This window comes from Streptomyces sp. NPDC006134 (assembly GCF_040628835.1).
Classification (GTDB): Bacteria; Actinomycetota; Actinomycetes; order Streptomycetales; family Streptomycetaceae; genus Streptomyces.
The window spans coordinates 56,151-112,135 of record NZ_JBEXTV010000026.1 but is presented as its reverse complement, the minus strand read 5'-3'; the positions used below and the strand labels follow the sequence as shown (position 1 = coordinate 112,135).

The window sequence follows — 55,985 nt, the reverse complement described above, 5'->3', positions numbered from 1 at the left end:
CCGGAGGACCGGGCGGCCATTCTCCGGGAGCCATCAACGGCAAACACCTCATCAGCCACACCCGGTCCTCCCGGACCGCCCAACATTCTTAAGGAACCCCTCATGAGCACCACCGCCGTCACCCCGCTGACCACCCAGGACGCCGAAGCCCTCGTCGCCGCGGCCCGCCGCGCCGCCGAGGCGGCCGGGGTCACGGTCAGCGTGACCGTCCTGGACGCGGGCGGCCATCTGCTGGCCTTCCGGCGTGACGACCGGGCCGTGCTGATCTCCGGTGAGACCAGCATCCGCAAGGCGTACACGGCACTCCAGCTGAACGCCCCCACCGCCGACCTCGTCGACGCCGTGCAGCCCGGGGGCCTCTTCCACACCCTGCCCACCGCACTCGACCGGCCGCTGCTGTTCATCGCGGGTGGTGTGCCGGTCCATCGTGACGGCCGGCTCATCGGTGCGATCGGGGTCGGCGGAGGCGCTCCCGAGCAGGACCACGCCTTCGCCACGGCCGCCGTCGAGGCCCTCGCCTGACGCACCGGCGCATGTGCGCGAACGCCGGTTCCCGGGACACCCCGGGAGCCGGCGTCGTCGTATCCCGGCGGGCCCGCCTGCGCGCAGTGCGTCAGCCCGCCGCCACCGTCACCGGAGCGAACCGCCGGTTCCAGTCACCGGGCAGCTCGGTGATCCCGCAGGCCATTACCGCGTTGAAGGTGACGGACGCGAGTCCTCGTTCCTTCACCCATGTGAGCAGCTCGGTGTGCCGTACGTCGATGTCGGTGCGCAGCGGGCGGTCGGAGTGTGCGGCGATCGAGACGAGCAGTGCCTTCGCGGTTTCCGTGTCACGGGCGATCAGCGGGCCCACCACGTGGGTGTCCATGTTCGGCCAGGCCGCCGCGTAACCGATGAGCCGGCCGTTCTCCTCGGCGATGCGCAGGTGATCGGCGAAGGCGGGCAGCCGGGTGACGATGGGGGTGCGATCGGCACCGAACACTTCCTCGTCGAGCCGGAGCATGGCGCCCAGGTCCTCGGCGGTGGCGGCCCGTGTCGCGATCCGTGGTGAGTCCCCGGGCGGCACGAAGTTCCCCTTCACCATCTCCGCCTGCCCGATGACCTTGAAACCGAGCTCTTCGTAGAGCGGGCGGCCGTACGGGGTCGCGTGCAGGGTCACCGGGGTGGTGCCCATCTCCGAGAGCACGTGCCGCATCAGCCGCCGCCCCACACCCTGACGAGAGTGCCGCTCGGCGACCAGCACCATGCCGATGGCCGCGAGGGCGGGCCGTTCGTGGGGCCCGTACAGGGTGACGACGCACGCGGCGACGAGTCCGCCGTCGGGGTCGTCGATGCCGTACCCCCTCCCGGCGGTGAGGAGGAAGCCCCACTTGTGTTCTTCGCGTGGCCACCCCCGGTTCTCCGACAGGTCGGCGCAGGCGGTGAGGTCCCGCAGGGTCAGACGGCGGATGGGCAGAGCGGTGAGGGAAGGAGTCGGCACGCAGGTCAGGCTGTCCGACAGGGCCCCCCGGCGTCCACCTGTTTCGGCTGACACGCACAAGCTTTTGGCCATGTCATGAACCACGGCCCGGAAAGGGGGGCGTTTCACGTGAAACATCGGGACCGCGGAGGACACCGGACGCGCCGCAGCCCGACGGGCGGGGAGACCGGTGACGCCGTTTCCGGGTAGGCGGCCGGGGCAGCACCTGCGCAGGGCAGGCTCGGGCCCCGGACAGAAGCCGGGCAGCGGCTTCTGTCCGGGCAAGAACAATCCGCCCGTGGGGAACGCAAGCCTCTTCCGGCCACGTTGGAACTGCGCAGACCGACCGAGAGATGTTCGAGGCGAGGCAGACCATGGAGGCTCCGCCGCCACGTCGGCCGACAACGGCAGCCCTGGCAGCGGGAGCGGCTGGTTCGCGTCACCACAGGAGCCGGTGACGGAGAGGGGTGCCACGGAGCTGTCTTCGGAGCCGTCCCCGGACGCACGCCTCGCCCGCCGGACCGCGGCGGAGATCGCTCCCCGGGCTGCCACGGTCAGGTGGACGCCGTACGGAACGCCGGCATCCCCGCGGAGCGCATACGGCATGACGTGGTGGCCTCGTCCCCGGGCGCTGACGGGGCGCGGTCCTCAGCCCAGGTCGTGGGCGTGCAGAGCGCGCACACCCTCGATGTTGCCGTCCAGGTAGTGCCGCAGTGACAGCGGTACGAGGTGGACGGACGCGATCCCGACCCGGGTGAACGGCACCCGGACGATCTCGTACTCACCGGCGGGCCGGTCGACCTCGGGACCGTGCCGCAGGGACGGGTCCATGGACTCCAGGCGGCAGACGAAGAAGTGCTGCACCTTCACGCCGGTGGCGCCGCCGTCCTCGCCGATGTGTTCCACGGTGTCCACGAAACAGGGGACCACGTCCGTGATCTTGGCGCCGAGCTCCTCGTGCACCTCACGGTGCAGGGCGTCGACGACGGTCGGGTCGCCCGGTTCGACCCCGCCGCCCGGAGTGACCCAGTAGGGGTCCACGCCGGGCTTGGTGCGCTTGATCAGGATGAGGTCGTCACCGTCCAGCAGAACGGCGCGGGCGGTGCGCTTGACCACGGGTCGGACGGTCATGGGAGAAATGTCGCCCGGCTGGTTCCACGTGAAACATCGCACGACGTCATGGTGCGAGCCCACGCATGACCGCCCCGGTCGGTGTCCACCCCCGGTCGGTGTCCACCCCCGGTCGGCGTCCGCCTCCGTCGGCGCCCGGCCCGACGGGCCGGCTCAGCCCCATGCGGCCGCCGCGCGCAGAAGTCCCTCGTGCGCCCGTGCGATGTGCGGCATCGCGAGCGTGCCCGTGCGGACCACGAGGAAGTACGTGCGCAGCGGGGGCACCGCCGGATGGTGCAGAGCGACCACCTCACCGCGCTCCAGGGCATCCGCACACAGGTAGCGGGGCAGCACCGCGAGTCCGGCCCCGGCGGCCGTGCACCCCAGTACGGCCCGCAGGTCGGGGACGACGATGGTGCCCGGCGCGGCCGGGCGGGCGTCGAAGACGGACGCCCAGTAACGGGAGACGAACGGCAACGACTCGTGCACCTCGATCACGGGAACGTGGTCCAGGGCGGGAGCGCCGTTACGGTCCAGCTTCCCGGTGCCGATCTGCTCGGCCCAGCGCGGCGCCGCGACCAGGACATGCTCCTCGTCGCAGAGCGCGGTCGCGACGAGCAGACCACCGCGCGGCCGGGCCGTGCTGATGGCCAGATCGTGGTGCCCGGCGGCCAGCCCGTCCAGGGTCTCCTCGGCGTTCCCGAACGAGGCGCGCAGGGCGAAGCCCTGTCCGTCGTCGTCGGCCAGCCCGGTGAGCGCGGGCACCACCCGCTCGGCGGTGAACTCGGGGGGCCCGGCGAGGTGCAGCGTCCGTAAGGAGGAAGTGTCGTCCAGCCCGGTCTCGACGATCTCCACCAGGGCGTCGAGATGCGGGGCGGCCTTGTGGGCGAGTTCGTCCCCTATGGTCGTCGGCGTCACGCCGCGGGCCTGCCGCAGGAACAGCGGGCGTCCCAGCTGCCGCTCCAGCGTGCGGATCTGCGAGGTGACGGCCGGCTGGGACAGGCCGAGCAAGGCGGCGGCGCGGGTGAAGGAGCCGGCCCGGTGCACGGTCACGAAGGTGCGCAGCAAGGCCAGATCCACGTGACAGCCTCCCCCTCGCGTCGTCTGCTCCCGGCCCCCCGGCCCCGCCCAACTATAAATATGTCGATAGGTCTCTGTCGCTACTGTGATTGGACACTGACACTGAGTCAACTAGCCTTGTTCGGGTGGTTCTTCGCGCGCAGAACCGGGACGGTCCGAGCCATGAGGGGGGAGGCTCGGACCGTCCGCCGTAACGGCGGAGGGCGCACCGGCCGGTGCGGACGGGCAGCCGGTCAGCCGGCGGACTCGTCCAGTGCCCGCATCAGGTCCGCGATCAGGTCCTCGGGATCCTCGGCGCCCACCGAGAGGCGGACGAAGCCCTCCGGCACCGCGTCGCCTCCCCAGCGTCCGCGCCGCTCGGCCGTGGACCGTACCCCGCCGAAGCTCGTCGCGTCGTCCACGAGCCGCAGCGCGTCGAGGAAGCGATCGGCACGCGCGCGCGTGGGCAGCGTGAAGGAGACGACGCACCCGTAGCGCCGCATCTGCTGCGAGGCGATCTTGTACGAGGGGTCGTCGGGCAGCCCCGGGTACCGCAGCCCGGACACCTCGGGCCGCTTCCGAAGTGCCTCGGCGACCTGGAGCGCGGTGGCGTTCTGCCGGTCGACACGCAGCTGGAGGGTGGCGATCGACCGGTGCGCCAGCCAGGCCTCCATCGGCCCGGGGATCGCACCGACGATCTTGCGCCAGCGCCGTACGGCGGTCATCGCCTCGGGGTCACGGCCGGCGACGTACCCGAGGAGGACGTCGCCGTGGCCGGTGAGCTGCTTGGTGCCGCTGGCCACGGAGAAGTCGGCGCCGAGCTCCAGCGGGCGCTGCCCGAGCGGGGTCGCGAGCGTGTTGTCGACGGCGACGAGGGCGCCCTGCGCGTGAGCCGCCTCGGCGAGCCGCCGGACGTCGCACACGTCGAGCCCGGGGTTCGAGGGGGTCTCGATCCACAGCAGCTTCGCGCCGTCCAGGACGTCGAGCTGGGCGTCGCCGCCGGTCGGGGCGGTGCGCACCTCGACGCCGTACGCCTCCAGCTGGGCGCGCACCAGAGGCAGCACCTGGTAACCGTCGCCGGGCAGGACGACCACGTCCCCGGCGCGCACCTGCGAGAAGAGCACCGACGAGATCGCGGCCATGCCCGAGGCGAACACGAGCGTCTCGACGTCGTCCCGTCCGGGCGCCTCCAGTTCGCCGATGGCCCGCTCCAGCAGGGTCCACGTCGGGTTCTCGTCACGGCCGTAGGTGTACGGGCCCGTGGGGTCGCCCGGCAGATGGAAGTGCGCGGCGAACACGGGACCGGGCAGGGTCGGCTCGTGCTTCACCGGCTCGGGCAGCCCGGCCCGCACCGCGCGCGTGCCGTCGCCGGCGGCGCTCCCGCTGGCCGCCGCCCGGGAGCCGTGTCCCTGCCCGCCGTCCTCGCCGCCGCCCATAGCGGAATCGTTCATGCCGCCCGTCCTTCCACGTGCTCGCGTACCGCGGCGAGCAGTCCGGTGCTCGCCGCCTCCACCATCTCAAGGCACTCCGTGAAACCGTCCGTGCCCCCGTAGTACGGGTCGGGCACGTCGAGGTCGTCGTCGTGGGCCGCGGGGTCGTACGAACGCAGCAGCCGTACCTTGGCCGCGTCCTGCTCCGTGGGCGCGAGGCGGCGCAGGGCCCTGAGGTGGCCGGTGTCGAGGGCGATGACCAGGTCCAGACGGGAGAACCAGGACGGCTGGAACTGCCGGGCCGTGTGGTCGAGGTCGTAGGCGTTGTCCGCCAGGACGGCCAGGGTGCGCGGGTCGGCGTCCTCCCCCTCGTGCCAGCCGCCGGTGCCGGCGCTGTCCACCTCGACCAGGTCCTCCAGCCCGGCCTCCGCCACGCGCGCGCGGAAGACCGCCTCGGCCATCGGGGAGCGGCAGATGTTGCCGGTGCACACGAAACAGACGCGGTAGGTCATCGGCTTCAGTCCTTGTCGGGGAGGACCACGTTCAGGGCCCAGGAGACGATCGAGACGATCAGGCCGCCCAGGACGGCGGCCCAGAATCCCTCCACATGGAAGCTCAGGTCCAGCTTGTCCGCCAGCCACGAGGTGAGCAGCAGCATGAGCGCGTTCACCACCAGTGTGAACAGCCCGAGCGTCAGGACGAACAGGGGCAGGGTCAGCACCGTCACGACCGGCTTGACCAGGAGGTTGACCAGGCCGAAGACGAGGGCGACGAGGACCAGGGTCCCGGCCTTCCTGCCCGTGCTGTCGCCGGTCAGCGTGATCTTGTCCAGCAGCCAGACGGCGACCGCCAGAGCGCCCGCGTTGGCGATCGTCTTGACTAGGAAATTCATCATGTGTCTGATCGTGGCAGACGCGAACGGACCCGAACGTGAGACAGGGGCGGACGAGGCGATGAAGGCATTCCGGCTGGACGAACTGGAGGCGGAGCGCGCCGCCAACGACGGGGCGTACCTGCAGTTCCTGCGGGAGCGGAACATGTCGGTCGGCCTGTACGCCCTCGACGCGGGCGAGCCCGACCCGCAGAAGCCGCACGACCAGGACGAGGTGTACTTCGTCGTCAGCGGCCGCGCCTCGATCACCGTCGGCATGGAGACCACCCAGGTCGCCCGCGGCAGCGTGGTCTACGTGCCGGCCGGGGTCGCCCACAAGTTCCACCACATCACCGAGGACCTGCGGGTGCTGGTGGTGTTCTCCCCGCCCGAGAGCTGAGCCGCCGTCTCCAGGGGCCCTCGTCTCCGGGTTCCCTAGGGGACCGGTCAGGGGAGGACAAGGGATGCGAGGCCCCCGCCCGGGCCTTCCGCGGCCCTAGCATCGATTCCAGGACAGCAGGAGATGGCCGGACCGGTGTCCCGGTCACCCCGGGAGGCCGGGACACCGGCAGGCGGGACGCAGGGCGCCCGGGGAACCGGGTCACCGCGTCCCTAGGAATCCGATCAATCCGAGAAAGCCGAGAAAGCCGGCCCGGTACACCGACGGGCGGAGAGGTAAGGACGAGGGCGATGCGAGAGATCTTCGCGGGACTGCCGTGGTGGGTGAAGTGGGTCGCGGTGCCGGTCATCGCCCTGGTCGTGTTCGGCGGGCTGATAGCCAGCGTGGTCGGTTTCCTGGTCGGACTGCTCTTCAAGGTGCTGGTCTTCGTCGCGCTGGTCGGTGGACTGGTCTACGTCGTGCGGAAGTTCACCGCGCGTTCGTCGTCCCGCAGCGACTGGTGAGGTTCGTGGGACACCGGTGAGTGGTAATAGGAATCACCGGTTCCCTCGTGCGGGGGAGGTTTCCCGGACAGGCGGTCTGCGGGCGGGAACGGACGGTTAAAGTCCGGAAACCTCACGCGGGGGAGACCCCGCGAGCGGAGTACACCTCCACCCGTGTCTCCCCGCACGGGACCCCCTCGCGCTCCGGGAGTGACCTTGGCCACGGCTGACACCCCATCCGCCCCACCGCACACCTCCCCCGTGCCGTCCCAGTCGGCCTCCGCACCGCCCCGCACGTCACCGCCCCGCACGTCACCGCCCCGCGCGACACCGCCCTCCGCGGGCCGTGCCTCCCCCGCGACCCTCATCGGATCGGTGCAGCGCGCGATGCGCCTGCTGGAGCGCGTCGCCGAGCACGCGCACGGGGCCCCCGCCAAGCAGCTGGCCCGCGAGACCGGCCTGGCGCTCCCCACGGCGTACCACCTGCTGCGCACCCTCGTCCACGAGGGCTATCTGCGCCGCGAGAACGGACTCTTCTTCCTGGGTGAGGCGGCCGAGCGGCTCGCTGCCGGCGGAGCCCGGCAGAAACGTCGCAGCACCGTCGTCGACGCGCTCGCCTGCTGGCGCGACGCCATCGGCGTTCCCGTGTACTACGCGATGTACCGGGACGGCGAGATCCACATCATGGGCGTCTCCGACACCCCGGGGAACCCGGCGGTCGAGGAATGGGCCGACTTCCGCGAGACCGGGCACGCGCACGCCATCGGGCAGTGCCTGCTGGCGCAGCTGGACGAGGAAGCACGCCGCGACCATCTCGACCGCTACCCGGTCCAGCCGGTCACGCCGTACACGGTGGGTGACGACCACAGTCTGCTGAAACGGCTGGAACGCACACGGCGGATGGAACCGGTCGTCGAACGCCAGGAGTACGCGCTCGGGACGGTCTGCGCGGCGATCCCCATCACCCTGGGCACCACGGCGGCGACGATGGCCATCTCCCTGCCCGCGCAGCATGCCGACCGGCTGCTGCCCGCCGTGCAGCAGCTCCAGCACGAGGTGGGGCGCCGCCTGGGGTCGCTGGCGATCTCTATCAGTATCTGAAAACTCACTCCTTGTGATCTGGTGTGTACGTTCAGCAAGATGCCAGCAGTGTCAGAGGTTTGATTCCCGGCCAGTCGACGGCGAACGACGGGGTACATGATGCGCGAGTCCGTACAGGCAGAGGTCATGATGAGCTTTCTCGTGTCCGAGGAGCTTTCTTTCCGTATCCCGGTGGAGCTGCGCTACGAGGCCTGTGATCCCTATGCCGTGCGGCTGACGTTTCATCTGCCTGGTGATGCCCCGGTGACCTGGGCCTTCGGACGTGAGTTGCTGATCGACGGAGTGGGCCGCCCGTGCGGTGAGGGCGATGTGCGCATCACGCCCGTGGAACCGGAGGCGCTGGGCGAGGTGCTGATCAGGCTTCAGGTCGGTAGCGACCAGGCGCTGTTCCGTGCCTCGTCGGCACCGCTCGTGGCCTTCCTCGACCGCACCGACAAACTGGTGCCGCTGGGGCAGGAGGGCGCGCTCGCCGACTTCGACGCCCACCTCGACGAAGCGCTCGACCGCATCCTGGCGGAGGAACAGAGCGCCGGCTGAAGCGTTACGGCAGCCTCGACGGTGGTGGCGTAACGCTTCGCCGGATCGGCGTCAGCGCTTGCGGCGCCGGCCTCGTCCCCCCCGAGCCGGGACGGGGCCGGTACCCGGCGCCGACGCTTCGCGCCCGGGGCGGTCGGCCGAGACCACCAGGGCCGCCAGGGCCGTGGTGACCGGCACCGACGCCACCAGGCCGATGGAGCCGACCAGAGTGCGGACGATCTCCTCCGCGACGAGCTCGCTGTTGGCGACGGTCCCCACGCTGCTCTGCGCGATCGAGAACAGCAGCAGCAGCGGCAGCGCCGCGCCCGCGTAGGCGAGGACGAGCGTGTTGACGACGGACGCGATGTGGTCGCGGCCGATGCGGATGCCCGCGCGGTACAGCCCGCGCCAGCCCATCGACGGATTGGCCTCGTGCAGCTCCCACACCGCCGACGTCTGGGTGACCGTCACGTCGTCGAGGACGCCGAGCGAGCCGATGATGACCCCGGCCAGCAGCAGGCCGCTCATGTCGATGGACGGGTACAGACCGTGGATCAGACCGGTGTTGTCGTCCGTGTTGCCGGAGAGCGCGGCCCAGCCGATGAACAGCGACCCCAGGACACCGATCAGCAGCAGCGAGATCAGGGTGCCGAGCACCGCCACGGACGTACGGGCCGACAGCCCGTGACACAGGTACAGGGCGATCAGCATGATCGCACTCGACCCCACCACCGCCACGAGCAGCGGGTTCGAGCCCTGCAGGATCGCGGGCAGGATGAAGAAGTTCAGCACCAGGAAGCTGATGGCCAGCGCGACCAGCGCCATGACGCCCCGCAGCCGCCCGACGGCCACGACGGCGAGCGCGAAGATGCCGGCCAGCAGCGCCATCGGCATGCGCCGGTTGATGTCGGCGACCGAGTACTGCAGGTCCCTCGGCGCCGAGGGCTCGTAGGCGACCACGACCCCCTGGCCCTGGTGCAGTTGCCGTGACTGGTCGGGCTGCACGATCTCGGTGAACGTGCGGCCCTTGTCCTTGCCGGTGTCGACCCGGATCGTCGCCTTCTTGCAGGTCCCGTTCGCCTGCTGCACCGCGGAGGAGCCCTCGGCGGTGGAGGTGTCGCCGGTCGGGGGGACGGCCGAGGCGTTGACGTCCTTGCAGCTCACCTCGGTCACCCGGGTGACCGTGGCCTGCTGCGTCTGACGGTCGAAGCCGACGCCGGTGCGTTCGTGCGGCGGCGCACCGCCCGGCCACAGCACCGCGAGCCCGACAAGCACCGCCGCGGCGAACGGGATGAGGACCGCCGCGATGACCTTGCGCAGATGCCGGGAGACCGGCGTCGCCGGGCCATGGCTGTGCCCATGCCCATGGCCGTGCCCATGACCGCCCCCGGGCCCGTGCCCATGACCGCCCCCGGGCCCGTGCCCATGACCGCCCCCGGGCCCGTGCCCATGACCGCCCCCGGACCCGTGCCCATGACCGCCCCCGGACCCGTGGCCGTGTCCGTCTCTCGCACCGGGGCCGCTGCCGGCGCCGGGGCCGTGGGACGGATCGGGTGGAGGATAGGAGGGCTGCTGCGTCGTGGTCACCGACCGATCATCGCAAGAACCCGGGGGGCCCTCTGGTCACCGCGCCCGAAGGGACGCTAGCGTGGAGGCACCTTTGTACACGCGGGAGCTCGGAGCACCGGGCTGAGAGGGCGCTGACCTCCGTCCCAGCGACGTTTCACATGAAACGTCACCGAAGTCGGGTGATGTTTCCCACGGAACGTCGGCGGACGGACACCGCTGCGTCGACCGCCGAACCTGTTACCGGGTAATGCCGGCGTAGGGAGTAGGTCTCATGACCATCAAGGACGCACGCACGCCTGCCTCCACGCAGAACTCCGCCGACGGGGAGTCCACGGAGGCCGGGAAGTCCATCGGCTGGCACAAGGCGTACATCGAGGGCTCACGCCCCGACCTGCGGGTGCCGGTCCGTCAGGTGCACCTCACCAACGGGCAGTCCGTCACGCTGTACGACACATCGGGCCCGTACACCGATCCCCTCGTGGACACGGACGTCCGCAGGGGCCTGCCGCCGCTGCGGGAGAACTGGATCATCGCCCGCGGCGACACGGAGGAGTACGCGGGCCGTCCCGTCCGTCCCGAGGACGACGGGATCAAGCACACGTCACCGCGTGGCGGCCTGCGCAACCTCGACGCGGTCTTCCCCGGACGCCCGCGCCAGCCGCGGCGCGGACGGGACGGCCAGGCCGTGACACAACTCGCGTACGCGCGCCGGGGTGAGATCACGCCCGAGATGGAGTATGTGGCCATCCGGGAGAACGTGTCACCCGAGGTGGTCCGCGAGGAGATCGCCGCGGGGCGGGCGGTTCTGCCCGCGAACGTCAACCACCCGGAGATCGAGCCGATGATCATCGGCAAGCGGTTCCTGGTGAAGGTCAACGCCAACATCGGCAACTCCGCCGTGACCTCCTCCATCGAGGAGGAGGTCGAGAAGATGACCTGGGCGACCCGCTGGGGCGCCGACACGGTCATGGACCTGTCCACCGGGCGCAACATCCACACCACGCGCGAGTGGGTGCTGCGCAACTCCCCCGTCCCCATCGGCACCGTGCCGCTCTACCAGGCCCTGGAGAAGGTAGACGGCAAGGCCGAGGAGCTGACCTGGGAGATCTACAAGGACACGGTCATCGAACAGGCCGAACAGGGCGTGGACTACATGACGGTCCACGCGGGTGTGCGCCTGGCGTACGTGCCGCTGACGGCGAACCGCAAGACCGGAATCGTCTCGCGCGGCGGCTCGATCATGGCGGCGTGGTGCCTGGCGCACCACAAGGAGTCGTTCCTGTACGAGAACTTCGAGGAGCTCTGCGAGATCCTCGCCGCCTACGACGTGACGTACTCCCTCGGTGACGGCCTCAGGCCGGGCTCGATCGCGGACGCCAACGACGAGGCGCAGTTCGCGGAGTTGCGGACGCTCGGGGAACTCAACCGGATCGCGAAGCGTTTCAACGTTCAGACCATGATCGAGGGCCCGGGCCACGTCCCGATGCACAAGATCAAGGAGAACATCGACCTTCAGCAGGAGATCTGCGATGAAGCCCCGTTCTATACGCTCGGCCCGCTGACGACGGACATCGCCCCGGCGTACGACCACATCACCTCCGGCATCGGTGCCGCGATGATCGCCTGGTGGGGCACGGCCATGCTCTGCTACGTCACGCCGAAGGAGCACCTGGGCCTCCCCAACCGTGACGACGTCAAGACCGGCGTCATCACCTACAAGATCGCTGCTCACGCGGCCGACCTCGCCAAGGGACACCCGGGCGCGCAGGAGTGGGACGACGCGCTGTCCGACGCCCGCTTCGAGTTCCGGTGGGAGGACCAGTTCAACCTGGCCCTCGACCCGGACACGGCACGGGAGTTCCACGACGAGACGCTGCCGGCCGAGCCCGCCAAGACGGCCCACTTCTGCTCGATGTGCGGCCCGAAGTTCTGCAGCATGAAGATCTCGCAGGACATCCGCCGCCGGCACGGCGACAGCCAGGCCGAGATCGAGGAAGGCATGGCCCAGAAGGCGAAGGAGTTCGCGGCCGCGGGCAACCGCGTCTACCTGCCGATCGCGGACTGACCTCGCGTCACCGGCACGGGGCGGAGTGACGGAGCGACGAGGGGGCCGGCCGCCCGGCTCGCCCTCTGTCCTCCGCCCCGTCCGCCCGGCAGGTCCCGCCCGACGGGGTCACCCCCGCGGACCCCTGGGGCGGGCTGGTGCCGGCCTCTCGGCTACTCCGGCCGGTGTTCCGGGCCGCCGAAGTCCGGACTGGTGTAGTCCGGGCTCGTGAAGCTAGGACGGTGCTCCGTGGCCGGGCTGTCGTCGGGGCTGGTGAAGCCGGGCCGGTCGTAGCCGAGGACCGGCATACGGCCGGCCGGCGCGGACGGTGCCGTATGCGGCAGCGTGCCCGTCGTGCCCGGATCGGCGAGGGCGTCGCGCAGGAACGGCAGGATGCCGCGCTCCACCAGGGCGTCACGCCAGGCGTCCCTGGCCTCGGCCACCTCCCGGCTCGTCTCCCGGTACGGCCCGGCTTCGGCGAAGGGGCGGTTGCGCAGGGCGGTGACCAGCAGCCCGACGGCGGCGACGAGGATCGCGACCGCGGTGACGGCGCCGAACACCCACCCGGTGGTGAGCATCGTCCGGGCGAACGCCTGCTTCGGGTCGAGCATGCGCAGGACGTACCCCACGAGCAGGAAGATCACCGCGGCGGTCCCGGCGAGCACGGGCGCCAGCACCGCGACGACGGCGACGGCGCCCGCGCCTGCGGTCTCGGCGGCCTCCTCCACGGTGGCGGCGAATCCCGTCGTCCGCGCTCCCGGGCCGGGGGAGCCGGATTCACGGGCGGACGTCGTGGGGACCGGCGTCGCCGGATGGCGGAGCTCTTCGCGGACCTTGACGTAGTGCTGGTACTCGGTCGCGGCGGCGGCCGTGATGAGTGCGGTGGCGCTGAGCGCCATCGCGCGCAGTTGTTCGAGGTTGAGCCGCTGTCCGGCGGCGGACAGCTCCGGGCGGTGTGGTGCCAGGCGCAGCGCCTCGTCGAGGATCCGCTCGTACTCGTGCCGGTCCTCGCTCAACAGCTGCTGCGGAACGCTGTTCATGTGCATCCCCCGATGCTCCGTAGGGCTTGTGGCTCGGCATGCTGACGAACCGTCGGGCAGAAACGGAGGGGAGCCTGCTACGGATAAGCCGATGGTAGAGCGGTGACGGCACACGGTGACAGGGGGTTTACGGAAAATGGAGGCCGGCCTCCACGGAAAAATCCGTGCCGGCCTGCGCGGACGCCGTCGGAAAAAGGTCTGCCGGTGAACGGTCAGTCGTCGAGCGGGAGTTGCTGGACCAGCAGCTTCCCGGCCATCGTCACGCCGCCGTCCATCGCGATGGCGAGCCCGTCGGCGTACACGTGCGGTCCTTCGACCACGGGGCCGGAGCCGTCCTCGCCGTCCTCGGAGCCGACCTCGCCCAGCAGGTAGGGGATGGGGCTGTGCCCGTGGACGATGCGGGTGCCGCCGTACACGTCCAGCAGAGAGCGGACCGCGTCGGCGCCGCCCTCGTCACGGAAGGAGAACCGCTTGGTGAACTTGCGGAACAGGTCCCACACCTCGTCCGCGTCGTTGCGGGTGAGCGTCTCGTGGACGGTGTCGTTGACCTCTTCGATGGAGCGGCCGTAGTCGAGGTAGGCGGTGGTGTCGGAGTGGACCAGCAGGTGGCCGTCGACCTCCTCCAGGGCGTCGAGACGGGCCATCCACTGCAGGTGGTGGTCCTGGAGGCGGTCCATGTCGGTCTTCTGGCCGCCGTTGAGCAGCCAGGCCGCCTGGAAGGTGGCGGTGCCCGCGCCGGAGTTGACGGGCGTGTCGCCGAACCGCTTGGCGCCGAGAAGCAGCAGCTCGTGGTTGCCCATGAGCGCCTTGCAGTAGCCGCCGGCCGCGGCGGCCTCGGCGGACAGCCGCATGACGAGGTCGATGACGCCGATGCCGTCCGGGCCGCGGTCGGTGAAGTCGCCGAGGAACCACAGCCGGGCGGTGCCGGCGCACCAGTGCCCGGCGGCGTCGATGAGGCCCTTGTCCTGCAGGGCGGCCACCAGCTCGTCGAGATAACCGTGCACGTCACCGACGACGTACAGCGGACCGGGGCCCGCCGCGGGCTGCGAGGCCGGGGCGGACGCGGGGTCGGCGGACACCTGCGGCGTGTCGCCGGGGTTGATCACCGGCAGGTCGCGCTCGGTGGGCGTGTACCCGTCGGGGTGGGGATCCTCGTGGGGCGGAACGGCGTCGCCCGGGTGCGTGCCGTGGAGGTACGGAGCGGTCTCGTGGACGTATGCGGGCACGCGGAAGTCGCGCAACGTCGCCGTCCGCTCCACCTCGGGTCCCTGACCGGCCCCCTGAGTCATCGACCCCTCCACCATCGCGCCGCATCTGCACCGCTTCGGACTGCCTGGTCGCAGCGGCCCGCGGTGTCGTGGGCCCATCATAGGAATGCGGGTCGCGCCATGTGATGACCCCGGGGTGGTGAATCGGAGCAAGACTCCGGTTCGCTGCGGCTTTCGCCCCGATTGGGGCGGGCTTCGGCTGTCCCGTGACCGGCCGCGCCCCGCTCTCCGTCCCTGCGTGCCGTGTCTTCCGCGCCTGCCCGCCGGGCGCTGTCCGTGCCACCCCGCCGCGCGGAGAGGGCCTGGGGCCCGCCCGCGCGGCTCGTGGCGTCCTTCTACTTCCCCTCGGACGACCGGGGCGGGCTGACCGTCGTGCGCGGCGCGCGGCGCTGCGACGACGTGCGCACGATCAGCTCGGTCGGTATGACCTGCTCGACCGGCCGCTCCGTATGGACGCCCTCGATGGCGTCGATGAGCAGCTGTACCACCGCCGTGCCGATGCGGCGCGGCTTCAGCGACAGGGTCGTGATGGGCGGCTCGGTACTGGCGTACACCGTGGACTCGCTGCAGCAGACCAGCAGCAGGTCGTCGGGGACGCGCAGGCCGTAGCGGCGGGCGGCGGCGAGCAGATCGGTGCCGTTGGGGTCGAACAGACCGTAGACGGCGTCGGGGCGGTCGGGGCGGGCGAGCAGCCGGTCGGCGGCGACCGCGCCCGCGCAGGGGTCGTGCGCCGGATAGGCCTCGTAGACGGGGTCCTGGCCGACGCGCTCGCACCAGCGCAGGTACGCGGTGGTCGACAGGTGGGTGTACGTGTCGGTCGTGGTGCCGGTGAGGAGGCCGATGCGGCGGGCGCCGGCGGCGGCCAGATGGTCGAGGATGTCGAGGACGGCGGCCTCGTGGTCGTTGTCGACCCAGGCGGTGACCGGGAGGGAGCCCGCCGGGCGGCCGTCGGAGACGACCGGCAGACCCTGGCGGACCAGCTCGCTGACGACCGGGTCCTGGTCGGAGGGGTCGATGACGACCGTGCCGTCCAGGGCGACGTTGGACCAGACGTCGTGGCGGGAGGTCGCGGGCAGGATGACGAGCGCGTAGCCGCGGGCGAGCGCGGCGGAGGTGGCGGCGCGCGCCATCTCGGCGAAGTAGGCGAATTCGGTGAAGGTGAAAGGTTCATCCCCGTACGTCGTGACGGTCAGGCCGATGAGGCCCGACTTGCCGGTGCGGAGCGTACGGGCGGCGGCTGAGGGGCGGTAGCCCAGCCGGTCGGCGACCTCGCGGACATGGCGGCGGGTGGCGTCCGGGAGCCGGCCCTTGCCGTTGAGGGCGTCGGAGACGGTCGTGATGGAGACGCCGGCGGCGGCAGCCACATCTCTGATGCCTGCCCGGCCCGGCCGGCTGCCTCGGCGTGAGGTTTCCGCGCGGCTCACCTGGTGCTTCCCTGCTGCTGTCATGGCGAGCCGATAGTAGGGCTCATGCGACAGGGTAGGGCGGACGCATATGCGCGCATTGACAGGTACGTTTCTGCATGATCGAAAGAGGTTAACTACCTCTGAAACAAAGGCGGTTGGCCGTTCTTGAGTCAGTACGTGACGTGCCGCCGTGTACGGGCCTGGCAAGTCGCCGATGGTGTGAAGAGGGCTCAACTCACCTTCACGGGGGATGCGCGCCACGGCGTGAGCTACCGGCGCATAGATATATGTGTGGCGCGCCCCCGGGTCGTGCACCCCCGCCGTGAGCTGCCGTGAGCGGCCGTGAGCGGATGCCTCTGATGCCGAGGTGATCGGAGGGTCTGGTGGGGAAGCCGGCGCCGTGTCCGCAGGAGCCGCCGGTGGGCCGCGCACCTCTACGCACCGGCCTTGAATCCTCATAGGGTGAGGAGTATTCGATGCCGGTGGTGGTCACGAGGAGGACTGCGGTGAGCGAGACGAGCCCGAAGCTGCGCACGGAGCTGGAGGGAATCCCCACCTACAAGCCGGGCAAGCCCGCCGCGGCCGGCGGTCCGGTGGCCTACAAGCTGTCCTCCAACGAGAACCCCTACCCGCCGCTGCCGGGCGTGATGGAGACCGTGACGGCCGCGGCCTGCTCCTTCAACCGTTACCCCGACATGGCCTGTACGGGCCTGGCGGACGAGTTGTCCGAGCGGTTCGGGGTCCCCGTCTCCCACCTGGCCACCGGCACCGGCTCGGTCGGTGTGGCGCAGCAGCTGATCCAGGCGACGTCCGGCCCCGGGGACGAGGTGATCTACGCCTGGCGGTCCTTCGAGGCGTACCCGATCATCACGCAGATCAGCGGTGCGCGGTCGGTGCAGGTGCCGCTGACGCCGGGGGACGTGCACGACCTGGACGCCATGGCCGACGCCGTCACCGACCGCACCCGGCTGATCTTCGTCTGCAACCCGAACAACCCGACCGGCACGGTGGTGCGGCGGGCCGAGCTGGAGCGGTTCCTCGACCGGGTGCCCGGCGATGTGCTGGTGGTGCTCGACGAGGCCTACCGCGAGTTCATCCGCGACCCCGAGGTGCCCGACGGTGTCGAGCTCTACCGTGAGCGGCCCAACGTCTGCGTCCTGCGGACCTTCTCCAAGGCCTACGGTCTGGCCGGGCTGCGGGTCGGCTTCGCGATCGCCCACGAGCCGGTGGCGGCGGCGCTGCGCAAGACGGCGGTGCCGTTCGGGGTGAGCCAGCTCGCGCAGGAGGCGGCGATCGCCTCCCTGCGGGCCGAGGACGAGCTGCTGGGCCGGGTCGGCTCGCTGGTGTGCGAGCGCACGCGCGTGGTCGACGCGCTGCGCGGCCAGGGCTGGACGGTGCCGGAGACCCAGGCGAACTTCGTGTGGCTGCGGCTGGGGGAGCGCACGGTGGCGTTCGCGGAGGCCTGCGAGCGGGCCGGGGTGGTCATCCGGCCGTTCCCCGGCGAGGGTGTGCGGGTCACGGTCGGGGAGAGCGAGGGGAACGACATCTTCCTGAAGGTGGCGGAAGAGTTCCGCAAGGAGGCGTAGCCGTCGGGCGGCCGGCGGATCAGGCGTCGGCCGCCTCCACGCGTACCGGGTCGCCGTCGCGGACCGTCGCCAGCAGGCGGGGGTCCCCGTCGAGGCGGCCCAGGACGTTGCAGGGGCTCGCGAGGCGGCACTCGTCGCCGCGCGAGATCGGCGTGGGCCCGTAGGGGAGGGCCAGCGCGTCGCCGTCGGTCCAGAAGGCGACCGTGCCCGGCTCGACGACCTGCCGGGCGTCCGTTTCACGTGAAACCGATACTCCCGTGTCGAAATAGACCTCCTCGCCCCAGGTGTGGGCGGTCGAGGTGAGTGGCAGTGCCTTGCGGAGGGCCTGCGTCGTCGGAGTGTCGTCGAGGGTCGCGGTGAGGTGTCCCGCTGGCCATGAGATTCGTATACGCGTCTGCGGTGTGTGGGGGTCCGCGTGCTCGCGCGGGGCCGAGTGTCGCTGTGTCTCCATGCGGCGGATTCAACAAGATGTTGAAGTTCCTGCCAAGGGGGTTGACGTCACAGGGGACCCCCCTTCCGGCGTCGAAAAGCTGTAGGTCATAATTGCTTGTGAATGTGAACGCGTTCACAAGCGTGTCTGATAGCTCCCGAGATAGGTGTGACATACACGCACAAACTGCCGCTGACCACGGCGATGTAAGGAGAGCGACGACGTGGACATGGCTCTGGCGCCGGAGACCCTGGCGCGCTGGCAGTTCGGTATCACCACCGTCTACCACTTCCTCTTCGTCCCCCTGACGATCTCCCTGGCCGCCCTGACGGCCGGGCTGCAGACCGCGTGGGTGCGGACGGAGAAGGAGAAGTACCTCAGGGCGACCAAGTTCTGGGGCAAGCTGTTCCTGATCAACATCGCCATGGGCGTGGTCACGGGCATCGTGCAGGAGTTCCAGTTCGGCATGAACTGGTCGGACTACTCCCGCTTCGTCGGTGACGTCTTCGGTGCGCCGCTCGCCTTCGAGGCCCTGATCGCCTTCTTCTTCGAGTCCACCTTCATCGGCCTGTGGATCTTCGGCTGGGACAAGCTGCCCAAGAAGATCCACCTGGCCTGCATCTGGATGGTGTCGATCGGCACGCTGCTGTCGGCGTACTTCATCCTCGCGGCCAACTCGTGGATGCAGCACCCGGTGGGCTACCGGATCAACGAGGAGAAGGGGCGGGCCGAGCTCACCGACTTCTGGGCCGTCCTCACCCAGAACACCACGCTCAACCAGGTCTTCCACAGCTTCTCGGCGGCCTTCCTCACGGGGGGCGCGTTCATGGTCGGCATCGCCGCCTTCCACCTGATGCGCAAGAAGCACATCCCGGTGATGCGGACCTCGCTCCGCCTCGGCCTCGTCACCCTGGCGGTCGGCGGCCTGCTCACCGCGATCAGCGGCGACACCCTCGGCAAGGTCATGTACGAGCAGCAGCCGATGAAGATGGCCGCCGCCGAGGCGCTGTGGGACGGCGAGAAGCCGGCGCCCTTCTCCGTCTTCGCCTACGGGGACGTCGACGAGGGGCACAACAAGGTCGCCCTGGAGATCCCCGGACTGCTGTCCTTCCTCGCGCACAGCGACTTCGAGTCGTACGTGCCGGGCATCAACGACACCAACGAGGCCCTGCAGAAGCAGTTCGGGCCCGGTGACTACAAGCCCATCGTCCCCGTCGCCTACTGGGGCTTCCGCTGGATGATCGGCTTCGGCATGGCGTCCTTCTCCCTCGGCCTGCTGGGGCTGTGGCTCACGCGGAAGAAGTTCCTGCTGCCGGCCGCCTGGCGGACCGGGGAGGACGAGGTGCCGCATCTGGTGCTGCTGAAGAAGCCGCTCGGATCGAAGCTCACCCGGCTGTACTGGCTGCTGGCGCTGTGGACGATGGGCTTCCCGCTGATCGCCAACTCCTGGGGCTGGATCTTCACCGAGATGGGCCGCCAGCCATGGGTCGTCTACGGCTTGTTCCAGACCCGCGACGCGGTCTCCCCCGGTGTCTCCACGGCCGAGGTCCTCACCTCGATGATCGCCTTCACCCTGCTCTACGCGATCCTCGCCGTCATCGAGGTCAGGCTGCTGGCCAAGTACGTCAAGGCCGGCCCGCCCGAGCTCACCGAGGCCGACCTCAACCCGCCCACGAAGATCGGCGGCGACGCCCGTGACGCCGACAAGCCGATGGCCTTCTCGTACTAGGCCGAGGGAGCTGCACAGTCATGGAACTGCACGACGTCTGGTTCGTCCTGATCGCCGTCCTGTGGACCGGCTACTTCTTCCTGGAGGGCTTCGACTTCGGGGTCGGTGTCCTCACCAAGCTCCTCGCCCGCGACCGGCCCGAGAAGCGGGTGCTGATCAACACCATCGGCCCCGTGTGGGACGGCAACGAGGTCTGGCTGCTCACGGCGGGCGGCGCGACCTTCGCCGCCTTCCCCGAGTGGTACGCCACCCTCTTCTCCGGCTTCTACCTGCCTCTGCTGATCATCCTGCTCTGCCTGATCGTCCGGGGCGTCGCCTTCGAGTACCGGGTGAAGCGGCCGGAGGAGAACTGGCAGCGCAACTGGGAGACTGCGATCTTCTGGACCTCGCTGATCCCGGCGTTCCTGTGGGGCGTGGCCTTCGGCAACATCGTCCGGGGCGTGAAGATCGACCGGGACTTGGAGTACGTGGGCGGCCTGGGGGACCTGCTCAATCCGTACGCGCTGCTCGGCGGCCTGGTGACGCTGACGCTGTTCACCTTCCACGGGGCGGTGTTCACGGCGCTCAAGACCGTCGGGGAGATCCGGGCGCGGGCGCGGGCGCTGGCGTTGCGCGTCGGTCTGGTCACGGCCGTCCTGGCGGTGCTGTTCCTGCTGTGGACGCAGATCGACAGCGGTGACGGCAAGAGCCTGGTCGCGCTGGTGGTGGCCGTCGCCGCGCTGGTCGTGGCGTTGATGGCGAACCAGGCCGGACGGGAGGGATGGGCGTTCGCCCTGTCCGGTGTCACGATCGTGGCCACCGTGGCGATGCTCTTCCTGACGCTCTTCCCGAATGTCATGCCGTCCACGCTGAACGCGGACTGGAGCCTCACCGTCACCAACGCCTCGTCCAGCCCTTACACCCTGAAGATCATGACCTGGCTCGCGGCGATCGCCACGCCGTTGGTCCTGCTCTACCAGGGATGGACGTACTGGGTCTTCCGCAAGCGCATCGGCACCCAGCACCTCGCCGAATCCGCGCACTGAGTCCGTCACGGGGCGCGTTCCACCGGTTCGCCGTTTCACGTGAAACGCGCCCCCAGGGCCGAAGGGCTTGTTTCACGTGAAACCCATCGATCCGCGCCTGCTGCGCCACGCCCGCGCCACCCGCTTCTTCCTGATCGCGGTCGTCGCCCTGGGCGCCGTCGGCGCCGGGCTGGTCATCGCGCAGGCCATGCTCATCGCCGAGGTGGTGGTGGGGGCCTTCCAGCACGGCCTGACCGTGTCCGGACTGCGCACGCCCCTGCTGCTGTTGGTGGCCGTCGCCTGCGGCCGGGCGCTGGTCGGATGGCTCACCGAGCTGGCCGCGCACCGGGCGAGCGCGGCGGTCAAGTCGGAGCTGCGGGGCCGGCTGCTGGAGCGGGCGACCGTACTCGGCCCCGGCTGGCTGAGCGGGCAGCGGACCGGATCGCTGGTCGCCCTCGCCACCCGCGGCGTCGACGCGCTCGACGACTACTTCTCCCGCTATCTGCCGCAGCTCGGGCTCGCGGTGGTCGTACCGGTGGCGGTGCTGGCCCGGATCGTCACCGAGGACTGGGTGTCGGCGGCCATCATCGTCGGCACCCTTCCCCTCATCCCGGTCTTCATGGTGCTGATCGGCTGGGCCACGCAGTCCCGGATGGACCGGCAGTGGCGGCTGCTGTCCCGGCTGTCCGGGCACTTCCTGGACGTGGTGGCCGGGCTGCCGACGCTGAAGGTGTTCGGGCGGGCGAAGGCACAGGCCGAGTCGATCAAGCGGATCACCGGCGAGTACCGGCAGGCGACCCTGCGGACGCTGCGGATCGCCTTCCTGTCGTCCTTCGCGCTGGAACTGCTCGCCACGCTGTCGGTGGCGCTGGTCGCTGTGACGATCGGCATGCGCCTGGTCCACGGCGAGATGGACCTGTACGTCGGCCTGGTGATCCTCGTCCTCGCCCCCGAGGCGTATCTGCCGCTGCGGCAGGTCGGGGCGCAGTACCACGCGGCGGCCGAAGGGCTTGCGGCGGCCGAGGAGATCTTCTCGGTTCTGGAGACGCCCGTGCCGGCGAGCGGTACCGGTCCGGTGCCGGCGGACGGCACCCTCTCCTTCGAGGAGGTGACCGTCCGCTACCCGGGGCGGGCCACGGACGCCGTGTCGGAGGTGTCCTTCACCGTCGAGCCCGGGGAGACGGTGGCGCTCGTCGGGCCGAGCGGGGCGGGCAAGTCGACGTTGCTCGACGTCCTGCTGGGGTTCGTACGGCCGACGGCGGGCCGGGTGCTGATCGGGGGAGCCGATCTGGCCGGGCTGGACCCGGCGCAGTGGCACGCCCGGGTGGCGTGGGTGCCGCAGCGGCCCCACCTGCATGCCGGGACCGTCGCCGAGAACGTACGGCTGGCCCGGCCCGACGCCGACGACGCCGCCGTACGCCGGGCGCTGCGGGACGCCGGGGCGCTCGCCTTCGTGGAGGCGCTGCCCGGAGGGATGGACACCGTGCTCGGCGAGGACGGGGCCGGGCTGTCGGCCGGGCAGCGGCAGCGGCTGGCGCTGGCCCGCGCGTTCCTCGCGGACCGGCCGGTGCTGTTGCTGGACGAGCCGACGGCCGCCCTGGACGGGGCGACCGAGGCCGAGGTCGTGGCGGCGGTGCGGCGGCTCGCCCGGGGACGGACGGTGCTGCTGGTGGTGCACCGGCCGGCGCTGCTGGAGGTGGCGGACCGGGTGGTGCGGCTGGCGGAGCCCGCGGCTGTCACCGGCCCGCGCCCGGTCTCCCCGGCGCCGGTGTCCCGCCCGGTCTCCTCGGTGGCAGTGTCCCGCCCGGTCTCCTCCGCAGCGGCGTCCCGCCCGGTCTCCTCCGCAGCGGCGTCCCGTCCGATCGAGGTGCCGGCCGGCGCCTCCGACGGGGAGCACACCACTGCCCCGGGCATGGAGCAGATCGGTGAAGCGGCCGCCGCGACGGCGGCGCGCGGTGGTGTCCTCGCCCGGGTCCGGGCGATGTCCGCCGCACGGCGCGGGCGGCTCGGGCTCGCGCTGCTGCTCGGCAGTCTCGCGCTCGGCAGCGCCGTCGGCCTCATGGCCACCTCCGGCTGGCTCATCTCCCGGGCCTCGCAGCAGCCGCCCGTGCTGTACCTGATGGTGGCCGTGACGGCGACGCGCGCCTTCGGGATCGGACGGGCCGTCTTCCGGTACGGCGAGCGGCTCGTGTCGCACGACGCGGTGCTGCGGATGCTGGCCGACACCCGGGTCGCCGTCTACCGGCGGCTGGAGCGGCTCGCTCCCGCAGGACTGCGGCACAGCCGCCGGGGTGATCTGCTGGCACGGCTCGTCGCCGACGTGGACGCGCTGCAGGACTACTGGCTGCGCTGGCTGCTCCCGGCCGGCGCCGCGGTGGCGGTGTCCGCCGTGTCCGTCGGCTTCACGGCCTGGCTGCTGCCGGAGGCCGGTGCCGTCCTCGCGGCCGGGCTGCTGGCGGCCGGGGTGGGCGTCCCGCTGGTCACCGGTGCCGTGGCGCGGCGGGCCGAGCGCAGGCTGGCCCCCGCCCGCGGCGTCCTGGCGACCCGGGTGGCCGACCTGCTCACCGGCACCGCCGAGCTGACCGTCGCCGGTGCCCTGCCCGGACGTACCGCCGCGGCGCGGCGGGCCGACGGCGACCTCACCCGGATCGCCTCGCGCGCCGCGACCGCCACCGCCCTCGGCAGCGGGCTGACCGCGCTCGTGTCCGGGCTCACCGTCGCCGCCGCCGCCCTGGTCGCGGTGCGGGCGGTGGCCGACGGCAGGCTCGACGGGCTGCTCGCGGCCGTGGTCGTCCTGACTCCGCTGGCCGCCTTCGAGGCCGTCCTCGGACTGCCGCTCGCCGTGCAGTTCCGGCAGCGGGTGATCAGGAGCGCCGAGCGGGTGTACGACGTGCTGGACGCGCCCGAGCCGGTACAGGAGCCGCAGCGGCCCCGGCGAGCGCCCGCCACTCCGTTCCCGGTCGTGATCGAGGGCCTGTCGGCCCGCCACCCGGGGCAGGACCGCGACGCCCTCACCGGAGTCGGCCTGACGCTGCCGGAGGGCCGCCGGGTCGCCGTCGTCGGGCCGTCCGGGTCGGGCAAGACGACTCTGGCGCAGGTGCTGCTGCGGTTCCTGGACGCGGACGCGGGTTCCTACACGCTGGCCGGGGCCGACGCCCGGACGCTGGACGGGGACGAGGTGCGGCGGCTCGTCGGGCTGTGCGCCCAGGACGCGCACCTCTTCGACAGCTCGGTGCGCGAGAACCTCCTGCTGGCCCGGCGGGACGCCACCGACACCGACCTGCGGGACGCCCTGGCGCGGGCCCGGCTGCTGGAGTGGGCCGACGGCCTGCCCGACGGCCTCGACACGCTGGTCGGGGAGCACGGGGCGCGGCTGTCCGGCGGCCAGCGGCAGCGGCTGGCGCTGGCCCGGGCGCTGCTCGCCGACTTCCCCGTCCTGGTACTGGACGAGCCCGCCGAGCACCTCGACCTGCCGACCGCCGACGCGCTCACCGCGGATCTGCTGGCCGCCACCGAGGGCCGTACGACGCTGCTGATCACGCACCGGCTGGCGGGCCTGGCGGCGGTGGACGAGGTGGTCGTCCTGGACGAGGGCCGCGTCGTGCAGCGGGGAACGTTCGACGAGCTGGCCGCCGTCGAGGGGCCGCTGCGGGCGATGATCGAGCGGGAGGCGGCGTCGGAGCTGCTGGTGGGGGCGCGGTGAGACCGCGGGGCATCCCGTCACCTCGTCGGCACGCTGGTGAGACCACGGGGCATCCCGTCACCTCGTCGGCACGCTGGTGAGGTGACGGGCGGCTCCTCCGGGCGCTGGTGAGGTGACGGCGGTCCTCCAGCCGCCGGAAAGTGCGACTTTCCTGGATAAAAAGTGCTCATTAGGCTCGGGGCATGCCCACCGCACCGTCTCCCGGCCTCGGGCCGTCCCCGCAGGGGGCCTCCGCCGAGCTTCTCGCGCGGGTGCCGAAGCTGCTGGAGGCGATGCGGTCCGTCGGCAGCGGCCTGGAGCTGCACTCCACGCTGGACCGGATCTGCGAGACGGCGGCCGATCTGGCGGACGCCCGCTACGCGGCGATCGGTGTCGTCGCCGAGGACGGTGAGGGACTGGCCGACTTCGTGTTCAGCGGCGTCGACGAGGAGACGGCCCGCCGCATCGGGCACCTGCCCGACGGCCACCGGGGTCTGCTGGGCGCTCTGATCCGCGGCCCGGACCCGGTCCGGCTGGAGGATCTGACCGCGGACGCGCGCGCATGCGGCTTCCCCGCGCACCACCCGCCGATGCGCGGCTTCCTCGGCGTCCCGATCCGGGTGCGGGGCGAGATTTTCGGCAACCTGTACCTGGCCGACAAGCGCGGAGGGGAGCCCTTCTCCGACGACGACCTCGCGATGGTGCGGGTGCTGGCCGCGGGGGCCGGTATCGCCATCGGCAACGCGCGGCTGTACGAGACCACCCGGCAGCGGGAGCGCTGGATCGACGGATCGGTCGCCGTCACCACCGCCCTGCTCTCCGGCGACGGCACCGACGACGCCCTGCAGGTGGTCGCCGAGCAGGCCCGCCGGCTGTCCGCAGCGGCCGCGGGGATCGTGCTGCTGCCAGCCGACGGGGGTGGCCTGGAGATCGCCGCCGTCGCCTCGGAGGGACCGACGGAGGCGCTGGGCACGGTGCTCCCGCCGGGCCGCGGCGCCGTCACCGAACTGCTGGCCGGGCGGGCCGTGTTCGTGGACGACGCCGCCACCGATCCCCGCCTGGTCACCGGCCTCGCGCGCGGTTACGGTCCGGCCATGCTGCTGCCCCTGCGCAGCCACGGGCGGGTGCTGGGCGGCCTCGTCACGCCCCGGGCGCGCGGGGAGCGCCCGTTCTCGCGGACCGAGCGTGCCCTCGCCGTCCGGTTCGCCGCGCAGGCCGCGCTCGCGCTGATGATGGCCGAGGCGCAGCGCGACCGGGAGCGGCTCGCGGTGTACGAGGACCGTGACCGCATCGCCCGGGACCTGCACGACCTCGTCGTCCAGCGGCTGTTCGCCACCGGGATGCTGCTGGAGCGCGCCCGGCGCCGGTCCGCCGTGCCCGAGGTGCGCGACGGCGTCGGCAGGGCCGTCGGCGAACTCGACGTGACCATTCAGGAGATCCGCTCGGCCGTCTTCGCACTGCGGCAGCCCGCCGAGGAGGAACCGGGACTGCGCCGCCGTGTGCTGCGCGAGATCACCACGGCCGCCGTGCCCCTGGGCTTCACACCCTCCTGCCGTTTCGTCGGGCCTGTCGACAGCGCCGTCGGTGACCTGACGGGCAAGAACCTCGTCGCCGCCCTGCGTGAAGCCCTCTCCAACGCCTTCCGGCACGCCCGGGCTTCCCGGATCGATGTCGTCGTCGACGCGACCGTGTCCCTGCGGGGCGGCAGGCCGGGCGTCCGGCTGACCGTCGCCGACGACGGCGTCGGCATCCCCGTGGGCGGACGGCGCAGCGGACTGGAGAACCTCCGGCGCCGCGCCGAGTCCCTGGGCGGCTCCAGCCGGCACGGGCCGGGCATCGGGGAGAACGGCGGAGGGACCACGCTGGTGTGGGAGGCGCCGTACTGAAGGCGCCGCCCGCCCGGCCCCGAAACCCGTGGGGAGCCTTCCCCGGCTGGTCGGCGCCGGTGCGGCGATGCCCCGTGTGCAGCAGCCGTACTGAGCCGTGTGCAGCAACGGGTCCCCCGGCCGTACGAGCAGGACAGGGCCGCGTGCCACCGCGCGGGACACGATCGCTGACATGCGCTCACCTCGCCGTCCCCGACTGCTCGTTCCGGCGCTGCTGTGCGCGCTCGCCGTGCTCGCGGCCCGGCCCACCGACGCCACGGACACCCCCTCCGGTTCCGGTGCGCGGCTGAGCGCGGAGGTGGCGCGGCTGTACGAGAAGGCCGCCACGGCGACCCGGCAGTACGAGGCCGGGCGGCGTGCGGCCGAGGAGGAACGGGAGAAGGTCCGGCGGTTCGAGGAACTGCTCGACCGGCAGCGCCGGAAGATTGCGGCCGTGAACGAGGATCTGGGCCGCCTCGCGCGTGAGCAGTACCGCAGCGGCGGCGGGCTCCCGCTGACCGCGCGGATGGTGCTCGCCGACGATCCCGACGCGCTGATGCGGGGTCACCGGGCGGTCCGGCAGGCGGAACTGGCCATCGACAGCGCCGTCGAGAGCAGCCGGCGGGCCGAGGCCCGGCTCGCCGCCGACGAGGCGAAGGCCGCGGCGGCCTGGCAGCGGCTGGAGCGGAGCAACGCCGAACTCGCCGGCCTGAAGAGGAACATCGAGCGCACACTCGAAACGGCACGGGGGCGGTTGCAGGGACAGGCGGACGCGTCGGTGGCCGCTGGGTCCTGTCCCGGTGCCGTGCGGCTGGACCAGCCGGAGGTGCGCTTCACGCGCGCGTGGGTGGCGCCGGTGGAGTCGTACGAGCTGTCCGCGTCCTTCGGCAGCGGCGGGGCGCGGTGGGCGCACCGGCACACCGGGCAGGACTTCGCGGTCCCGGTGGGCACACCGGTGCGGGCGGTGGGTGCGGGCCGGGTGGTGCGGGTGTCGTGCTCGGGTGCGTTCGGCATGCAGGTCGTCCTGCAGCACGCGGGCGGGTACTACACGCAGTACGCCCATCTCGCCGCCGTCACCGTCGACCAGGGTGACCGCGTCGGTACCGGCCAGTGGATCGGCCAGTCGGGCAGCACCGGCAACTCCTCCGGGCCGCACCTGCACTTCGAGGTGCGGGTCACTCCGTCGATGGGCTCGGCGCTGGATCCGGTGCCGTGGCTGGAGAAGCGGGGCGTGACGTTGTGACGTGAGGGGCGGTGCGGCGGATCAGGAACGCTCCGCCAGCAGCCGCTCGATCACGACCGCGACCCCGTCCTCGTTGTTGGCGACCGTCCGCCCCGACGCGGCGGCGATCACGTCGGGATGGGCGTTGCCCATCGCGTAGGACCGCCCCGCCCAGGTGAGCATCTCGACGTCGTTCGGCATGTCCCCGAAGGCGACGACCTCCTCGTGGGAGATGCCGCGCTCGGCGCAGCACAGGGCGAGCGTGCTGGCCTTGGAGACGCCCGGGCCGCTGATCTCCAGCAGGGCGCTGGGGCTGGACCGGGTGACGGTGGCACGGTCGCCGATGGCCAGCCGGGCCAGCGTGAGGAAGGCGTCGGGGTCGAGGTCGGGGTGGAAGGCGAGGATCTTGAGGACGGGGTCGCCCGCGGCGGGACCGTCGGGACCGAGGAGCTCCTCGGCGGGCGCGAGCACGTCGGGGACCTCCACGTGCAGCTTCGGGTACTCCGGCTCCTGGTTGAAGTCGTACGGCTGCTCGATCGCGTACACCGTCCCCGGCGCCGCCTCGCGCAGCAGCCGTACGGTGTCCAGCGCGTTCTCCCGGGCCAGCTCCCGCACCTTCACGAACCGATGGGCGCCGGGGCCGCCGTGCAGGTCGACCACGGCGGCGCCGTTGCCGCAGATGGCGAGGCCGTGACCGTGGACGTGGTCACTGACGACGTCCATCCAGCGGGCCGGGCGGCCGGTGACGAAGAAGACCTCGATGCCGGCCTCCTCGGCGGCGGCCAGCGCGGCGACCGTGCGCGGGGAGACCGACTTGTCGTCCCGCAGCAGCGTGCCGTCGAGGTCGGTCGCGATCAGCCGCGGGGGGACGGTGGGGGCCGGTGTCTCCGGCTGTCGAGTCGCTGAGGTCACCCGGTCATTGTTCCGCATATGCCCGCACGTCCGTGCGAAAGTCCGCACATCTGTGAGGTACCCCTCTTCCCGCACCGCCCGCCGCCGGGACCGACCGCCCGCCGCCGGGACCGACCGCCCGCCGCCGGGACCGACCGCCCACCGCAGGGACCGACCGCCCACCGCAGGGACCGACCGCCCACCGCAGGGACTGACTGCCCGCCGCCGGGGCTCACCCCGTCGCCACCGGGGACGACCGCGGCCCGCGCCGGCCCGCGGTTCAGCACAGCTGCGCCGGGGCCTCCATGGCGATCTGCTCGAAGACCTTCTGGTCGGCGGCGAAGTCCGACTCCGGGATCGGCCAGTGCACCACGATCTCCGTGAAACCGAGCTCTCGATGCCGGCCCGCGAAGTCCACGAACGCGTCCAGGGACTCCAGCGGCCGGCCCCGGTCCGGCGTGAACCCGGTGAGCAGGACCTTGTCGAGCCCGGTCACGTCGCGGCCGGCCTCCGCACAGACGTCGGCCAGCCGCTCGATCTGACCGCGCAGGGCCCGGACCGACTGCTCGGGGGTGCCGTCCTCGTACAGCTTGGGGTCACCGGTGGTCACCCACGCCTGCCCGTACCGTGCGGCGAGCCGCAGCCCGCGCGGCCCGGTGGCGGCCACCGCGAACGGCAGCCGGGGCCGCTGCACACAGCCGGGGATGTTGCGCGCCTCGTGCGCCGCGTAGAAGTCCCCCTCGTACGACACCGCGTCCTGGGTCAGCAGCCGGTCGAGAAGGCCCACGAATTCGGCGAACCGGTCGGCCCGCTCGCGAGGCGTCCACGGCTCTTGCCCGAGCGCGGTGGCGTCGAAGCCGGTGCCGCCCGCGCCGATGCCCAGCGTGACCCGGCCACCCGAGATGTCGTCGAGGGAGATCAGCTCCTTGGCGAGGGTCACCGGGTGCCGGAAGTTCGGGGAGGTCACCAAGGTGCCCAGACGCAGCCGCTCGGTGACGGACGCGGCGGCGGTGAGCGTCGGGACGGCACCGAACCAGGGGCCGTCGCGGAAGCTGCGCCAGGACAGGTGGTCGTAGGTGTACGCGGCGTGGAAGCCGAGCTGCTCGGCACGCGTCCAGGCCGAACGGCCGCCTTCGTGCCAGCGGCGGTACGGGAGGATCACGGTGCTCAGGCGCAGACTCATGCGGTCGAGCCTAAGCGCCCGAGGACGTTTCACGTGAAACAGGCGCCACCACCGGGCTACGGCCCCCAGGGGGAACCCACGTCCTCACCTCACAGGGGCGGCTTCACCCGTGCGACCGCCCGTGACACCCCCGGCAGGAACCGGGACAGCAGGCGCGCGGCCCGCGCCTCGGGCGTGACGGCCACGACGGCCCTGTCGTGCGCGACCGCGTCCAGGATCGCGTCGGCGACCTTCTCCGGCGGACAGCCGCGCAGTCCGTACAGGCGCGCGGCCCGCCTCCGGAGCCGTGCTTCCTCCTCGTCGCCGACCCCGGCGAAACGCGCGGTGGAGGTGATGCCGGTGGCGACGAAGCCCGGGCACACCGCCGTCACGCCGATGCCCCGGCCGGCCAGCTCGGCGCGCAGGCACTGGCTCAGCATCAGCACCGCCGCCTTGGAGGTGCTGTAGGCGGGCAGCGCCCGGGAGGGCTGGTACGCCGACGCCGAGACCACGTTGACGATGTGGCCGCCCTGGCCGCGCTCGGCCATCCGCCGGCCGAAGAGGCGGCAACCGTGGACGACCCCCCACAGGTTGACGTCGAGAACCCTCTTCCAGTCCTCCGGGGTGGTGTCGAAGAAGGAGCCCGCCAGGCCGATCCCGGCGTTGTTCACCAGGACGTCCACCACGCCGTACTCGGCGGTGACCCGCGCGGCCAGCTCCTCCATGGCCTGTGCGTCGGAGACGTCCGCGGTCTCCGCCCAGGCGGCCGGGGCACCGGCGTCGCGGGCCTGCTCCGCCGTGCGCGCCGCGGCCCCGGCGTCCCGGTCGACGGCCACCACACGGGCCCCGGCCCGCGCGAAGGCGAGGGCCGTCGCCCGCCCGATGCCGCTTCCCGCGCCGGTGACCAGGACCAGCTGCCCGCCGAAGCGGTCGGCGTGCTTCCCGCCCGCTCCGCTCGCCGCCGTCTCCGGCCGGCCGTCCTCCACGGCCGTGACGAACTCCGTGATCCAGCCGGCCAGCAGGTCGGGCCGGGTGCGCGGGACCCAGTGCCGGGCCGGCAGCGTGCGCCGGGTCAGCCGCGGCACCCACCGCTCCAGTCCGTCGGAGAGCCGCTCGGACAGAAAGGCGTCCTTCAGGGGCGTGACGAGCTGCACGGGCACGTGGGCGTACGCGTCGGTGCGCGGGTGGCGCAGCCGGGCCCGTACGTTGTCCCGGTACAGCCACGCCCCGTGCGCCGCGTCCCTCGGCAGCGACGCGGTCGGATAGCCGCCCGTGGGCGGCTTCTCGACACGGCACAGGATGCCCGGCCAGTATGTGCCGAGCGGTCCGCGCCAGGCCAGTTCGGGCAGGACGGGCGTGTGCAGCGCGTAGACGTACCAGGACTTGGCGCCCTGGCCGAGGAGCTGGGCGGCCCGGCGCGGGGTGGGCCGCTTCAGCCGTTCGGCGATCCAGTGGCCGAAGTGATCCAGGGACGGACCGGAGACCGAGGTGAAGGAGGCGATCCGCCCCTCGGTGCGCCGGACGGTGACGAACTCCCAGCCCTGCACCGAGCCCCAGTCGTGCCCCACCAGGTGCACCGGCCGGCCGGGGCTGACGGCGTCCGCGACCGCGAGGAAGTCGTCGGTGAGTTTCTCCAGCGTGTAACCGCCCCGCGACGGCCGCGGCGCCGTCGACCCGCCGTGGCCCCGGACGTCGTACAGCACGACGTGGAAGCGGCCGGCCAGGCGTGCGGCCACCTCCGACCAGACCTCCTTGCTGTCCGGGTAGCCGTGCACCAGGACGACCGTCGGCCGTCCCGGATCCCCCAGCTCGGCCACGCACAGCTCCACCCCGCCGGCCGGCACCCGGCGCTCCCGCGCACCCTTCAGCACCGTCACTTTCCCTCCGCCCAGCGCCGCACATGCGGCGGATCGTCGGCCGCGACGCGCGTACCCGACCCCGGTCTGGTCCGGCCCTGGTCCGGTCCGCCACCGGCAGGTGGCGGCGGCCGTGACCGGCCACCACTCCACGTACCCCACCCGCCCGTCGGCACCGGTTGTTCCCATAGGGACCGGTCCCTGCCGGCACCGGTCCCCGTCGGCACCGGTCCCTGCCGGCACCGGCTCTCGCCGGCCGCGCCGCTCGCTCGCCATGTGACGGGCCGAATCTCCCAGTTGTTAGACCTGACGTCAATAGAAGGACCGCGTCCCGGGCGGCCGGCCGTCTCGCTCGGGCAGGGGGTCCCCTACGGGCCCGTACGACTGGAGTCGGACACCAAGACGGCTCTCCGGTCTGACGACCGGCGTGGCGGGCGTCACTACCGTCGAAGCGTGACTGTGATCGCGACCGAAAGCCTGAGCAAGCGGTTCCCCAAGGTGACCGCCCTCGACCGGCTCACCGTGGACATCGGGCCCGGTGTCACCGGACTCGTCGGCGCCAACGGGGCCGGCAAGTCGACCCTGATCAAGATCTTGCTGGGTCTGTCCCCCGCCACCGAGGGCCGCGCCGAGGTGCTCGGACTCGACGTCGCCACCGAGGGGGGCGCCATCCGCGAGCGGGTCGGGTACATGCCGGAGCACGACTGCCTGCCGCCGGACGTCTCTGCCACCGAGTTCGTCGTCCACATGGCGCGCATGTCCGGCCTGCCGCCCACCGCCGCGCGCGAGCGCACCGCGGACACCCTGCGCCACGTCGGCCTCTACGAGGAGCGCTACCGCCCCATCGGCGGCTACTCCACCGGCATGAAGCAGCGCGTGAAGCTCGCCCAGGCACTCGTCCACGACCCGCAGCTGGTCTTCCTCGACGAGCCGACCAACGGCCTCGACCCGGTCGGCCGCGACGAGATGCTCGGCCTGATCCGCCGCGTCCACACCGACTTCGGCATCTCGGTCCTGGTCACCTCCCACCTGCTGGGCGAACTGGAACGCACCTGCGACCACGTCGTCGTCATCGACGGCGGCAAGCTGCTGCGCGCCAGCTCCACCACCGACTTCACCCAGACCACGACCACCCTCGCGATCGAGGTCACCGACACCGACGCGCACCCCGACGGCACCCGCGCGGTGCGCGACGCGCTCCACGCGCGCGGGGTGACCGTCCAGGACGGCAGCGGCCTGCCGGGCGCGGGCCACGTCCTGCTGCTCACCGCGACGGGCGACGAGACCTACGACCTGGTCCGGGACGTCATCGCGGACCTCGGCCTGGGCCTGGTGCGCATGGAGCAGCGCCGGCACCACATCGCCGAGGTCTTCACCCGCGATGACGAGCGGGATGGTCGGGACGAGCGGGATGGTCGGGACGAGCGGGATGGTCGGGACGAGCGGGATGGCCGGGACGAGCGGGATGGCCGGGACGAGCGAGACGAGCAGCGGAAGGAGGCCGTCGGCCATGGCGGCTGAACAGCCCACGGCGGCACCCCCGGGTGACCAGACCCGTATCCACAACATCGGCTACCGCTCCTACGACGGCCCCCGCCTCGGCCGCGCCTACGCCCGCCGCTCCCTCTACTCGCAGTCCCTGCGCGGCGCCTACGGCCTCGGCCGCTCGGCCAAGTCCAAGGTGCTGCCGATGCTGCTGTTCGTCGTGATGTGCGTCCCCGCGGCGATCATGGTCGCCGTGGCCGTCGTCACCAAGTCGAACGAGCTGCCCCTCGACTACACGCGCTACGCGATCGTCATGCAGGCCGTCATCAGCTTGTACGTCGCCTCGCAGGCCCCCCAGTCGGTCTCCCGCGACCTGCGCTTCAAGACCGTGCCGCTGTACTTCTCGCGGCCCATCGAGACCTCCGACTACGTACGCGCCAAGTACGCGGCGCTGGCCTCGGCGATGTTCCTCCTCACCGCCGCCCCGCTGCTGGTGCTCTACATCGGCGCGCTGCTGGCCAAGCTGGACTTCGCCGACCAGACCGAAGGATTCGCACAGGGACTCGTCTCCGTGGCACTGCTCTCCCTGCTCTTCGCCGGCATCGGCCTGGTCGTCGCCTCGGTCACGCCGCGGCGCGGCTTCGGCATCGCGGCCGTCATCGCCGTCCTGACCATCACCTACGGCGCGGTCTCCACCCTCCAGGCCATCGCGGAGGTGCAGGGCAGCACCGGGGCCGTCGCCTGGATCGGGCTGTTCTCGCCGATCACCCTCATCGACGGCGTGCAATCGGCGTTCCTCGGCGCCCCCTCGGCCTTCCCCGGCGGGTCCGGCCCCGGTACCGCGGAGGGCGTGGTCTACGTCCTGGTCACCCTGGGCCTGATCGCCGCGAGCCACGGCCTGCTGATGCGCCGCTACCGGAAGGCGGGACTGTGACCACGTATCCGGAAGGCGGGACTGTGACCACGTACCCGGAAGGCGGGGCTGCGACCACGTACAGGACGGGACTGTGACCACGTACAGGACGGGACTGTGACCACGTACAAGAAGGCGGGACTGTGACCACACTGACCATCGACCACGTCTCCCGCTGGTTCGGCAACGTGGTCGCCGTCAACGACATCACCATGACCATCGGCCCCGGCGTCACCGGCCTCCTCGGCCCCAACGGCGCCGGGAAATCCACCCTCATCAACATGATGGGCGGCTTCCTGGCCCCCTCCACCGGCACCGTCACCCTCGACGGGCAGCCGGTGTGGCGCAACGAGGCGATCTACCGGCACATCGGCATCGTCCCCGAACGGGAGGCGATGTACGACTTCCTCACCGGCCGCGAGTTCGTCCTGGCCAACGCCGAACTGCACGGCCTCGGCGCCAAGGAGGCCCGGAAGGCGCTCGCCACCGTCGAGATGGAGTACGCGCAGGACCGCAGGATCGCGACCTACTCCAAGGGCATGCGGCAGCGCGTGAAGATGGCCAGCGCCCTCGTCCACGACCCCTCCCTGCTCCTGCTCGACGAACCCTTCAACGGCATGGACCCGCGCCAGCGCATGCAGCTGATGGACCTGCTGCGGCGCATGGGCGACGAGGGCCGCACGGTGCTGTTCTCCTCGCACATCCTCGAAGAGGTCGAGCAGCTCGCCTGGCACATCGAGGTCGTCGTCGCCGGACGCCACGCCGCCAGCGGCGACTACCGCAGGATCCGCCGCCTGATGACCGACCGCCCCCACCGCTACCTGGTGCGTTCCAGCGACGACCGGGCCCTGGCCGCCGCGCTGATCGCCGACCCGTCGACGTCCGGCATCGAGGTCGACCACGCCGAGGGCGCGCTGCGCGTCCAGGCCGTCGACTTCGCCCGCTTCACGGCCCTGCTGCCGAAGGTCGCGCGGGACCACGGCATCCGGCTGCTCACGGTCTCGCCGTCCGACGAGTCCCTCGAGTCCGTCTTCTCGTACCTGGTCGCGGCGTAGGAGGCCGAAATGTACGACCCCACAGTCGCCCGGCTCACCTACCGGGCCCTGCTCGGCCGCCGCCGGGCCCTCATCCTGGGCGCGCTGCCCCTGCTGCTGCTCGTCATCGCCGTGGCGGTGCGCGCCCTGTCCGGAGCCGACGACCAGACCGCGGCCGACGTGCTGGGCGGATTCGCCCTCGCCACGATGGTCCCGATCATCGGTGTGATCGCCGGCACCGGCGCGATCGGCCCGGAGATCGACGACGGCTCGGTGGTGTACCTGCTGTCGAAGCCGGTCAAACGGCCGTCGATCATCTTCACCAAGCTGATCGTCGCGATCGCCGTGACGATGGTCTTCTCCGCCGTGCCGACGCTGATCGCCGGCCTGGTCCTCAACGGCAACGGCCAGCAGGTCGCCGTCGCCTACACGGTCGCCGCGCTGGTCGCCTCCATCGCGTACGCGGCCCTGTTCCTGCTGCTGGGGACGGTCTCCCGGCACGCGGTGGTGTTCGGGCTGGTCTACGCCCTGGTCTGGGAGGCGCTGTTCGGTTCCCTGGTACCCGGGGCGCGCACGCTGAGCGTCCAGCAGTGGTCGCTGGCGGTGGCGCAGAAGGTCGCCGACGGCAACCTGGTGACCTCGGACGTCGGCCTGCCGACGGCGACGGTGCTGCTGGCCGCGGTGACCGTGCTGGCGACCTGGTACGCCGGACGGAAACTCCGGTCGCTGACACTGGCCGGAGAGGAATGACAGGCTCCGGACCCCGCGGCGGGACTTTCCCGTTTCCGCGGCGGGGCTTCCCGTTTTCCGCGGCGGGGCTCCCCCGGTCGATCGGTGGCGCCCTGGCCGGTGATTAGTGGCGCCCTGGCGGGTGATTAATCGGTGGCGCCCCGTCCGGCCCGTCCGCACACTGATGGTGTCCGCGCCGCCGGGATCGTGCCGGGTTCGTGCCGGGTTCGTGCCGGGATCGTGGTGGCGCCGTGATCCGGGAGAGGAGCTGGGCGACGTCCCCGCACGACAGGACGTCCGGCTCCCGGCAGGGCAGCCCGCGGCGGGCTCCGGAGCAGTCACCACTCCTCCGTCGAGCCCGCCCCGCACGGGAGCTGCCCGGGGCGGCCGCTTCGAGCACGCGGCGCGTGGGGACCGCGTGGGCCGCCCTCCCCCGGAGCGTCGGCCGGGAGACGAGACACCGGTTCGCCGAGCCGAGGCCGGGACACCCCGCGCGCGTTCGGCCCGTGCCTCCTCCGCCGGCCGCCGGGCGTCAGCCCAGCAACCGCTCCAGCACCACCGCGATGCCGTCCTCGTCGTTGGAGGACGTCACCTCGTCGGCGACCGCCTTGAGCTCCTCGTGGGCGTTGGCCATGGCCACACCCCGCGCCGCCCAGCCGAACATCGGGATGTCGTTGGGCATGTCGCCGAAGGCGATCGTCTCCGCGGCCTTCACGCCGAGGCGGCGGGCCGCCAGGGACAGGCCGGTGGCCTTGGACAGGCCGAGGGGAAGCAGTTCGACGATGCCCGCGCCGGCCATGGTGACCGTGACGAAACCGCCCGCGGCCTGCCGGGCCACCTCGGCCAGCTCGTCGTCCGACAGCGTCGGGTGCTGCACGTAGATCTTGTTCAGTGGCGCGGACCACAGGTCGGAGGCGTCGGTGAAGGGAACCGACGGCAGGGAGCCGTGTGCCTCGTAACCGGGGCCGACCAGGACCTCGCCGTCGAGGCCGTCACGGCTGGCCGCCAGGTACAGCGGACCGGTCTCCGCCTCGATCTTGGCCAGCGCCACCCCGGCCAGCTGCCGGTCCAGGGTCACCGACGTCAGCAGGCGGTGCGCCCCGGCGTCGTAGACCTGGGCGCCCTGCCCGCACACCGCGAGCCCGTCGTAACCGAGGTCGTCGAGGATGTGACGGGTCCAGGGCACGGCACGGCCGGTGACGACGATGTGGGCGGCGCCCGCCGCGGTGGCCGCGGCGAGCGCCTCACGGGTGCGCTGCGAGACCGAGTCGTCGGAACGCAGCAGCGTCCCGTCGAGGTCGGTCGCGATCAGCCGGTACGGAAGGCCCGCGGCGGAATCCGGCTCGCTCACTTGGCCACCGGTTCCAGGACCTCCCGGCCGCCCAGGTACGGACGCAGCACCTCGGGCACGCGCACCGAGCCGTCGGCCTGCTGGTGGTTCTCCAGGATCGCCACGATCGTGCGCGGTACGGCGCACAGGGTGCCGTTGAGCGTCGCCAGCGGGCGCACCTTCTTGTCCTCGCGGACCCGGATCGACAGGCGGCGGGACTGGAACTCGGTGCAGTCCGAGGTCGAGGTCAGCTCGCGGTACTTGCCCTGGGTCGGGATCCACGCCTCACAGTCGAACTTGCGGGCGGCCGAGGCGCCGAGGTCGGCGGAGGCGACGTCGATCACGCGGAACGGCAGCTCCAGCGAGGTCAGCCACTGCTTCTCCCACTCCAGCAGCCGCCGGTGTTCCTCCTGCGACTCCTCCGGGGTGACGTAGGAGAACATCTCGACCTTGTCGAACTGGTGGACGCGGAAGATGCCCCGCGTGTCCTTGCCGTGCGACCCGGCCTCACGGCGGAAGCAGGGCGAGAAGCCCGCGTAGCGCAGCGGCAGGCGGTCGGCGTCGATGATCTCGTCCATGTGGTACGCGGCCAGCGCCACCTCGGACGTGCCGACCAGGTACAGGTCGTCGTCGGCCAGGTGGTAGACGTCCTGGGCCGCCTGGCCGAGGAAGCCGGTGCCCGCCATCGACTGGGGGCGCACCAGCGCCGGCGTCAGCATCGGCGTGAAGCCGGCCGCCGTGGCCTGTGCCATCGCCGCGTTCACCAGCGCGAGCTCCAGCAGGGCGCCGACACCGGTGAGGAAGTAGAAGCGGGAGCCGGAGACCTTGGCGCCGCGCTCGACGTCGATGGCGCCGAGCAGCTGGCCGAGCTCCAGGTGGTCCCTGGGCTCGAAGCCCTCGGCGGCGAAGTCGCGGATCGTGCCGTGCGTCTCCAGCGTGACGAAGTCCTCTTCGCCGCCGACGGGCACGTCGGGGTGGACGAGGTTGCCGAGCTTCTGGAGCAGCTCCTGGGTCTCGGCGTCGGCCGCGTCGCGCTCGGCGTCGGCGGCCTTGACGTCGGCGGCGAGCCGGCTCGCCTTCTTCAGCAGTTCGGCCTTCTCGTCCCCGGTGGCCTTGCCGATGAGCTTGCCGAGCGCCTTCTGCTCGGCGCGCAGCTCGTCGAAGCGGACGCCGGACGACCTGCGCCGCTCGTCGGCAGAGAGGAGGGAGTCGACGAGCGCGACGTCCTCTCCACGGGCGCGCTGGGACGCGCGCACACGGTCGGGGTCCTCACGGAGCAGGCGAAGGTCAATCACGCGGTCAAGGCTACCGGTGCGGGGTGACAGCCCACGACTCCGTATTCACCGCCGTGCATGACGTTCCACTATGCGGCAATTGCCCCAGGTATTCCCGACCGTCAACAAAAAGTGTCTCATTACCTGGACGAGGCAGATGTGCCGGGCGTCCGGTTGACCGGACTGCCTTGTGGGGGCGGGGATTTGGGGCCGTGGTTGTCCACAGGAATCCACACCCCCGGAGAGTTATCCACAGGCTGTGCGAAAGTTCTGTGGACCACGGAATTGGCCATTCCGAATCGGGCATCCCGGACGAAGGATTCCCGGTTCAAACCCGCTTCCGACGCACTTTCGAGTGGAAACGGGTCACTCCGACGAGTGGAGCGGGGGAAACGGGTGGACGAAGGATGACCCGCCCCTCTGTGGACGAAGTGGGGGCCTGTGGGGTGATTTGTCGACCGACGGGCCTTCCGTTGTCGACTTGTCCCCAGGTCGAGATGAGGACCTGTGGATAACTTCTGTGGAAAACACCGTCCATCCATCCACCACCGGACAGGAGCGGCCGTGCCCGGACGCGAACGGTGCCGACCGGACGCGAACAGTGCCGACCGGACACGAACAGTGGCAGCCAGGCGCGAGCGGTGGCAGCCAGGCGCGAGCGGTGCTGGCCGGACACGAGTGGTGGCAGCCGGACGCGAGCGGTGGCGGCCTGGTCAGAACCTGCCGTCCTGGCAGCGTGCCACCCAGTCCGCCGCCGCGGCGAACTCCTCGTCCGAGGTCCCCGGTCGCGGCGGCCGCACGTCCGCCACCGTCACGTCGGCCCGCGGATAGGAGCCGAGGAAGCGTACCTGGAGGCAGATCCGCTTCAGCCCCATCAGCGCCTCCGCCACCCTCCGGTCGGAGATGTGGCCCTCGGCGTCGATGCAGAAGCAGTAGTTGCCGATGCCGGCGCCGGTCGGACGGGACTGGAGCAGCATGAGGTTGATGCCGCGCGTGGCGAACTCGCCCAGCAGGTCACGCAGGCCGCCGGGGTGGTCGTCGCGCTGCCACAGCACCACGGACGTCTTGTCGGCGCCGGTCGGCGCGGCCGGCCGGGCGGGCCGGCCGACCAGCACGAACCGCGTCTGGGCGTTCTCCGCGTCGTGGATCCCGGTCTCCAGGGCCTCGAGGCCGTACCGGGCGGCGGCGAACTCGCCGGCGAAGGCCGCGTCGTACCGGCCCTCCTGCACCAGGCGGGCGCCGTCGGCGTTGGAGGCGGCCGACTCCCACACGGCGTCGGGCAGGTTCCGCTTCAGCCAGTTGCGCACCTGGGGCTGGGCGGCCGGGTGCGCGGTCACCGTCTTGATGTCCGACAGCCGGGTGCCGGGGCGGACCAGCAGTGCGAAGGTGATCGACAGCAGCACCTCGCGGTAGATCATCAGCGGCTGGCCCGCCACCAGTTCGTCGAGGGTGGTGGTGATGCCGCCCTCGACGGAGTTCTCGATCGGCACGAACGCGGCCTCGGCCTCGCCGGTGCGCACCGCGTCCAGCGCGGACTGCACGGACACGTACGGGACCAACTCCCGGGTCGCCGCCTCCGGAAGCGTGCGCAGGGCGACTTCGGTGAAGGTGCCTTCAGGGCCGAGATACGCATAGCTCGCTGGCATGTCCTCACCCTAATGGGCCCGATACGGCGCGCGGGCCGCTTCCCCGGCACGTCACACCGCCGCCCTGGTACGCCACACCGCCACTCCGGTACGCCACACCGCCGCCCCGGTACGCCACGCCGCCGCCCCGGTACGCCACGCCGCCGCCCCGGCACGTCACGCCGCCGCCCCGGCACGCCACGCCGCCGGGCGACGGCTCACCCCTCCAGCAGCCGCTGCCCCACGTACTCGCCCTCCGCGGCCCCGCCCGGCACCGCGAACAGGCCGCTCGCCTCGTGCCGGACGAACGCCGACAGCGCGTCCCCGCGGTCCAGCTTGCGCTGCACCGGCACGAACCCGCGCAGCGGATCGGCCTGCCAGCAGATGAACAGCAGGCCCGCGTCCGGCACGCCGTCGGTGTCGAAGCCGTCGTGGTAGGAGAAGGGACGCCGCAGCATGGCCGCGCCGCCGTTCTGGTCGGGGCGGGTGATGCGGGCGTGCGCGTTGACCGGGACGACCAGGTTGCCCTCGGCGTCCGTCTTCTCCAGGTCCATCTCGGTCGTCTCCGACCCCCCGGTCAGCGGCGCCCCGTCCGCCTTCCGGCGGCCGATGACGTCCTCCTGCTCCTTGCCCGACAGCTTCTCCCAGTCGTCCAGGAGCATGCGGATACGGCGTACGACGACGTAGGAGCCGTTCGCCATCCACGCGGGCTCGCCGTCCGCCGGGACGAAGATCCGCCGGTCGAAGTCGGCGTCGGACGGCTTGGGGTTGTTGGTGCCGTCGACCTGGCCCATCAGGTTGCGGGCCGTCATGGGATGGGCGGTGGCGCCCGGCGAGCGGTTGAAGCCGTTCATCTGCCAGCGGACACGGGCGGCGGAGCCCGCGTCCTTCTGGATCGCGCGCAGGGCGTGGAAGGCGACGAGGGCGTCGTCGGCGCCGATCTGCACCCACAGGTCGCCGTCGCTGCGCTTCTTGTCGAGCCGGTCGGAGGAGAAGTCGGGCAGCGGGTCGAGGGCGACGGGGCGCTGCTTCTCCAGGCCGGTGCGGGCGAAGAAGCTGTGCCCGAAGCCGAAGGTGACCGTCAGAGACGACGGTCCGGCGTCCCGGGCCACATCGGTGTCGCCGTGCGCGGCCGGCTCGCCCGCCATCAGCCGCCGGGCCGTCTCCGACCAGCGGCGCAGCAGCGCGGCGGCCTCCTTGCGGCCGGCGCCCGCCGCCAGGTCGAAGGCGACGAGGTGGCCGCGCGCCTGCATCGGCGTGGTGATGCCGGGCTGATGTTTCCCGTGAAACATCACCTGTCCGGCGCCGAGCGAGGTCAGCGGCGTCGCCCCGGAGGGCGCGGCGGCGTACCCCACGGCGCCGCCCGCCGCACCGAGCACGAGCCCGGTGGCGCCGGCGGTGCCGAGCAGCCGCCGCCGGGAGATGCCGTCCGTGCGGGAGGTGTCCTTCGCAGTGGTCTCCCCCAGGGCCGTGTCCGGCGTACGGGCCTGCGGAATGGACTGGTCAGCCATGGTGCGGTTCAGCCGATCTGCGCGTTCTTGGAGACGGTCACCTGGTCGATGTCGGAGGTCCGCACGGTCGCGGCGATCTTCCAGCCGCCGGCCATGGGGATCTGCACTCCGCTCGCCGACCAGTGTCCGGTGGTGATGTGGTCGGGGACGACGGGCAGCGGCCCGATGTCCCGGGACTCCAGGGTGAAGGCGAGCTTCACCTCGGGGACGTCGAAGGCGCGCCCGTCCGGCCGCTCGACGTAGACGTGCACGGCGTTGGAGCCCGGCCGCCCGGGGTCGAGCTCGACCCGCACGACGCCCTTGCCGTCCTCGCCGCCGGTGTCGAACGGCATGTCCAGGGTCAGCGTCCCGGAAGCGGAGGGTGGTACGGCCTGCGACGAGGACGAGGACGAGGACGAGGACGAGGACGAGACCGCAGCCGCGGCCTCCTGCTCCGTACGCCCCGGCTCGCTCTGCGTCAGCGCGGTCGTCACGGCGAGCAGCACCACCGCGACACCCGCCTCGGCGAGCACCGAGCGGCGCAGTCCGAAACGGTGCGGATCGGCGTCCCGCATCCGCTTCTGCCGCGCGGCGTCCCGCGCGGCCCGCTGCCGGGCGAGCTGAGCGGCCCGCACCGGATCGGCGGCGCCCTCCTCGGAGCCGGCGGGGTCCGGCTCTCCGGAGCCGGCGCCGGTGCCGCCCGAAGCCGCGGCCCCCTCGGCGGCCGGCTTCCCCGAGCCGCCGGCGAGGGCCTTCTCGGAACCATCCGCGAGGGCGCCCTCGGAACCGCCGGCGGCGGCCCGCACCCCGGCGGGCTCCTTCTCCCGCTCCTCACCCGCGGCCGACGGCACCGGCCCGGCCAGCCGGGCCGTCCACCTCCGTGAGACGGCCGCGATGCCGACGAGCACCACGACGAGCCCGATCTTCACGAGCAGCAGCTGCCCGTACCGGGTCTCGGTGAAGGCCGACCAGGACCCGAGCTGGCGCCAGGACTGGTAGGCGCCCGTCGCCACCAGGGCGATCACGCTGCCGAACGCGAGGCGCGAGAACCGGCGTACGGCACCCGCCTCGACCGGCGTCTCGGCGGGTGCCCGGTACAGCGCGACGAGCAGGGCGGTGAGTCCGCCGAGCCAGGCGGCGACGGCCAGCAGGTGGACGACGTCGACCGGCATGGCGATGCCGGGCTGGAGCCCGGTGGAGGCGTGCTCGGCCATCGCCCAGCTCGCGGCGAGCCCGGCCGCGACGACGGTGCCGCCGACCGAGAGCCCGAAGGTCAGGTCGCGTCTCTCCGCCTCCTCGCGCTTGTCGTACGCGCCGAAGAGCACGGCCACGAACAGCGCCGCCGCGGCGAGCAGCAGCAGCCGGGAGACCAGCGCCGCGCCGGTCTTGGTCTGGAGCACCTGTCCGAGCAGCTCCAGGTCGAAGATGTCGCCGATCTTCCCGGAGCCGGTGTACGAGCCCCGCAGGAGCAGCAGCACCAGCGTGGACGCGGTGAGCGCGACCCATCCGGAGACGACGAGCCGCTGCACGGCCCGCACCCCCGACCCCCGCTGCCAGCAGGCGAGCACGAAGGCGGCACCGCCGGCCAGCACGATGAAACCGGCGTACGACACGTACCGCCCGAGCCCGTACAGCCAGCCGACGACTCCGCCTCCGGCCGTCTGCGCGGCCACCGACACGGACGTCTCGGAGGGCGCGCCGATGGAGAAGGTGTAGGCGCCGGCGACGGGATGGCTGTCGGCGGACACCACCTGGTAGGCCACCGTGTACGTGCCGTCGGGCAGGCCCGCGTGGAGTTTCACGGCGTACGTCGTGCCGCCGGTGTGGGCCGGCGCCCCGTCGTCGACGCGTTCGCCCTTGGGGCCGAGCACGCGCAGCGAGTCGCCGTCCGTCGACACCTCCTCGGAGAAGGTGAGCGACACCACGGCCGGCGCCTTGTCGACCACCGCCCCCTGCCGGGGGTCGCTGCCGGTCAGCGCGGCGTGTGCGGAGGCCGGGGCGGCACCGGCGAACAGCGTGCCGACGACCGCCAGGAACAGCAGCACCAGGGGCCGGACGCGAGGGGCGATGGTCCGTGTCACAGGGGCCTCCCTCAGTGTCCGGCCGACGGGCGGTACGTGGCCGGCTTCACCGGCAGCTCGGCGCGGACGGGGTCGGAGTGGGCGAAGTGCAGCTCGACGGAGACCTTCTCACCCTCCTTCGGCCGGTGCTTCAGCTTTTCGAACATCAGATGGCTGCCGCCGCTTTCGAGCACCAGCCGGCCGTGCGCGGGCACCGCGAGGGAACCGGCCTCCTTCATCACCCCGCCGACGGTCTCGTGCACGGTGACCTCGCCCAGGTCGCTGGTGACCGAGGTCAGCTCGTCCTTCGTACCGCCCTCGTTGGTGAGGGTCAGGAACCCGGCCGCCATGGAGTCGGAGACGGGCTGCGGCATGTAGGCGGCGCTGACCGAGAGCTCGGCCGGAGAGCCGGAGCCGGAGCCGGAGCCGGAACCGGAACCGGATCCGGAGCCTGAGCCGTCCGCGCCGCAGCCGGACAGGAGCAGCGCGGCGCCGAGGGCCGCGGCGAGGGGGACGGCCGGACGCCTCACGGCTTGGCTCCCGTGATGAGCTTGGGCAGGTCCTCGGTGTAGTCGTCGACGTCGGCGTCCTCGCCGTACAGGACGTATCCCGCGTCGGTCTTCGGCGAGAAGGCGATGACCTGGGTGCCGTGCATGGAGACGACCTTGCCGTTCTTGTCCTTCTCCGGCGGTTCGATGGAGATGCCCAGGGTGCGGGCGCCGGCCTGGATGGTGGCGAAGTCGCCGGTCAGGCCGACGATGTCGGAGTCGATGCCCTTGAGCCAGCTGCCGAGCGCGGCGGGGGTGTCGCGTTCGGGGTCGGTCGTGACGAACACGACGCGCAGCTTGTCCTGCTCGGCCTTGGGCAGCTGCTTCTTGGCCACGGCGATGTTGTTCATCGTCAGCGGGCACACGTCGGGGCAGTGGGTGTAGCCGAAGTACAGCAGGGTCGGCCGCCCCGCGGTCTCCTCACGGAAGTCGTACTTCTTCCCGTGCGTGTCGGTGAGGACCAGGTCCGGCTTCTCGAACGGCTTGTCGAGCACGGTGGCGGCCTTCTGGCTGCCGGCTTCCTCGGAGACCACGGCGACGGGCTGGTCGCCGTCACCGCCGCTGCCGCAGGCGGTCAGGGTCAGGGAAGCGGCGGCGAGCAGCGCCGCAGCCGCGGCGAACGTCTTCTTGCGCATAGAAAAATGTCCCAGATGTGAGTGCTCCGGCGCGCACCGGGGTCCTCCGGGCCCGTCGGCCCCGGTGCGCACCGCGAACGGAGAGATCGTCAGGCGGTGCCGCGCCGGCGCCCGGCGAACACGCCGTAGACCACGCCCGCCGCGCCGACGACGATGCCGGCGATGCCGAGCACCCGGGCGGTGGTGTCGGTGCCGTCGGACGACGAGCCGGCCGCGGCGGTGTTCCCGGCCGCGGACCCGGTGTCGCCGGAGCCCTTCTCGGAGGAGGCACCGGAGGCACCGGAGGAGTCAGCGGAACCGGAGGAATCGGAGGAGTCGGAGGCGCCGTGGCCGTGGTCGTCCTCGGTCTCGGACAGCTCCAGCACCGGAGCCGGGCTCTCGGGCTCCTCCTGGCCTTCCTGCGGCACCTCGATCCAGCGGACGACCTCCTTGTTGGAGTACGTCTGGATCGCCTTGAAGACCATCTGGTCGGCGTCCTCGGGCAGCGCGCCGACGGAGACCGGGAACTTCTGGAAGAAGCCCGGCCGGATGCCGTCCCCGTCGGCGGTCCAGGTGACCTTGCTGACCGCCTCGGTGATCTTCCGTCCGTGGGACTCGATCGGCTTGTCCAGCGTGGACTTGGTCACCTTGATGTCCCAGCCCTGGACCGGCTGCGGCATCACGGACGCCAGCGGCTGGTCGGCGGGGAAGGTGACCTCGACCTTGGTGGTGGAGGCGTTGTCGCGCTCGTTGGGGACCTTGAAATCGACGACCGCGTACCCGCCCTTGGCGGCCTCGCCCTCCGGCTGCACGGTGACGTGCGCGAAGGCGGGGGCGGACAGGGCGAGGACGGCGGCACCGGCGGCGGCGCCGGCGGCGGCGATACGGGAAGCCATCATGGCAGAAGCACTCCGCTTCGAGTGAGGCCCCGGCAGGAAGCACCGGAGCGGTGAAAGGACCAAGGACTGCGGAAGGGAAGAGGGCGCGGGTGCGCGGCGGCGATCCGCCGGCCCGGGACCACGCGGGGTCGTGCGGGGCCGTACGGAGCCACGGTGACAGTGCCGGTCACGGACGGACCGGACGAGCGCACGCGCGCGTGCCGCACGACGGCGGCCCCCTCCGGTCCCCGGGCTTTCGGCCGAAAGCGGCGGTGCGGAGTGATGGTCGCGTCGCGTCAGGCGGCGAGGGCGAGCGCGGCGCGCGGCGGCCCGCGCCTGATCACGGTGTGCTGGAGGACGGTGGTGCGCAGCCGGGGCGGCGCCGGCAGGGCGGCCCGCGGACGCGGACCGTTCCCGGGCGCGCTCGGGAGCCCGGCGTGCAGGGCGCGCACCAGCGCCAGCGCCCCGCGCAGGGCCCGTACGGCCGCCCCCTCGGCCACCAGGTGCGCCGAATGGGCCGACAGGTCCACCAGCCGGGCCAGGGCCAGGTCGCCGCGGCGCAGCAGCCAGCCCGCGGCGAGGGCCGCGAGGACGTGACCGAGCAGCATGGGCAGGGACGGCAGCAGCGACACCGGCGAGTCCGCGGCGGCGGTCAGCGCGCCCGCCGGGTGGTGGGCGACGGCACCGGGGTCCGGGGCCACGCGCGCGTCGGTGAGGATCCGCCGGGCCTCTGCCGGGCTGAGCGCCGCCGCCGTGGTCCCGCACACCAGGTGTGCGGCCTGCCGGACCAGCGACGCGTCACCGGCGGAGGCGGCCTGTCCCGCCGCCGCGCCGTGCTGCCCCAGCCCGAACAACGTGTGCAGGGCGATCTGGCCGCCCGCGAGCAGCGCCGCGATCCCGGGCAGCGAGCGAGCCCGCCCGGCGAGCGGCACGGCCACCGCGACCGCCCCGAGGAAGCCCGCGCCCAGCGCCCACGGCGGGACGGCGGCGCAGGAGGCCGGCACATGTCCCGCCGCCGACAGCGCGACGCAGACCGCGGCGAACACCACGGCCCGCAGGATCCTCAGATCCCGCGGGTCCGTGCGGACGCCGGAGCCGCCGGGGACCCGCGGATCCCTCGGCTCGCTTCCGGAGCGCGCCGCGCGCTGGTGGGGGGCAGTCATGGCGGGCTCATCATCCCACTGGCCCGGCCGGCGGCGTAGGGGAGGTCCGCAAAATGACGTACGACCGGAAAGTCCCCCTGGCGCGGGCCGTCCGTCCATACACCGAACGCCGCAACGGGCGCATCCGCCGTACGAGCGTCATCACGTCAACTCTGTGCTTACGCCCGCGCACTCGGGGCAATACGTAACGGTATGTCGAGCCGCGGCCGGGAGGCTGGAGCATGAGCATCTGGTGGTCACTCCATTTGCGGCGTGAGGCTGCGAGTGTGCCGCTGGCGCGTCGCCTGCTGCTCGGCACGATGGAGACCGCGGGCGTCGACCCCGACATCTCCTACGACCTCTCCATCGCCCTGAGCGAGGCCTGCGCCAACGCCGTGGAGCACGGCGGCGACACCGGGGACGGCGGCCCGTCGGAGGCCTATCGCGTCACCGCCTACCTCGACGGGGAGCGGTGCCGCATCGAGGTCGCCGACGCGGGGCCCGGCTTTCCCTCCGGTTCCGCCGGGCGGCCGGGCGGCCGGGCGGTCCGTCCCGCGTCCGCCGAGGCCGAGCACGGCCGCGGGCTGTGCCTCATCCAGGAGCTCGCCGACCACGTCCACATCGGCAACAAGCCGGGCCGGGGCGGGGCCGTGGTGAGCTTCGACAAGATCCTCAAGTGGCGGAAGGACGCGCCCCTGGTGGCGGTCTGACCGCCACCCCGGACAGGCGGACGGCCGGGCACGCACCAGCGCACCCGGCCGTCCGACTCCTGGTTGTCCGGCACTCGATCGTCCGGCACCCCTGCCTGGCACCCGGCTGCCCGGCACCCGGCCGTCCGTCACTCGATCGTCCGGCACTCGATCGTCCGGCCCCCCTGCCCGGCACCCGGCTGCCCGGCACCCGGCCGTCCGGCACTCGATCGTCCGGCATCCGGCTGCCCGGCACCCGGTCATCCGTCACCCGGCCGGTCGTCCCCCGGCCGTCACCCGACGCCCCCCGGCCGTCCGAGCCGCCGTGTCAGCCCTTCAGCGAGGCCATCCACGCCTCGACCTCGTCCGAGCGCCTCGGCAGCGCGGCGGACAGGTTCCGGTTGCCGTCCTCGGTGACCAGGATGTCGTCCTCGATGCGGACGCCGATGCCCCGGTACTCCTCCGGCACGGTCAGGTCGTCGGCCTGGAAGTACAGCCCCGGCTCCACCGTCAGGCACATGCCCGGCTCCAGCACGCCGTCGACGTACGTCTCGGTCCGCGCGGCGGCGCAGTCGTGGACGTCCATGCCGAGCATGTGGCCGGTGCCGTGCAGCGTCCAGCGGCGCTGGAGTCCCAGCTCCAGCACCCGCTCCACCGGGCCCTCGACCAGGCCCCACTCGACGAGCTTCTCGGCCAGCACGCGCTGCGCGGCGTCGTGGAAGTCGCGGTACTTGGCCCCCGGCTTCACCGCTGCGATGCCGGCCTTCTGGGCCTCGTACACCGCGTCGTAGATCTTCTTCTGGATCTCGTCGAAGCGGCCGTTGACCGGCAGCGTCCGCGTGACGTCGGCGGTGTAGTACGTGTGCGTCTCCACGCCCGCGTCCAGCAGCAGCAGGTCGCCGGAGCGGACCGGGCCGTCGTTGCGGACCCAGTGCAGCGTGCAGGCGTGCGGGCCGGCGGCGGCGATGGTGCCGTAACCGACGTCGTTGCCCTCCACGCGCGCGCGGAGGAAGAACGTGCCCTCGATGTAGCGCTCGCTCGTCGCCTCGGCCTTGTCGAGGACCTTCACCACGTCCTCGAAGCCGCGCACGGTGGAGTCGACGGCCTTCTGCAGCTCGCCGATCTCGAAGTCGTCCTTGACCAGCCGCATCTCGGAGAGGAAGACGCGCAGTTCCTCGTCGCGCTCGGCGGTGACCTTGTCGGTCAGCGCGGCCTCGATGCCGGCGTCGTACCCGCGCACGACGCGCACCGGGCCGGTGGCCTCCTTCAGCTTCCCGGCCAGCTCGCGCACGTCGGAGGCGGGGATGCCGTACAGCTTCTCGGCCTCGGTGAGGGAGTGGCGGCGGCCGACCCACAGTTCGCCCTGGCCGTCGAGCCAGAACTCGCCGTTCTCGCGGTTGGAGCGCGGCAGCAGGTAGATCGTCGCCTCGTGGCCCTCGCCCGCGGGCTCCAGGACCAGGACGCCGTCCTCGGTCTGGTTGCCGGTGAGGTACGCGTACTCGACCGACGCGCGGAAGGGGTACTCGGTGTCGTTCGAGCGGGTCTTCAGGTTGCCCGCGGGGATCACCAGGCGCTCGCCGGGGAAGCGCGCGGACAGCGCGGCGCGGCGGGCGGCGGTCTCGGCGGCCTGCGGGACGGGCGCGAGGTCGCGCAGCTCGGTGTCGGCCCAGCCGGTCTTCATGTTCTCGGCCAGCTCGTCGGACACGCCCGGGTACAGGCCGTTCTTGCGCTGCTTGATCGGCTCTTCCTCAGAAGTCTCCGGGGTCTCCGGGAGCTCCTCCGCCACGGTCATCCTCCTTGATACGGCACTGGACCACCCCCCATCGTACGGACGCGAGGAAGGAGACCCAGAGGCCGAAGGACCCGTCACACCGTGTGACACCCCGGGGTGCCCCGGGGCACCCCGGGGCGCTGCCCGCGCGGCTACTCGAAACGGACCGCCAGCAGCACGACGTCCTCCTCGCCCTCCGACCGGTCCAGCCCGTCCGGCAGCACCGTGCGCAGCACGTGCTCGGCGACGGCGTCGGGGTCGCTGCGCGCCGCCCGCGGCACCCCGGACGCCGCCGTGTGCAGCCGGGCGAAGGCGCGGTCGGCCGCCTCGCCGGTGCGGCGCAGCAGCCCGTCGGTGTACAGCAGCACCGTCTCTCCCGGCTCGGCGTGGATCTGCACGCTGGGCGCCTCCCAGCAGGCGAGCATCCCGAGGGGAGCCGAGACGGAGGTCTCCACGAACTCGGTGCGCCGCTGACCGACCAGCAGCGGCGGGCTGTGCCCGGCCCCGGCGAGGGTGATCCGGCGCAGGGCGGGCTCGCAGTAGCCGAACAGCGCGGTGGCCGAGCGGGCCGGTTCGGTCAGCCGCAGCAGCAGCTCCAGGTCGGACAGGACGGCGACCGGGTCCTCGCCCTCCATCACGGCGTACGCCCGCAGCGACGCCCGCAGCCGGCCCATCGCGGCGACCGCGCTCGGCCCCGAGCCGGTGACCGATCCGACGGCGAGGCCGAGCGCGGCCTCGGGCAGCGGCAGCGCGTCGTACCAGTCGCCGCCGCCGCGCGGCCCGGTGCGGTGCCGGGCGGCGAGCCGGACGCCGGCGATGCGCGGCAGCCGCGAGGGCAGCAGCTCCTCGGTCATCGTCGCCATGCACGCGCGCGTGCGTTCGACCTCCCGCAGCCGGGCGAGGTGCGCGGTGGCGTAGCGGGCGTACAGCCCGACGAGGTGGCGCCGGCGTTCGTCGGGCTCGGCGGGCTCGTCGTACAGCCAGACGGCGGCGCCCAGCCGGCCGGCGGCCTCGGTGGACAGGGGAAGGGCGTAGCTGGCGGCGTAGCCGAGGCGGGCGGCGACCTCGCGGTGGCGCGGGTCGAGCCCCTCCTCGGCGAACAGGTCGGGCCGGGCGACGCCGTCGGCGCCGTCCCCCGGTCCGGCCGGCGCGTCGAGGAGCCGGCCGTACGGCAGGGAGCCGCGCGGCACGGTCTCCAGGTGGCCGAGGTCGGCGCGGGCCAGGCCCAGGCCGACGGTGGTGTCGGGGCCCAGTCCGTCGGCCGGTTCCAGGACGACGAGGCCGCGCCGGGCGCCCACCAGGGCGGAACCCGCGCGGAGCAGTTCCTGCAGGGCCTCGGCGAGCGTGTCCGTGCGCGCGAGGCGTTCGGTGAACTCGTGCAGGGTCGTGAGGCCGGAGACCCAGCCGGCCAGCCGGTCCTGGAGGAGGGCGCCGGGGGCGGCCGGAGTGGAGCGCGGCCGGACCGGGGAGGCGCCGGCGGCGGAGGCGACAGTGTGGGCGGGCGCCGGAACCGCCGAATCGATTCCGGCCACTTTCGGAGGGTGCGGAGCGTTCATGGCAACCGGCTTTCCGACCGGTGCGTACTGCTGGAAAGCATCGCAAACCCCCATGTCTTCTGCGCCGCTAGCAGTGCCTCCACATGTACACGCACTCGTACGGAGATGTCCAGCATTGTCCTGCCGGTATTCCGGGTGTCCGTGAGGCGCGAGCGATTCCGTTTCCGACCCCCTTGCGGAAAGGCGAAGTTGGCTTGAAACTGCCCGGGAGGACGGCTTGTTGCGGTCGACTGGAGGTGCTCCACGGAGCGTCACAACGGTCGTGATGGGTACGTACTCGGTGAAGACCAGGGATGGTCGGTTCCCCCGGAACCTGGCGGCGGGCCCTGGCGTCTCCACCACCGGCGACCGTGCCCCATCCTCCCGTGGCGGAGGCGGAGAGAAATACGCGGAACGGCAAAACGCCAGACTTCGCCACCCCCGCGCCACGCCCGTGCTCTTGAGGAACCCGGTACGGACGTACGGCCGCGGACGCAGACCGAGCTCGGCCCTTGGGGTACCCCTTGCCCGCCGCGGGGGTGTGATGCGCCGGCAGGTACGCACAGTGAAGAGATCGACGCATGGTGTGAAGTGGCCCACGGTGTTGCCAGGCGTGCAACGGAAAGGAACGAGCGCTCATGCGCGAGATCCTCGGAAGGCGACGCAGGCTCCTGTCCCAGCGGAAGGACGGGGAGCCTGAGCTGATCGGCGCGGCCCTGACCTTCGCGACGCGATGGCAGTGGCCCGTGCTCCCGGGCGTGACGGCCGACCCGCGGGGACGGTCCCGCTGCGTCTGCCCGGACCCGGAGTGCACGGTGCCCGGTGCCCACCCCTTCGACCCCGGCCTCCTCGCGGCCACGACCGACGCGCGCATGGTGCGCTGGTGGTGGACCAACCGCCCGGCGGCACCGATCATCCTGGCCACCGGTGGCCAGGCCCCGTGCGCGGTCTCGCTGCCCGCGCTGCCGGCGGCCCGCGCGCTGGCCGCGCTCGACCGCGGCGGCATGCGGCTCGGCCCGGTCGTCGCCTCACCGTCCCGCTGGTCGCTGCTGGTCCGTCCGTACTCCATGGAGCAGCTCGGCGAACTGCTGTACGCCAAGGACTTCGTCCCCGGCTCCCTGCGCTTCCACGGCGAGGGCGGCTACCTGGCCCTGCCCCCGTCCGAGACCGGCCAGGGCACCGTCCGCTGGGAGCGGGCACCGCTGCCCGGCTCGGCCTCGCCCTGGCTGCCCGACGTGGAGGCCGTGGTGGACGCGGTCGTCGACGCCCTCACTCGTACGGGTGTGAGCGCGCCCGAGTTGTAGGGGTGTCGGCGCGGGCGGGGCCGGTGGCCCGCACGGTGTCGTTATCGTCCGCTTCATGCCGCTTCATCGTGGGGAGCATCACCGGCCCGGAGCTCACCCCGTGCCCGGGCGGGACCGCCGGACACCAGGCGGGTGGCGGCGTCGCCCGCAGCCCGGCACGGACGGCGCCGGTGCCGGTGCCGGTGCCGTCCGGCACCGGCGGTCCGCGGCCGTGCGCCAAGGTGCCGGGGAAGTGCCGGGCGGCGGGCCCGATCCCCGGCGGATCCGGCTGACCGCCCTCATGGGCATCGTGGCGTGCGCGGTCGTGCTCCCGTTCGCCGTGGCGTCCGCGGGCCCCGTGGGCCCCGTGGGCGAGACCCGTCCGCAGGTGCGGGAGTCCCCCGCGCCGTCCGGTGGCGGTGCCGACGGCAAGGCGCCCAGTTCTGGCCTCCCGCGTACGCCATCGCAGCTCGGACTCGGTGCGGCCACCGCCGTGCGCTGCGGGCCGGAACTGACCTCGCCCGGCGGTATCGAGGCGCAGACCTGTCTCCTGGTCCAGCCGGAGCGGACCTGGGCGCGGACCTACTACCGCAACGCGACCGGCGGCCCGCTGCACCTGGTGCTGAGCTTGATGGGACCCGGCGGCCGGGCCGTGCGGATGCACTGCGCGGTGGGGGAGGAGGACGAGCCGGGGACGTGTGAGACGCCCCGGGAGCGCCTGCGGGGAGCGCCGGCGGAGTACAGCGCCGTCGCGGAGTTCGCCGCGCCGGACGACGGGACGGCGGCCGGTCCGCTGCTGCTGCGCGCCGGGAGCAACTCGCCCACGGGCCCGGTCGGTTGACGTGCGGCCGTGTTCCGTACGGGCCGACGCGCGGGGAAAGGCCCGGTTGCCCGCGCATGGAAAGACCCGGTTGCTGGCGACGGGGGATGCACCAGCAACCGGGCTACTCGAACGGTAACAAGGGATCGGCGGTTAGCAAATTCGATCTCTGTGTTTCCGGTCATCGCCCGGTCGTCATTCGGTCGCCCTCCGCCTCGCCGAATGCCCTGTGCCGACGGAGAGTTGTGATCTGCGCCACCCGCTGGGACCGCAGTGATCCGGGGACCGGTGTGTCCGCCTGGGACCGCAGTGATCCGGGGACCGGTGTGTCCGCCGGTCCTCGGTCCCCGGCCACTGTGGTCCCCGGCCACTGTGGTTCCCGGCCACTGCGGTCCCCGGTGCGCGTCAGCTGAGCGTGACCTGCCGGTTGGTCAGTCCGCCGCGGGCACGGCGCTCGTCGGCGGTGAGCGGGGCGTCCGAGGCCAGGGCCTCGGCGAGGCGCTCGGCGAACTCGGCCGCCGGCTTCTCCACGTCCTGCGCGGTGACCTCGCCGGGCAGGTCCCAGACGGGGACGGTGAGCCCGTGGGCGCGGAAGGAGCCGACCAGCCGCGTGCCCTCGCCGAGGGTGGAGCGCCCGGCGGCCTGCAGCCGCGCCAGAGCGTCCAGAAGCCGCTCCTCCGCGTGCGGCATCACCCACCGCAGGTGGTTCTTCTCCGGCGTCCGGCACCAGTAGGCGGCGTCCACGCCCTGGAGCCTGACGGTGGGGATCGCGGCGGCGTTGGCCCGCTCCAGGGAGGCGGCCACCTCCGGCGTGGTGTTCTCCGGGTCCGGCACCCAGAACTCGAAGCCCTCGTGCACCACCGGCTCGAACCGGCCCTCGGGGTCGAGCAGGTCCTGCAGGCGCGGCCCGTCGGCCGGGGCGCGGCGGCCCTGCACCGGGGTGCCCGGCTCGGCGGTCAGCGCGCGCAGGAGGGTGTCGGCGAGGTCGCGGCTGATGTCGCCCGACGCCGTGTCGTTCTGCAGGCCGAGCAGCACCGAGCCGTCGTCGCGGCGCAGCGCGGGCCAGGCCATCGGCAGGACCGTGGCCAGCGTGACCGACGGGACGCCCTCGGGCAGTCCGTCCTTCAGCGTCAGCTCGGCCGTGGCCGCGGGGACCAGCTCCCGCAGTGCCACCCAGTCGCACTCGCCGGGCAGCCCCTCGAACGGGCGCTGCACCAGCTCGGTCACGGCCTGCGCGGCGGCCCGGCCGTGGCAGGCCTTGTAGCGGCGGCCGCTGCCGCACGGGCAGGGCTCGCGGGCGCCGACAACCGGGACCTCTCCGTCGGTGAGCTGCGGGCGCTTGGCCTTCGTCTGGGGTCGCTTCTTGGCCATCGTGGGTGTCTCCCGGTTACGGCTCTTCTGGTACGGCGCGAGCCTAGCCGTTCACGCCACGGCCGACGGGACCCTGTGGACAAAGGGAGTTCGGCCGGCCTGCCGGCGCCGTGCCCGGCGCCGGCCTCCGCTCAGCCGAAATCGTCGAACGCGCTCGCGTAGCCCAGGCCGGGTATCTCGGACACCGGCGGGGCCCCGACCCGCGTGGCGAAGTCGTCACGGCGGTGCCCGGCGTCGGGGTCGTGCACGTCGTCGTGGACGACGACCCAGACCGTGACCTCGCCGCAGGCGTCGTCCCGTACGCCCCAGTCGTCGGCCAGCGCGGTGATGATGTTCAGCCCGCGGCCGCCGTGCGCGGTGACCGACGGGGTGGCCGGCGCCGGGCGGGTCGGGCCGCCGCCGTCCGTGACCTCGACGACGAGCCGGCCGCTGCCCTCCACCCGCCAGGCGGCACGGACGGCGCCGTCCCCGGCCAGGGCGCCGCCCAGGGGGCGGCCGTGTTTGCATGCATTGCTCAAAAGTTCGGAAAGGATCAATACGGCATCGTCGATGACCGATTCCGCCACGCCGCCTCTGCGCAACTGATCGCGCATACAGCGCCGTGCTTCCCCCACGCCCGCAGGGCCATGGGGCACGGCCATGCTCGACGACGTGGGCACCTCCTGTGCCACCACCAACGCCACCCCCGAGACCTCCTTCGCCCCACGCCACGGAGTGGATGCCCCATTGGCCTGTACCGGAAACCGACTGATCGCCTGCCGGTGACGCATTCGTCACGGTCGAACACGTTCTGAACGCGCCGGAGCACTCCCTGTCATCGAGTGAACCGGCAGATGGCCGGATCCGGACCCCCGGGGGGCGGGGGGCGGGGGCTGCGGTCAGCGGCCGAGCCGGTCCAGCACCGCGCGCGGCCGGTTGGTGATGATGGCGTCGACGCCCAGCTCCACGCAGAGATCGATGTCCTCGGGCTCGTTCACGGTCCACACGTGCACCTGGTGACCGGCCCCCTTCAGCCGCTCGACGTACGCGGGATGGCTGCGCACGATCCGGATGGACGGGCCCGCGATCCCGACCCCCGCGGGCAGCCGTCCGTCGCGCAGCCGGGGCGAGACGAACTGCATCAGATAGACCGTGGGCAGCGTCGGCGAGGCGGCCCGCACCCGGTGCAGCGAGCGGGCCGAGAAGCTCATCACACGCACCGGGGACTGCGCGGGGTCGGCCGGGGCGTCCAGCCCGAACCGCTTCAGGAGCAGCAGCAGCCGCTCCTCGACCTGGTCCGCCCAGCGCGTGGGGTGCTTGGTCTCGATGGCCAGCTCCACCCGGCGCCCGGCGTCGCGGACGAGCCGGAGCAGCCGTTCCAGGGTGAGGACGGAGGTGGCCTCCCGGTCCTCCGGCCGGTGTTCCCACTGGGGCTGCTCGTCGCGCCCCCGCCAGGTCTCCCGCGTCTTCCACGAGCCGAAGTCCAGGGCGGCCAGGTCGGCGAGCTCCAGGGCCGAGACGGCGCCGCGCCCGTTGGACGTACGGTTGACGCGGCGGTCGTGGACGCAGACGAGGTGGCCGTCGGCGGTCAGGCGCACATCGCACTCGAGGGCGTCCGCGCCGTCCTCGATGGCCTTCCGGTACGCGGCCAGGGTGTGTTCGGGGGCGTCCTCGGAGGCGCCCCGGTGGGCGACGACCTGGATCCGGTGCTGCCGTGCGTGGGTCACCGCGACATGGTGCCACTGCGCGGGGGAAGACGTATGCCGGATGCAGGGACACCGAGTCCGTTTAGTCTTTGATGACCTGCTGTAAGGAACGACCGCGGACCCACAGCCACGGCTTATGGTGCTCTGACGGGCCGTGGGAAATGCTGGCATACGAACACATGCACAGCTGCATCGCGCCGGACCGTCGACCGGCGTGACGAGCGTGGCCGCGACCCGCCAGCGCGACCGATCAACAGCCGTGACCGAGGAGAGAAGCTGTGAGCACCGAGAACGAGGGCACCGCGGTACCCCCGGCCCCGTCCGCACCCCCCGTGCCGGTGGATTCTCCCGCAGCCTCCCCGCAGGAGGGGACGGCGCCGCACGGCGGCACCCCCGCGCCCCCGTCCGCGCCCCCGGCGGCGGGCCCGGACGACGCCTCCCGGGGACCCGCCGCACAGACGCACCCCGCCGCCGGCCCCTACGGGTACGGGTCCCGGCAGGGCTCGGCCCCCGACGCCGCCTGGCCG

48 protein-coding genes and 1 riboswitch (1 of these 49 only partly in view) are annotated in these 55,985 nt (G+C 72.4%); of the genes, 20 read left to right on the top strand and 28 right to left on the bottom strand.

What is annotated here, in order from left to right; genetic code table 11:
- The first annotated feature begins 102 nt into the window (after positions 1 to 102).
- A complete protein-coding gene (locus ABZ340_RS19030) occupies positions 103 to 522 on the top strand; it encodes a heme-binding protein (RefSeq protein ID WP_358782920.1) in 420 nt (139 codons plus the stop codon).
- Between the two features lie 91 nt (positions 523 to 613).
- Here ABZ340_RS19030 and ABZ340_RS19025 read toward each other — a convergent pair whose 3' ends face one another.
- The 6 genes from ABZ340_RS19025 to ABZ340_RS19000 form a co-directional block, all read right to left on the bottom strand.
- Positions 614 to 1,480 (bottom strand): GNAT family N-acetyltransferase, encoded by an 867-nt coding sequence (locus ABZ340_RS19025; RefSeq protein WP_358782919.1) that lies wholly within the window; start codon positions 1,478 to 1,480, stop codon positions 614 to 616.
- A gap of 627 nt (positions 1,481 to 2,107) precedes the next feature.
- Entirely contained in the window at positions 2,108 to 2,590 is a 483-nt protein-coding gene (locus ABZ340_RS19020) for an NUDIX hydrolase (RefSeq protein ID WP_358782918.1), read from the bottom strand.
- A gap of 153 nt (positions 2,591 to 2,743) precedes the next feature.
- Complete coding sequence (locus tag ABZ340_RS19015; RefSeq protein WP_358782917.1) at positions 2,744 to 3,649, bottom strand: LysR family transcriptional regulator; 906 nt, start codon at positions 3,647 to 3,649, stop codon at positions 2,744 to 2,746.
- A gap of 233 nt (positions 3,650 to 3,882) precedes the next feature.
- Complete coding sequence (locus ABZ340_RS19010; RefSeq protein ID WP_358782916.1) at positions 3,883 to 5,079, bottom strand: cystathionine gamma-lyase; 1,197 nt, start codon at positions 5,077 to 5,079, stop codon at positions 3,883 to 3,885.
- Complete coding sequence (locus ABZ340_RS19005) at positions 5,076 to 5,570, bottom strand: low molecular weight protein-tyrosine-phosphatase (RefSeq protein ID WP_358782915.1); 495 nt, start codon at positions 5,568 to 5,570, stop codon at positions 5,076 to 5,078. The genes ABZ340_RS19010 and ABZ340_RS19005 overlap by 4 nt, the downstream gene beginning before the upstream one ends.
- A gap of 5 nt (positions 5,571 to 5,575) precedes the next feature.
- Entirely contained in the window at positions 5,576 to 5,953 is a 378-nt protein-coding gene (locus ABZ340_RS19000; RefSeq protein ID WP_358782914.1) for a phage holin family protein, read from the bottom strand.
- Positions 5,954 to 6,011: 58 nt separating this feature from the next.
- Here ABZ340_RS19000 and ABZ340_RS18995 point away from each other — a divergent pair, with 58 nt between their 5' ends.
- The 4 genes from ABZ340_RS18995 (at position 6,012) to ABZ340_RS18980 (ending at position 8,449) form a co-directional block, all read left to right on the top strand.
- A complete protein-coding gene (locus tag ABZ340_RS18995) occupies positions 6,012 to 6,329 on the top strand; it encodes a cupin domain-containing protein (protein WP_358782929.1) in 318 nt (105 codons plus the stop codon).
- 290 nt (positions 6,330 to 6,619) lie between these two features.
- The gene (locus ABZ340_RS18990) at positions 6,620 to 6,832 is read left to right on the top strand and encodes a DUF5326 family protein (protein WP_358782913.1); all 213 of its coding nucleotides are present in this window, start codon (positions 6,620 to 6,622) and stop codon (positions 6,830 to 6,832) included.
- Positions 6,833 to 7,186: 354 nt separating this feature from the next.
- Complete coding sequence (locus ABZ340_RS18985; RefSeq protein WP_358782912.1) at positions 7,187 to 7,912, top strand: IclR family transcriptional regulator C-terminal domain-containing protein; 726 nt, start codon at positions 7,187 to 7,189, stop codon at positions 7,910 to 7,912.
- 99 nt (positions 7,913 to 8,011) lie between these two features.
- Positions 8,012 to 8,449, top strand: a complete 438-nt coding sequence (locus ABZ340_RS18980) for an SsgA family sporulation/cell division regulator (protein ID WP_358782928.1) — start codon at positions 8,012 to 8,014, stop codon at positions 8,447 to 8,449.
- A 51-nt stretch (positions 8,450 to 8,500) separates the two neighbouring features.
- On the opposite strand, the gene ABZ340_RS18975 is transcribed toward ABZ340_RS18980, so the two are convergent.
- Positions 8,501 to 10,015, bottom strand: a complete 1,515-nt coding sequence (locus ABZ340_RS18975; protein WP_358782911.1) for a YibE/F family protein — start codon at positions 10,013 to 10,015, stop codon at positions 8,501 to 8,503.
- Between the two features lie 71 nt (positions 10,016 to 10,086).
- Positions 10,087 to 10,276, top strand: a riboswitch (TPP riboswitch).
- Between ABZ340_RS18975 and thiC the strand changes: the two genes are divergently transcribed.
- Positions 10,269 to 12,062: a phosphomethylpyrimidine synthase ThiC gene (gene thiC, locus ABZ340_RS18970; protein WP_358782910.1), complete on the top strand. Its 1,794-nt coding sequence runs from the start codon at positions 10,269 to 10,271 to the stop codon at positions 12,060 to 12,062. It overlaps the preceding riboswitch by 8 nt.
- Positions 12,063 to 12,214: 152 nt before the next feature.
- On the opposite strand, the gene ABZ340_RS18965 is transcribed toward thiC, so the two are convergent.
- The 3 genes from ABZ340_RS18965 to ABZ340_RS18955 all read right to left on the bottom strand — a co-directional run bounded on the left by ABZ340_RS18965 (position 12,215) and on the right by ABZ340_RS18955 (position 15,797).
- Positions 12,215 to 13,087, bottom strand: a complete 873-nt coding sequence (locus ABZ340_RS18965; RefSeq protein WP_358782909.1) for a hypothetical protein — start codon at positions 13,085 to 13,087, stop codon at positions 12,215 to 12,217.
- Between the two features lie 206 nt (positions 13,088 to 13,293).
- The gene (locus tag ABZ340_RS18960) at positions 13,294 to 14,385 is read right to left on the bottom strand and encodes a metallophosphoesterase (RefSeq protein WP_358782908.1); all 1,092 of its coding nucleotides are present in this window, start codon (positions 14,383 to 14,385) and stop codon (positions 13,294 to 13,296) included.
- Positions 14,386 to 14,684: 299 nt separating this feature from the next.
- Positions 14,685 to 15,797 (bottom strand): LacI family DNA-binding transcriptional regulator, encoded by a 1,113-nt coding sequence (locus ABZ340_RS18955; protein WP_358782907.1) that lies wholly within the window; start codon positions 15,795 to 15,797, stop codon positions 14,685 to 14,687.
- Between the two features lie 464 nt (positions 15,798 to 16,261).
- Here ABZ340_RS18955 and hisC point away from each other — a divergent pair, with 464 nt between their 5' ends.
- Complete coding sequence (gene hisC, locus ABZ340_RS18950) at positions 16,262 to 17,341, top strand: histidinol-phosphate transaminase (protein WP_358782906.1); 1,080 nt, start codon at positions 16,262 to 16,264, stop codon at positions 17,339 to 17,341.
- 19 nt (positions 17,342 to 17,360) lie between these two features.
- Here the strand turns inward: hisC and ABZ340_RS18945 are convergent, their stop codons facing one another.
- On the bottom strand, positions 17,361 to 17,792 hold the full coding sequence (locus ABZ340_RS18945; RefSeq protein ID WP_358782905.1) for a cyclophilin-like fold protein: 432 nt from the start codon (positions 17,790 to 17,792) through the stop codon (positions 17,361 to 17,363).
- Between the two features lie 202 nt (positions 17,793 to 17,994).
- Here ABZ340_RS18945 and ABZ340_RS18940 point away from each other — a divergent pair, with 202 nt between their 5' ends.
- From ABZ340_RS18940 to ABZ340_RS18920, 5 genes are all read left to right on the top strand, one after another.
- Positions 17,995 to 19,500 (top strand): cytochrome ubiquinol oxidase subunit I, encoded by a 1,506-nt coding sequence (locus ABZ340_RS18940; protein WP_358782904.1) that lies wholly within the window; start codon positions 17,995 to 17,997, stop codon positions 19,498 to 19,500.
- Between the two features lie 20 nt (positions 19,501 to 19,520).
- A complete protein-coding gene (gene cydB, locus ABZ340_RS18935) occupies positions 19,521 to 20,525 on the top strand; it encodes a cytochrome d ubiquinol oxidase subunit II (protein ID WP_358782903.1) in 1,005 nt (334 codons plus the stop codon).
- A gap of 76 nt (positions 20,526 to 20,601) precedes the next feature.
- Entirely contained in the window at positions 20,602 to 24,207 is a 3,606-nt protein-coding gene (gene cydD / locus ABZ340_RS18930; protein WP_358782902.1) for a thiol reductant ABC exporter subunit CydD, read from the top strand.
- Between the two features lie 182 nt (positions 24,208 to 24,389).
- Positions 24,390 to 26,072, top strand: a complete 1,683-nt coding sequence (locus ABZ340_RS18925; RefSeq protein WP_358782901.1) for a GAF domain-containing protein — start codon at positions 24,390 to 24,392, stop codon at positions 26,070 to 26,072.
- Between the two features lie 172 nt (positions 26,073 to 26,244).
- On the top strand, positions 26,245 to 27,294 hold the full coding sequence (locus ABZ340_RS18920) for a peptidoglycan DD-metalloendopeptidase family protein (RefSeq protein WP_358782900.1): 1,050 nt from the start codon (positions 26,245 to 26,247) through the stop codon (positions 27,292 to 27,294).
- Positions 27,295 to 27,315: 21 nt separating this feature from the next.
- Here the strand turns inward: ABZ340_RS18920 and ABZ340_RS18915 are convergent, their stop codons facing one another.
- The 3 genes from ABZ340_RS18915 to ABZ340_RS18905 all read right to left on the bottom strand — a co-directional run bounded on the left by ABZ340_RS18915 (position 27,316) and on the right by ABZ340_RS18905 (position 31,203).
- Positions 27,316 to 28,203: a Cof-type HAD-IIB family hydrolase gene (locus ABZ340_RS18915; protein ID WP_358782899.1), complete on the bottom strand. Its 888-nt coding sequence runs from the start codon at positions 28,201 to 28,203 to the stop codon at positions 27,316 to 27,318.
- A 241-nt stretch (positions 28,204 to 28,444) separates the two neighbouring features.
- Positions 28,445 to 29,347 (bottom strand): LLM class flavin-dependent oxidoreductase, encoded by a 903-nt coding sequence (locus ABZ340_RS18910; RefSeq protein ID WP_358782898.1) that lies wholly within the window; start codon positions 29,345 to 29,347, stop codon positions 28,445 to 28,447.
- Positions 29,348 to 29,436: 89 nt separating this feature from the next.
- A complete protein-coding gene (locus tag ABZ340_RS18905; RefSeq protein ID WP_358782897.1) occupies positions 29,437 to 31,203 on the bottom strand; it encodes an SDR family oxidoreductase in 1,767 nt (588 codons plus the stop codon).
- A gap of 438 nt (positions 31,204 to 31,641) precedes the next feature.
- Here ABZ340_RS18905 and ABZ340_RS18900 point away from each other — a divergent pair, with 438 nt between their 5' ends.
- From ABZ340_RS18900 to ABZ340_RS18885, 4 genes are all read left to right on the top strand, one after another.
- A complete protein-coding gene (locus tag ABZ340_RS18900) occupies positions 31,642 to 32,703 on the top strand; it encodes an ATP-binding cassette domain-containing protein (RefSeq protein ID WP_358782927.1) in 1,062 nt (353 codons plus the stop codon).
- Positions 32,693 to 33,601: an ABC transporter permease gene (locus tag ABZ340_RS18895; RefSeq protein WP_358782896.1), complete on the top strand. Its 909-nt coding sequence runs from the start codon at positions 32,693 to 32,695 to the stop codon at positions 33,599 to 33,601. Before ABZ340_RS18900 ends, ABZ340_RS18895 begins: the two co-directional genes overlap by 11 nt.
- 122 nt (positions 33,602 to 33,723) lie before the next feature.
- A complete protein-coding gene (locus ABZ340_RS18890) occupies positions 33,724 to 34,635 on the top strand; it encodes an ABC transporter ATP-binding protein (protein ID WP_358782895.1) in 912 nt (303 codons plus the stop codon).
- Between the two features lie 9 nt (positions 34,636 to 34,644).
- Positions 34,645 to 35,364: an ABC transporter permease subunit gene (locus ABZ340_RS18885; protein ID WP_358782894.1), complete on the top strand. Its 720-nt coding sequence runs from the start codon at positions 34,645 to 34,647 to the stop codon at positions 35,362 to 35,364.
- 511 nt (positions 35,365 to 35,875) lie between these two features.
- Here ABZ340_RS18885 and ABZ340_RS18880 read toward each other — a convergent pair.
- From ABZ340_RS18880 to ABZ340_RS18840, 9 genes are all read right to left on the bottom strand, one after another.
- The gene (locus tag ABZ340_RS18880) at positions 35,876 to 36,694 is read right to left on the bottom strand and encodes an HAD family hydrolase (RefSeq protein ID WP_358782893.1); all 819 of its coding nucleotides are present in this window, start codon (positions 36,692 to 36,694) and stop codon (positions 35,876 to 35,878) included.
- A complete protein-coding gene (serS, locus tag ABZ340_RS18875) occupies positions 36,691 to 37,968 on the bottom strand; it encodes a serine--tRNA ligase (RefSeq protein WP_358782892.1) in 1,278 nt (425 codons plus the stop codon). The genes ABZ340_RS18880 and serS overlap by 4 nt, the downstream gene beginning before the upstream one ends.
- Before the next feature lie 692 nt (positions 37,969 to 38,660).
- Positions 38,661 to 39,593, bottom strand: a complete 933-nt coding sequence (pheA, locus tag ABZ340_RS18870) for a prephenate dehydratase (RefSeq protein WP_358782891.1) — start codon at positions 39,591 to 39,593, stop codon at positions 38,661 to 38,663.
- Between the two features lie 197 nt (positions 39,594 to 39,790).
- Positions 39,791 to 41,083 carry an iron uptake transporter deferrochelatase/peroxidase subunit gene (gene efeB, locus ABZ340_RS18865; protein ID WP_358782890.1) on the bottom strand — a complete coding sequence of 431 codons (1,293 nt, stop codon included), beginning with the start codon at positions 41,081 to 41,083 and terminating at the stop codon, positions 39,791 to 39,793.
- 8 nt (positions 41,084 to 41,091) lie between these two features.
- On the bottom strand, positions 41,092 to 43,143 hold the full coding sequence (locus ABZ340_RS18860; RefSeq protein ID WP_358782889.1) for a copper resistance protein CopC: 2,052 nt from the start codon (positions 43,141 to 43,143) through the stop codon (positions 41,092 to 41,094).
- Between the two features lie 11 nt (positions 43,144 to 43,154).
- The gene (locus ABZ340_RS18855) at positions 43,155 to 43,652 is read right to left on the bottom strand and encodes a copper chaperone PCu(A)C (RefSeq protein ID WP_358782888.1); all 498 of its coding nucleotides are present in this window, start codon (positions 43,650 to 43,652) and stop codon (positions 43,155 to 43,157) included.
- The gene (locus ABZ340_RS18850; RefSeq protein WP_358782887.1) at positions 43,649 to 44,305 is read right to left on the bottom strand and encodes an SCO family protein; all 657 of its coding nucleotides are present in this window, start codon (positions 44,303 to 44,305) and stop codon (positions 43,649 to 43,651) included. Before ABZ340_RS18850 ends, ABZ340_RS18855 begins: the two co-directional genes overlap by 4 nt.
- An 89-nt stretch (positions 44,306 to 44,394) precedes the next feature.
- Positions 44,395 to 45,183 carry a YcnI family protein gene (locus ABZ340_RS18845; protein WP_358782886.1) on the bottom strand — a complete coding sequence of 263 codons (789 nt, stop codon included), beginning with the start codon at positions 45,181 to 45,183 and terminating at the stop codon, positions 44,395 to 44,397.
- A gap of 275 nt (positions 45,184 to 45,458) precedes the next feature.
- Positions 45,459 to 46,325: a hypothetical protein gene (locus tag ABZ340_RS18840; RefSeq protein WP_358782885.1), complete on the bottom strand. Its 867-nt coding sequence runs from the start codon at positions 46,323 to 46,325 to the stop codon at positions 45,459 to 45,461.
- Positions 46,326 to 46,546: 221 nt separating this feature from the next.
- On the opposite strand from ABZ340_RS18840, the gene ABZ340_RS18835 reads away from it, so the two are divergent.
- The gene (locus ABZ340_RS18835) at positions 46,547 to 47,014 is read left to right on the top strand and encodes an ATP-binding protein (RefSeq protein WP_358782884.1); all 468 of its coding nucleotides are present in this window, start codon (positions 46,547 to 46,549) and stop codon (positions 47,012 to 47,014) included.
- Positions 47,015 to 47,321: 307 nt separating this feature from the next.
- Here ABZ340_RS18835 and ABZ340_RS18830 read toward each other — a convergent pair whose 3' ends face one another.
- A complete protein-coding gene (locus tag ABZ340_RS18830) occupies positions 47,322 to 48,785 on the bottom strand; it encodes an aminopeptidase P family protein (protein ID WP_358782883.1) in 1,464 nt (487 codons plus the stop codon).
- Between the two features lie 131 nt (positions 48,786 to 48,916).
- Entirely contained in the window at positions 48,917 to 50,320 is a 1,404-nt protein-coding gene (locus ABZ340_RS18825; protein ID WP_358782882.1) for a PP2C family protein-serine/threonine phosphatase, read from the bottom strand.
- 617 nt (positions 50,321 to 50,937) lie between these two features.
- Here ABZ340_RS18825 and ABZ340_RS18820 point away from each other — a divergent pair.
- Together ABZ340_RS18820 and ABZ340_RS18815 are read left to right on the top strand one after the other, a co-directional pair.
- Positions 50,938 to 51,603, top strand: coding sequence for a bifunctional DNA primase/polymerase (locus tag ABZ340_RS18820; RefSeq protein ID WP_358782881.1), 666 nt, complete (start codon positions 50,938 to 50,940; stop codon positions 51,601 to 51,603).
- A gap of 280 nt (positions 51,604 to 51,883) precedes the next feature.
- Positions 51,884 to 52,423: a hypothetical protein gene (locus ABZ340_RS18815; RefSeq protein ID WP_358782926.1), complete on the top strand. Its 540-nt coding sequence runs from the start codon at positions 51,884 to 51,886 to the stop codon at positions 52,421 to 52,423.
- A 384-nt stretch (positions 52,424 to 52,807) separates the two neighbouring features.
- Here the strand turns inward: ABZ340_RS18815 and ABZ340_RS18810 are convergent, their stop codons facing one another.
- The 3 genes from ABZ340_RS18810 to ABZ340_RS18800 all read right to left on the bottom strand — a co-directional run bounded on the left by ABZ340_RS18810 (position 52,808) and on the right by ABZ340_RS18800 (position 55,479).
- Positions 52,808 to 53,773 carry a DUF5926 family protein gene (locus tag ABZ340_RS18810; protein WP_358782880.1) on the bottom strand — a complete coding sequence of 322 codons (966 nt, stop codon included), beginning with the start codon at positions 53,771 to 53,773 and terminating at the stop codon, positions 52,808 to 52,810.
- A gap of 131 nt (positions 53,774 to 53,904) precedes the next feature.
- Positions 53,905 to 54,543 (bottom strand): ATP-binding protein, encoded by a 639-nt coding sequence (locus tag ABZ340_RS18805; RefSeq protein WP_358782879.1) that lies wholly within the window; start codon positions 54,541 to 54,543, stop codon positions 53,905 to 53,907.
- Between the two features lie 108 nt (positions 54,544 to 54,651).
- Positions 54,652 to 55,479, bottom strand: a complete 828-nt coding sequence (locus ABZ340_RS18800; protein ID WP_358782878.1) for a glycerophosphodiester phosphodiesterase — start codon at positions 55,477 to 55,479, stop codon at positions 54,652 to 54,654.
- Between the two features lie 257 nt (positions 55,480 to 55,736).
- Here ABZ340_RS18800 and ABZ340_RS18795 point away from each other — a divergent pair, with 257 nt between their 5' ends.
- On the top strand, positions 55,737 to 55,985 hold the 5' end (the start) of the coding sequence (locus ABZ340_RS18795; protein WP_358782877.1) for a trypsin-like peptidase domain-containing protein. It continues 1,215 nt past the right edge of the window; only the first 249 of its 1,464 coding nucleotides appear in the window; it begins with the start codon at positions 55,737 to 55,739; the stop codon falls past the right edge of the window.

Bases quoted from the DNA above. Each gene is read 5' to 3' on its own strand.
- ABZ340_RS19000 (WP_358782914.1), bottom strand. From the start codon at position 5,953: ATGATGAATTTCCTAGTCAAGACGATCGCCAACGCGGGCGCTCTGGCG.
- thiC (WP_358782910.1), top strand. From the start codon at position 10,269: ATGACCATCAAGGACGCACGCACGCCTGCCTCCACGCAGAACTCCGCC.
- ABZ340_RS18925 (WP_358782901.1), top strand. From the start codon at position 24,390: ATGCCCACCGCACCGTCTCCCGGCCTCGGGCCGTCCCCGCAGGGGGCC.
- ABZ340_RS18825 (WP_358782882.1), bottom strand. From the start codon at position 50,320: ATGAACGCTCCGCACCCTCCGAAAGTGGCCGGAATCGATTCGGCGGTT.
- ABZ340_RS18915 (WP_358782899.1), bottom strand. From the start codon at position 28,203: ATGCGGAACAATGACCGGGTGACCTCAGCGACTCGACAGCCGGAGACA.
- ABZ340_RS18980 (WP_358782928.1), top strand. From the start codon at position 8,012: ATGCGCGAGTCCGTACAGGCAGAGGTCATGATGAGCTTTCTCGTGTCC.
- ABZ340_RS18850 (WP_358782887.1), bottom strand. From the start codon at position 44,305: ATGCGCAAGAAGACGTTCGCCGCGGCTGCGGCGCTGCTCGCCGCCGCT.
- ABZ340_RS18830 (WP_358782883.1), bottom strand. From the start codon at position 48,785: ATGACCGTGGCGGAGGAGCTCCCGGAGACCCCGGAGACTTCTGAGGAA.
- ABZ340_RS18845 (WP_358782886.1), bottom strand. From the start codon at position 45,183: ATGATGGCTTCCCGTATCGCCGCCGCCGGCGCCGCCGCCGGTGCCGCC.
- ABZ340_RS18960 (WP_358782908.1), bottom strand. From the start codon at position 14,385: ATGGTGGAGGGGTCGATGACTCAGGGGGCCGGTCAGGGACCCGAGGTG.
- ABZ340_RS18895 (WP_358782896.1), top strand. From the start codon at position 32,693: ATGGCGGCTGAACAGCCCACGGCGGCACCCCCGGGTGACCAGACCCGT.
- ABZ340_RS19020 (WP_358782918.1), bottom strand. From the start codon at position 2,590: ATGACCGTCCGACCCGTGGTCAAGCGCACCGCCCGCGCCGTTCTGCTG.
- ABZ340_RS18815 (WP_358782926.1), top strand. From the start codon at position 51,884: ATGGGCATCGTGGCGTGCGCGGTCGTGCTCCCGTTCGCCGTGGCGTCC.
- ABZ340_RS18955 (WP_358782907.1), bottom strand. From the start codon at position 15,797: ATGACAGCAGCAGGGAAGCACCAGGTGAGCCGCGCGGAAACCTCACGC.
- efeB (WP_358782890.1), bottom strand. From the start codon at position 41,083: ATGGCTGACCAGTCCATTCCGCAGGCCCGTACGCCGGACACGGCCCTG.
- ABZ340_RS18885 (WP_358782894.1), top strand. From the start codon at position 34,645: ATGTACGACCCCACAGTCGCCCGGCTCACCTACCGGGCCCTGCTCGGC.
- ABZ340_RS18945 (WP_358782905.1), bottom strand. From the start codon at position 17,792: ATGGAGACACAGCGACACTCGGCCCCGCGCGAGCACGCGGACCCCCAC.
- ABZ340_RS18835 (WP_358782884.1), top strand. From the start codon at position 46,547: ATGAGCATCTGGTGGTCACTCCATTTGCGGCGTGAGGCTGCGAGTGTG.
- cydB (WP_358782903.1), top strand. From the start codon at position 19,521: ATGGAACTGCACGACGTCTGGTTCGTCCTGATCGCCGTCCTGTGGACC.
- ABZ340_RS18995 (WP_358782929.1), top strand. From the start codon at position 6,012: ATGAAGGCATTCCGGCTGGACGAACTGGAGGCGGAGCGCGCCGCCAAC.
- ABZ340_RS18920 (WP_358782900.1), top strand. From the start codon at position 26,245: ATGCGCTCACCTCGCCGTCCCCGACTGCTCGTTCCGGCGCTGCTGTGC.
- ABZ340_RS18820 (WP_358782881.1), top strand. From the start codon at position 50,938: ATGCGCGAGATCCTCGGAAGGCGACGCAGGCTCCTGTCCCAGCGGAAG.
- ABZ340_RS19010 (WP_358782916.1), bottom strand. From the start codon at position 5,079: ATGAACGATTCCGCTATGGGCGGCGGCGAGGACGGCGGGCAGGGACAC.
- ABZ340_RS18840 (WP_358782885.1), bottom strand. From the start codon at position 46,325: ATGACTGCCCCCCACCAGCGCGCGGCGCGCTCCGGAAGCGAGCCGAGG.
- ABZ340_RS18965 (WP_358782909.1), bottom strand. From the start codon at position 13,087: ATGCACATGAACAGCGTTCCGCAGCAGCTGTTGAGCGAGGACCGGCAC.
- ABZ340_RS19005 (WP_358782915.1), bottom strand. From the start codon at position 5,570: ATGACCTACCGCGTCTGTTTCGTGTGCACCGGCAACATCTGCCGCTCC.
- ABZ340_RS18990 (WP_358782913.1), top strand. From the start codon at position 6,620: ATGCGAGAGATCTTCGCGGGACTGCCGTGGTGGGTGAAGTGGGTCGCG.
- ABZ340_RS18810 (WP_358782880.1), bottom strand. From the start codon at position 53,773: ATGGCCAAGAAGCGACCCCAGACGAAGGCCAAGCGCCCGCAGCTCACC.
- ABZ340_RS18910 (WP_358782898.1), bottom strand. From the start codon at position 29,347: ATGAGTCTGCGCCTGAGCACCGTGATCCTCCCGTACCGCCGCTGGCAC.
- ABZ340_RS18805 (WP_358782879.1), bottom strand. From the start codon at position 54,543: ATGCGTCACCGGCAGGCGATCAGTCGGTTTCCGGTACAGGCCAATGGG.
- pheA (WP_358782891.1), bottom strand. From the start codon at position 39,593: ATGCCAGCGAGCTATGCGTATCTCGGCCCTGAAGGCACCTTCACCGAA.
- ABZ340_RS19030 (WP_358782920.1), top strand. From the start codon at position 103: ATGAGCACCACCGCCGTCACCCCGCTGACCACCCAGGACGCCGAAGCC.